The sequence below is a fragment of the Gardnerella bretellae genome (assembly GCF_048545135.1).
GTDB classification, from domain to species: Bacteria; Actinomycetota; Actinomycetes; order Actinomycetales; family Bifidobacteriaceae; genus Bifidobacterium; species Bifidobacterium greenwoodii.
Genome location: NZ_JBKQXU010000006.1, coordinates 1 through 57,671, shown reverse-complemented (window position 1 = coordinate 57,671; position 57,671 = coordinate 1). Strand labels below are relative to the sequence as shown.

Below are 57,671 nucleotides of genomic sequence, written 5' to 3'. Positions count from 1 at the left end.
CGCTACTATCGCTACCGTCAAGACGAATATTTGCAATTGCATAATCGTTTTAAGCGTGAAGGCATACCTTTTAGCACGGCTGTTATTGACATGGATTGGCATGTGACGGATGTTGATCCGAAGTATGGGTCCGGTTGGACTGGTTACACGTGGAACGAGGAGCTTTTCCCGGATCATCGCGCTTTTTTGCGTAAACTTAACGCGGCTGGACTGGCTCCAACTTTGAACTTGCATCCGCGCGACGGAGTGCGTGCGTTTGAAAAAGATTATGCGCAAGTTGCTCAAGATGCTGGAATTGATCCGGCGAGCGGTAAAGTTGTGGAATTTGATTTAACGAATCCACAATTTGTTGAAGCTTACTTCAATATGCATCATCGTATGGAAGATGAAGGCGTGCGATTTTGGTGGATTGATTGGCAGCAGGGTGGAGTTACGCGCGAGCCTGGTTTGGATCCGCTTTGGATGCTGAACCACATGCATTATGAGGATGCTGCGCGCGACGGCCGCTGGCCGCTTACATTCTCTCGCTATGCAGGGCCTGGTTCGCATCGCTACCCAGTTGGATTCTCGGGAGATACCGTTACTACTTGGGATTCCCTTGCTTTCCAAACTTACTTCACTTCTACAGCCTCGAATATTGGCTACGGATGGTGGAGTCACGATATTGGCGGGCACATGCTTGGCGTTAGAAATAACGAGTTAGAAGCGCGATGGTACGCTTTCGGCGCGTTTAGTCCTATTAATCGTTTGCACTCGACTTGTTCGCCGTTTGCTGGAAAAGAGCCGTGGAATTTCCCTAAGGAGACTCGCGAAGCAATGGTGAAAATGCTTCGATTGCGCGCGGAACTTTTGCCATACGTTTATACGATGAATTATCGTGCAGCTTTTGAAGGCAGGCCGATTATTGAGCCAATGTACTGGCAGTCGCCGGAAGTTGGCATGGCTTACGAAATTCCTAACGAATACCGTTTTGGAAGCGAGCTTATAGTAGCGCCGATTACTTCGCCTAACGATGCTGCTACTTTGCGCGGATGCGCTGGAGTTTGGTTGCCTGAAGGTGACTGGTACGATTTGTTTGACGGGCGCAGGTACGTGTCTCGCGGCTGGAATGGTCGCAGGTTTGAAGCGTGGCGCGCGATTGACCGCGTTCCTGCTTTTGCGCGTGCTGGAGCGATTGTGCCTACGCAAGTTTTGCCAGAAGTGGCAGATTGCGAGCGTAGTGCTGAGATTGCTGAATCTGTTAATAGTGTTGAAAATCCTCGTAATTTGCGCGTGCTCGTGTTCCCTGGAGCTGACGGCGAATTTGTGATGCGAGAGGACAACGGTGATTTTGCTGCAGCGTCCGCTGGTAATACCGCCGACACACGTATGAATTTTGTGTGGCGAGACGGCAATAGTTCTTCGCAATTTATTATTTCCGGCGTAGAAGGTGCGGAGGCTGCCGTAGAATCTGTGCCGCAAAAACGCAACTGGAATGTTGTATTTAGAGGAGTTGCTTGCGCAGATTTTGCGCACGTGCGCGTGTTTGTTGGGAGCCGAGAGCTTAACGCAAGCGAGTTTGCAGTTTCTTATGAAGGCGAAGAGTCAACTTTGAGCTTGTCGGTTTCTGTAAAAGACGTGCCGGCTCGTTCGGAAGTTCGCGTAATTGTTGACGGCGGATTGCAAATCGCTGCCGACCCTAAAGTCGGCGACGCTTACCGATTACTGCTTCAAGCGCAAGTGCCGTACCGCGGTAAGGAAATGGCTTTTGATGCAGTGCGAGATGCTGGCGGAAGGGCAAGCGCTATTGCTGCAATCTCAGCTCTTGAATACGAAAACGAATCGGAAGCAGAAAAGTATCGCAACAATGTTGATATGCTTAACGCTTACGCAACTGATCAGCCTTCCGTAGTTAAGTGGGCGCAATGGCGTTGCACGCTGCCTGTTTCGGTAAAGCACGCGCTTGAGGAGATTTTGCTGCGCTCGGTTGAGTGAGTAGGTCTGTTTATTGGCAAACATACTCTATGAAAATTGACTGCGAAATGGTACAATTTATCATTGACTGACTGCATAGATGCAATAAAATACGCTAAAAGATTGCTTTATGCAGGAATATACATTGACGCATATTTGGATGCATTTTTAAATGCGTACAATGCATAATTTACAGCCTAGAGAGCATAAGTGCATTTTGAAGAGGAGGAATTATGGGTTCAAAGTCTGTAAAGCGCGAGAGCAAGGTAATCTTGGATGCTTCTGTTAGCAGCGCTATTGCGAAGGCTGTGGATGCGCGCAAGGTTGCGGTGTTTACTATAGGCGCTGCCGGTGTGCTTGCAGGTGCTGCGTTGGCATTTAGCGTGACTCCTGCGAATACTGCAATGGCTGCGGAGATAAAAGCACAGGTTGTTCAGAGTGATGCTCAAAAAGGCGAGCAACAGAAGAATGAGAAACCAGTTAGCGATAAGCAGATTCAGAAGAAGAATGTGACTGAAACTCCTGAAAACCAAATGGGGGGGGGGTCTGCCTTCTAAGAAGGATGTTGAGCAAACTAAGGTAGAGAAGCCTGAAGTAGAAAAGACTCAATCAAAACAAACTGAAGATAATCAGCCTAATGCAAATAAAGCCGAGGCAGAGCAGCCTAAGCTAAAATCTGCAGCTTCGCCATTTATGGTATTGGCTTCTAATGCTGATGGTGAAGGCGATAACAATGATGAAATGCCGCCAATCTTCCCAAATACTGATCTTAATTTTGATAAGCCAGTAATCAAAGATCCTGAGCATTTGACTGATTCTGAAAAACTTGAGATTAGGAAGCGTGTAGCTAAAGCGAATAATGTCTCCGTTGATAAAGTGACTTTTGGTGACAACAAGCAAATTGTTATTAATTTTGGGCAAATAATTCCAGGGCAGGGTGACTATACAGACACAATTAACTTGGATGATGCAATCATAAAAGAGATTGCCGAATCTAAGATTACCATCCCTTCTGGCGATAATGCTGTGCCTGTGTATAATCCAATCGCTTTCTCGAATGATGAATTTAATCACATTAAGGAAGCTGTGTATAAAGCAAATAAAAATAATAGTGAACTTGGTCTTACAGACGAAAATTACAGTAGTGCAATTACGGTTAAATCAAAAATCAGTGGTGATTTAACTAGGACCGGTAAAGCAAACGAAGGTATTTCTAACGGTATGACAGAAAATACCATAACTGTTACAATCAAGACCGACAAAGCGTATGTGCAATTTACTTCGAATATTAAGAATCACAAGCTTACACGCGTAGTTGATATTCGTAAGGACTATAAACTTGAGTGGACTAAGCAGCAAATGGATGGGCGCAGCACCGATGAAGGTTTTAGCTGGAGTAGTGACAAGAATACGCTTATTTACCGCTACGATGCCACTAAAGCGCAAAAATTCAACACGGAAGATGTTATTAAATATTTGAAAGCAACGCCAAAAGACGCCACTTCTGGTTTGCGCACAATAATTGGCGGAGAGAAGCTTGCTAGCGAAGGCAGAAATGGTAAAGGGCAAAGATCTAATATGCACTATTTGCTTGATGATCAGGACAACCCAACAACTTCGCTTACGATGGGCAATATGAGCGGCCCGTATTGGAATGGTAATCCTGCAATTGATAATTCGGATCGCAATTTAGATGACCATAATTCAGATGTACAGGATTATCATTTTGGTCAAGATGCCCATATGCAGCTTGCTGCTAAGAGTGGCAAAGTTTACCCAGCTCATTTGTATTTATCTCCGTATGATTATTCATACTTTAAGCTTGCAGTTTCAGTTAACTCTATTAACTTACTGTTTGTGCCGCAGCCTTCGCATGACAAAGATAAGTTGAAGGAGTCGATTGATGAGTATACAACTGCACAGGTTGAGGACAAAAAAGTGCCAACTAAGCCAAAGTATTACAATGCGTCGGATACTTTGAGGAATAATTACGATACTGCGCTTAGTGAGGCCAATAATCTTTATAAAGACGTTAAAGATACTGCTAAAGAGAATCTTACAGAGCAGCAGAAAGCCGATATTGATAACGCAGCTATTAAGCTAAATAAAGCGTATGAAGCGCTTAATGGTGATCCTACAGATAAGAAAGATCTTAATAAAGATATTACGGATCAGGGGACTGCTGCAAATGCACAGGGCGCGGCTGCTACTGGAACGCATGCAACTGATAGGTATAAGAACGTAGCTAATCCGCAATTTAAGAAAGCGGATGGTTCGCCTGATACAGAGAAGAATAATAAAGCTACTCAGGCAAAAACTGCGTACGATGAAGCTCTTGCAGAAGCTCAAAAAGTAAACGCAAACCAGTATGCTACGCAAAAAGAAGTAAACGCTGCCAAAGAGAAGCTTGATAAAGCGCGCAGAGCATTGGATGAGTTTGAAACCAACAAAGATAAGTTGAGCGAGATTATTTCATCTGATGCCAAGGTGAAAACTGGTACGTCTGGTGATATTTCAACAGCTGATCCTGCGTATCAGAACGCCACAGAAGAAGAGCGCAATAAATACAATGAAGCTGTAAAGAAAGCGCAAGAGCTTTTTGCTGACCCGAATGCTTCGCAAGCCGATGTTGATTTGGCTATTGTGCAGCTTAATAATGCCAAGAAAGCAATTGATGCTAAGGCAACGAATAAGTCTGTTCTTGATGCGCAGGTTTTGCAAAGTCATGACCACGACGGCGATGGTGAAAATCAGAAGAGCGTTTTCTATAAGAACGGTACCTACGACAAATACTTTGATGACAATCTTCCTGAAGGTTTAAATAAGGAAGAAGCTAAGCAGTACGCATCTAAGTACGATGAGGCTCTACAAAAAGCAAAGGAAGTTATTAATAATCCTAAGGCAACGCAAGCGCAGGTAGATGAGGCGCTCAACAATCTTAAAAAAGCCGAAGAGAATTTGCATAAGCTTAAAACAAATAGCTATGACTTAATTCAGACCCTTGCAAATAATTTCAGTGGCAATAAGCTTCCTGCATACTTTAACGCGTATGAGGAAAGCCAAAACGGTGCTGATGCTAATAAAAAGACGCAGGCTGGTAAGGACTTTGTTGCATATAACGATGCGTACGCGGAAGCTAAAACTATTAAGCAAAGGATTGATGCTGCCACAACAACTACCATTTTTACGCAGGAAGAGATTAATGAAGCAAAAGCTAAGCTCGACAAAGCGCGCGATGCTATTGTAACCTATGCAACTAAGCCGTCTGCTTTGCAAACTTCTGCAGATCAAGATGGTGTGACTCAAAACACAACTGCTTACAAGAATGCAAAAGCGTTGGCTGATAAGGCAAACGATACATCGCTTACAGGGGAAGAAAAAGCTAAAGCAGATGCAGCTAAGAAGATTGTTGATGAGTATACCGCTGCACTTGCTGCTGCAAAGAAAGTCCTGGAAAACAAGGTTGATAAGGACACAGATGCACAAGGCAAAGAAATAACCAAATTAGACGGTGAAGGTGAGCCAAGCTCTGCAACATTTCTTAACGGCGTGCAAAAGCATCCTGAAAACAAGGCTTTGCAGGCAGATGTTGATGCAGCTCTTAAGCGCTTAGATGCCGCGCGCGCTGCACTTTCTGCTTACGCTACCAAGAAGGATGATTTGCGTAAGTCGGTGGATGCTGATGCAGACACCAAGCAACTGCCTCAATATAAGAACACGGATAGCCCTGTGTTTAAGAACAATAGCGGCGATGCAGATGGAACAAGGAACGGCAAGGCTTCTGCTGCTAAAACAGCGTACGATCAGGCTCTTGCCGATGCTCAGAATGTGCTTGCAAAGCAAGACGCAACGCAAGTGGAAGTAGATGCTGCGCTTAAGAATCTTGATGCAGCGCGTAAGGCTTTGGACGCATACAACACTGATTTTGCTAAGCTTAAGGAAAGTGTTGGCAAGAACGGTGAACTTAATGCAGATGGTAGTGCAAAATCCGAAGGAACGCTCACGTCTGACGCATATAGGAATGCTTCTAATCCGCAATTTATGAAGAATGATGGTTCTGGAAATCTTGTTCCTGATGCGGGTAGAAATAACGCAGCTGCCGCAGCAAAGACAGCGTACGATTCTGCACTTGCTAAAGCTAATGAATTGCTTGCAAAGAATAAGGATGCTAATACTCCTGCGGAAGAAAGGCCAACACAAGCGCAGGTAAATGATGCTCTTGCTGCACTTGAAGCGGCTCGAACAGGGCTTGATGTATATAAGACCAATTCTGCAGATCTTAAGGCTGAAACTGAAAAGTCTCAGGCAGAAGGTGCAACCGATGAACCTGCTGCTGATAAGTTTGAGCACAATCTTCAGATTAACAATGCAAAATATCTTCTTGAAAAGCTTAAAAACAACCAAGATTCTCTTGCATACAAGGACGCAAAAGATAAGCTTGATGCTTACGATGCTGCATTAAAGAAAGCGCGCGAACTTGTAAAGAATTCTGAAGATCAAACGCTTAGTAAGCATCCAACTCAGCAAGAAGTTGACGATGCTCTTGCGGCTTTGAAGAAAGCAAAGTCCGACATTGAAAACGATGCGCAGTTCAACACTGATAAATCTTCATTGCAAAATGAGGTTGACGGTAAAGATAAAGACGGCAAAGTAATTACTCCGAAGTTCGAAGATACTCCAGAGTTTAATAATGCTGCTGGTTCTAGTGCTGCTACTGCGTATGCAAAGGCTTTAGCAGACGCAAATAAGGTTCTAAGCGATACAAACGCCACGCAAAAGCAGGTTGATGAAGCTTTGAAGGCTTTGCAAGATGCTAAGAAAGCTATCAGCCAGTTTAGTACAGATAAATCTAAGCTTCGAGACGAAGTAGAAGGTAAGGATTCTGACGGCAACATAATAACTCCAAAGTTCAATGAATCTGCGGAGTATAAGAATGCTGAAGCTAAGGCTAACGCAACTCCTGCAGACGAGGATGCGAAGAAAGATCTTGAAAATTACACGAATGCTTTAAATGAAGCTAATTCCGTGCTAAATGACTCCTCTGCTAGCCAGTCAGCTGTTGACGCGGCTTTGAAGAGGCTTCAAGAGGCTAAGAAGAAGATTGCCGATTCTAACAAGACTGATAAGTCTAAGCTTCAGTCCGAGGCTGACGGCGACGCTGACTTCCGTAAGTCGCCGTACTTCATAATTGGTAGTAGGAGTGATATTTCCGAGTATGAGAAAGCTTTGGCTGAGGCTCGTCGCGTGCTTGATGATCCTAATGCAACTCAGGCTCAGGTTGATGAGGCTTTGAAGAGGCTTGCTGCAGCTAAGAATAAGATTAATAATCCATTCGGTCGTGGCGGAAATGGAAGTGGCTCTGAATCCGGCGCTGATTTTGGTTCTGATTCCGGAAATAGCTTTGGATATAGCTACGGCAATGGTTATGGTCACGTTTATGACTCTGACGGTTTAGGCGATTCTTCCAATGGGTCTGCAGATAAGTCTGCTTTGCGCGCAGAAGTTGCAGAAGCTGAAAATATTAATGCTGGTAACGCAAACTCTGCTGATTCGGAGGCTGTGGCTTACAAGCAGGCTTTGGCTGAGGCTAAGAGCGTGCTTAACGATCCTAATGCTACGCAGGCTCAGGTTGATGCGGCTTTGAGGAAGCTTCAGGCGGCTAAGGCTGCGTTGCTTAATAGTTTGAGTGGCGCATCTGGTCATAAGATTGCTAAGACTGGTGCTGCAACTGACTTGTTTGCAGGATTTGCTGTAATCTTCGCTGGTCTTGGTGCTGCAGGCGTGGCTTCTCGCCGTCGCAAGCACTCTAAAGAGTAACTTCTAGCGTCGCTCCAAACGTGAGGTATGTTTCCCGCGTTTGGAGCGAAATTTATCTTCAAACGCTCCAAATGTGAGGTAATTTCCCCGCGTTTGGAGCGAAACTTATCCTCAAACCCTCCAAACGTGAGATAAGTTACGCGCGTAGTGCTTAGTTTTACCGCTTGACATGCCGTCTCAATTAACAGATTTTTTGTAAAAGTGTTAGAATGCTACACGGTAGTGTGACGAAAATCACATAATTTCGTCACGTCTATCTGTAGCGTTTGTAATATCGCTAAAGTTGGCAATATTGCAGTGCTTTACAATCGCAGTTTTGAAGGTCAAAGCTACGAAACGCGGGAGCTTGTTCTATACAGGCTGAGAGGGCGAAAGCCGACCGTAAACCTGATGCGGGTAATGCCGCCGTAGGGAAGGAGTATATATGCGAAATATTCGTATTATTGGTGCAGGTATTATTGGTTTAGCAACAGCGTGGAGACTTACGGAAGCTGGCGTAAAAGTTAGCATAATTGATCCGGATCCAGTCTCTGGCGCTTCTCACCATGCTGCCGGCATGTTAGCTCCTACCGCAGAAATGCAATATCAGCAAGAAGCGTTGTATCCACTTATGTTTGAGTCCGCAACCATGTATAAGGAATTGGTTGATTCGGTTGCAAAGTATACTGATAAGCCAACCGGTTATTTAGAGTGCGGCTCTTACGTAATCGGCGGCGACGCTGCAGATAACGAGCACGTGAATGAGTTGCTAAACTTGCAGCACCGTTACGGACGTAGAGCTGAGCATATTTCTGTGAGTAAGCTTCGTGAAATTGAACCTGCTCTTTCGCCAACTATTGCTGGCGCTGTAAGCGTGCCGGACGATCATCAAATCAACCCTCGTCTTTTCACTGCAGCAATGATTGATGCACTCGAAAAGCGCGGTGTTGTTATTGAGCGTCGTGCAAGCACTCCAGACGATTTGGGTCCAGACACAGTTTTGGCATCCGGCTTGGGTGCTAAGGATATGCTTCCTCAGCTTAAGCTTCGCGCTGTGTGGGGCGATATGATTCGTATGACTATTCCAGAGCCTTTGCGTCCAATTTTGAGCTCCGTGGTTCGTGGATTTGTGCATGACCGTCCAGTTTATTTGGTTCCTCGCGCTAAGGAAACAGGCGAGCTTGTGCTCGGCGCTACTTCTCGCGAAGACGACCGCGATATTCCAAAGGTCGGCGGCGTGCTCGACTTGCTTCGCGATGCCGCAAGCGTGCTTCCTGGCATTCAGGAATGCTCGATTACTGAGGTTACCGCTGGCGGCCGCCCTGGAACTCCGGACGATTTGCCATTCATTGGTATTGATCCTAAGACGCATACTACGATTTCCACCGGTTACTTCCGTCACGGCATTTTGCTCACCGCTTTGGGCTCTTCTTTGACTACAAAGCTTGTGCTTGAGCAAGAGTTGACCGAGAAGGAAAAGGGATTCTTGGAAAGCTGCGATCCTGCTCGATTCTAGTAGCTCAAGTTTCTAGTAACGCAAGTTTTAGTTGCGCACTTTTAATAGACGTTAATAAAGGTTGAATTATGCAAATCGTCGTCAATGGTGAAACTATTGAAGTTCAAGATGGGTTAACTGTTGCTGAGCTTATTGCTCAACGTTACGGTTCGGATGCTGGTCCTGGCATAGCTGTTGCAATTGGCGACGATGTGCTTAAGCGCAATCAGTGGGCATCGACTGTGATTTGTGAAGGGAATCAAATTGAGATTCTCAGCGCAGTTCAAGGCGGCTGACGCTTACAAAATATTAAATTTTCAATAAAAGGCTTAAAATGACAGAAAATAATTCTGAAAATAATGCAGAAGAAAGTGCCGATACTTGGCAACTTTGTGGTAAGACCCTACACTCAAGGCTTTTGCTTGGAACTGGCGGCATGACGAGCATTGATATTATGGAAAAGTCGCTTGTTGCTTCGGGTGCGGAAGTAGCTACGGTTGCTTTGCGTCGTCACGCAAAAACTGGCGTAGATATTTATGGAATGCTTCAGCGTCATAATATTAACGTTTTGCCAAATACTGCAGGATGCAAAACTGCACATGACGCTGTGCTTACTGCAAAAATGGCTCGCGAATCTTTAGGAACCGATTGGATTAAGCTTGAAGTTATTGCAGATGACGATACTTTGCTTCCAGATACTCGCGAAGTTTTGCTTGCTGCAGAAAAGCTTGTTGAAGAAGGCTTTAGCGTTCTGTGCTATACGAATGATGATCCGATTGTGGCTCGTCGTTTAGTTTCGCTTGGCGTGAAGGCTGTTATGCCTGGTGGTGCTCCAATTGGTACTGGTCTTGGTATTTTGAATCCTCGAAATATTGAGCTGATTGTGCGCGAATGCAAGGAAGCTGGCGTTCCTGTGATTTTGGATGCCGGCGTTGGCACTGCTTCCGACGTTGTTAAAGCTTTTGAAATCGGCTGCTCTGGCGTGCTTCTTGCAAGTGCTGTAACTCGCTGCCCGGATCCTGTGAAAATGGGTCGCGCAATGGCTGCTGCTGTAACTGCTGGCAAGCTTGCTCACGATGCTGGACGTATTCCAATGCGAAATCATGCTCTTGCTTCCTCGCCTGTTGAAGGTCGCGCTTGGGCTGATTCCGTGCTGTAAATTTCGTACTATGAATTTCGGCATAATTATTTGAGCATGACGATTAATAAAATTTACGACAACCTGCAGGAGCTTGAGGCGGAGCGCACTTGCCGCCACTTGCTCCTGCCGGGCTTTACTCTTGAGCATCAACAATTACTTCGAAATGCAAAAATCTGCATGGTCGGTGCAGGTGGACTTGGTTCTCCATGCCTGCTTTCGCTTGCTGCAGCAGGAGTTGGAGAAATTACGATTTGTGACGACGACGTTGTTGAGCTTTCTAACTTGCAAAGGCAGACTTTATACACTGTTGATCAGTGTGGCCAATCTAAAGCGCAGCTTGCAGCTAAACGTCTGCAAGCACTATCTCCCGGACTAAAAATCAACCTTATACCTAGGTTTAATGAAGATAACGCGAAGCGTCTTGTAGAAAATCATGACTTAATAATTGATGGTTGTGATAATTTCGCTACGCGCTTTTTGATTGCGGATGCCGCCTGGAGCGCAGGAACGCCTGAAGTTTATGGCTCGGTGCTTTATTATGAAGGTCAAGTAAGCGTTTTTATGCCTGGTGAGGGGCCGTGCTTGCGAGACTTGTACCCTTGCCCTCCACCTAAAGAAACTGTGCCAAAATCGGCAGTATTGGGCGCGACTGCGGCTATTGTTGGCGCAATGATGGCAACTGAAGCAATCAAACTTATAACAGGTATTGGCACACCGCTTATTGGCGTTTTAGCGCGCTACAACGCATTAGATAACTCTTTGCGTCGTTTTAAGTTTGGCATGTGAATTTTTCCTTATATTTTGCACATCTTACAAAACTTGAGTCTAGTTGTATAAAGTTTTTTGTAATTTTTGGGAATAAAAGTTGACTTTTATAAGTTGAGTGTAGTAGGCTCAAGTTTTGGAAAGTAAAAAAGCTGATGATTTACCTAGTTTCCAAAAAGGAACCTAAATAGAGCTCAGCTTACGTAACTACAAAACTTAAAAGAAAACGTAATTGCACAAAATGTGCAATACCTAGTTAAGGAGAAATTATGGGACGTGCAGTAGGTATTGATTTGGGAACAACCAACTCTTGCATTGCTACTCTTGAAGGCGGTAGCCCAACCGTTATTGTGAACGCTGAAGGAGCTCGCACTACACCATCTGTTGTGGCATTTAGCAAGTCAGGCGAAATTCTGGTTGGTGAAGTTGCTAAGCGTCAGGCTGTAACAAACGTTGATCGCACTATTAGCTCTGTAAAGCGCCACATGGGCACTGATTGGACTGTTGAAATTGATGGCAAGAAGTGGACTCCACAAGAGATTTCTGCTCAGGTTTTAATGAAGCTTAAGCGCGATGCAGAAGCCTACCTTGGTGAGCCTGTAACCGATGCTGTTATTACCTGCCCAGCATACTTCAACGATGCTCAGCGTCAGGCAACTAAGGACGCAGGTAAGATTGCAGGCTTGAACGTGCTTCGTATTATTAACGAACCAACTGCTGCAGCTTTGGCATACGGTCTTGAAAAAGGCAAGGAAGACGAGCGCATTTTGGTATTCGACTTGGGTGGTGGTACTTTCGATGTGTCCTTGCTTGAAATTGGTAAGGATGACGACGGCTTCTCCACAATTCAGGTGCAGGCCACAAACGGCGACAACCACTTGGGTGGCGACGATTGGGATCAGAAGATTATCGACTGGCTCGTTGGCGAAGTTAAGAACAAGTACGGCGTTGATTTGAGCAAGGATAAGATTGCTTTGCAGCGCTTGAAGGAAGCTGCTGAGCAGGCAAAGAAGGAGCTTAGCTCTTCTACTTCCACCTCAATTTCTATGCAGTACTTGGCAATGACTCCTGACGGCACTCCAGTGCATTTGGATGAAACTTTGACTCGTGCTCACTTTGAGGAAATGACTTCCGACTTGCTCGGTCGCTGCCGTACCCCATTTAACAACGTGCTTTCTGACGCTGGAATTTCCGTAAGCCAGATTGATCACGTGGTTCTTGTTGGTGGTTCTACTCGTATGCCAGCTGTGAAGGATTTGGTAAAGGAACTTACCGGCGGTAAGGAAGCTAACCAGTCCGTGAACCCAGATGAGGTTGTTGCCGTTGGTGCAGCTGTGCAGTCGGGTGTTATTAAGGGAGACCGCAAAGACGTTCTGCTTATTGACGTAACTCCACTTTCCTTGGGTATTGAAACCAAGGGCGGAATTATGACTAAGCTTATTGACCGCAATACTGCAATTCCTACGAAGCGCTCGGAAGTATTCTCCACTGCTGAAGATAATCAGCCATCCGTGTTGATTCAGGTTTACCAGGGTGAACGTGAGTTTGCTCGCGATAACAAGCCTCTTGGCACTTTTGAGTTGACTGGTATTGCTCCAGCTCCTCGTGGCGTTCCTCAGATTGAAGTTACTTTCGATATTGATGCTAACGGCATTGTGCACGTTTCCGCTAAGGATAAGGGCACTGGTAAGGAGCAGTCCATGACTATTACCGGTGGTTCTGGCCTTCCAAAGGACGAAATCGATCGCATGGTGAAGGAAGCTGAAGCTCACGAAGCTGAAGATAAGAAGCGTAAGGAAGAAGCTGAAGTTCGCAACCAGGCAGAATCTTTTGCCTACCAAACTGAAAAGCTTGTGAACGATAATAAAGACAAGCTTTCCGACGAAATCTCCAAGGAAGTTACCGAAAAGGTGAACGCTTTGAAGGAAGCTTTGAAGGGTGATGACGTTGAGAAGATTAAGTCTGCTCAGAGTGAGTTGATGACTTCTGCTCAGAAGATTGGTCAGCAGCTTTACGCTCAGCAGGGCGCTGCTGGTGCTCAAGCTGGTCCTGCTGCTGGTGCTCAGGCTGGCGCAAATGCTGGTGCTGAATCTGCCTCTAAGGATGATGACGTGGTTGACGCCGAAGTGGTGGACGACGACAAGGACGATAAGGACAACAAGTAATGTCCGATTTTAACACCAACGAATATTTGCAAGGAATGGAAGATTCTGACTCGCTGGATGTAAAACCTGCAGAAGATTCTGCGAAGACTTCTGCACAGTCTTCAAAGCAAGCTGAAAACGTGAATCGTGCAGAAACGGATGACGCTCAGTATGATGCTAATGTTTCTGCGGATTCTGCAGATTCTGCGGATTCTGCAAATGTCGCAAATTCTTCTGAATCTTCTGAATCGAAAGATAGTAAAGATGCAGACGACAGCAGTTTAACGCCTTTAGGTAAAGCCAAAAAAGAGGCTGCTGAATACTTAGAAGCGTTGCAACGCGAGCGAGCAGAGTTTATTAACTTCCGCAATCGTTCTGCGAAAGAGCAGGATCGTTTCAGACAGCATGGAATTATCGACGTGCTAACAGCATTGCTTCCAGCTTTGGATGATATTGACCGTATTCGCGAGCACAGCGAAATGGATGATTCGTTTAAGGCTGTTGCAACCAAGATCGATAAGGCTTTTGAGAAGTTCGGCGTAGAAAAGTTCGGCGAAAAAGGCGAAGACTTTGACCCGACCAAGCACGATGCTGTTTTACATCGTCCTGATCCAGACGCTACAAAAGAAACTGTGGACGCTGTGGTTGAGGCGGGGTATCGCATAGGAGATCGTGTTATTCGCGCAGCTCGTGTGGTCGTTTCTTCACCAAGTAATTCCTAACGAAACTCTGAGTTGTAACTTTATTGCATAAAACTTGCTCGTGCTAGCTCATAAGAGTTGGCACGAGCAGGCTATATTTGGTCAAAAAAGCGAAATAGCCAATGTGCTTGTAAAGAAAGGAGGCACAAATGGCTGAAAATGAGTGGTTAGCTAAAGATTTTTATAAAGTTTTAGGTGTCTCCAAAGACGCTGACGAAGCAACGATTACTAAAGCGTATCGCAAGTTAGCGCGTAAATATCATCCGGATTTGAACAAAACAAAAGAAGCTGAAGAAAAGTTTAAGGACGTTTCTGAAGCTTATGATGTTCTAAAAGATAGCCAAACGCGCCAACGCTACGATGCTATTCGTCAATTTGGTGCAGGAGGTGCTCGTTTTGCCGGCGGCGCCGGGGGAGCAGGCGGATTTGATGCGTCAAGCTTCTCGGATATTTTCTCCATGTTTAATGGAGGAGCCGGTATGGGCAACATGGGCGGAATGGGCGGAAACGGCTCGCGCATTCGTTTCGCAAGTAGTGGCGCTGGTCCAAATATGGGTGATATTTTCTCCATGTTTGCCGGTGGACGTCAAAATTCTGGTGCGTCTGGATTCCAAAGCGCGAACAGTTTTGGAGACGAGCAATACGAAAGTGCGCAAAACCAAAATGTGCCTACAAAAGGTGACGATATAACAACAGATATTAAACTCACTTTTAAGCAGGCATTTAAGGGTGCTACTGTTTCGCTGCGTGCAGCCGGATCGACTTTTAAAACGCATATTCCAGCCGGAGTAAAAAACGGTCAAAAAATTCGTTTAAAGAGTAAAGGAAAGCCAGGAAGATTTGGCGGTTCTGCAGGAGATTTGTACCTACAAGTTCATGTAGAAGAATCTAATAAATTCACTTTGCGCGCAAACGATTTGGTCGCAACTCTTCCGGTAACTTTAAGTGAAGCTGTGCATGGTGCAAAAGTTACGCTTAATGACGTAGATGGTAATCCTGTTACGTTTAAAGTTCCAGCTTGCTCATCTAGCGGAGATGAGGTTCGTGTGAAAGGCGCTGGAGTTCCGGGAGCAAATGGCGATTTCGTTGGTCTTGTGCAAATTCGCCTGCCACAACGAGCAAATATGTTGCTTAAGCGTGTAGCAAAAGAATTTGATAAGACTGCCGGCGAATCTTACGCGGAAGAAATTAATAATTTGAGACAAAAATAGTGTAAAAATAAATTAAGAAAAGTAAAAGTAAAGTAAAGTAAAGGAAGGCGTGCTATGACACCTATAACGCGTGAAACTAAAGCACTGTATGAAATGTGCGCAGTTGCTTTAGTGCGTGGTAGTGCAACGCTTGACGGCGCGGACGAAGTAGGTTTTACAATCGATTTGCCAATATTTACCGTCAGCCATGTAGCGCGCCTTACCAATACTCATCCGCAAACCCTTCGCCAATACGATCGTTTGCGTTTAATCATGCCTCAGCGCACAGAAGGTGGCGCTCGCAGATACTCTTTGAGAGATATAAGCAGAATTGTACAAACGCAGCATTTAAGTCAAAATGAAGGTATCAATTTAGCTGGAATTATGCAAATTCTGGATCTGCAAGAAGAAAATCGACAGCTTAAAAGGCAAGTTCGTCATTTAACAGAAGCTGCAGAGTCTTCAGAGCGCAATATTTTTGCTGCAAACGCAGATGGCGACATTGTGGAAATGCAGCGTTCGCGTAATGCTCGGCGCTGGAGACGAGATATTCGCACTGAGCGCCGAGCTTTGCCGTCGTCTTATTCGTCATCAGAGTATGCAGATGCAAGTGATAATAACGCAATTAAAGACGAGAAATCTGTTGTTCTTTGGCGCGCTTGGCGCGTTTAATAACAATATTTTCAAGAGTTTTTGCGCTCACGCCTTCATATCCATTAAGCTCAGCGTGGTGCTTGCTTTCGGAAATATTTGCGCGCGAAAAACCAGTTTGCGCAACTACAGTAGCTCCCGAATTAACTGCAGCAGTAAGACCAGATAAAGAATCTTCTATGATTACGCAGTGAGCCATTTGTTCAGCGATTTCTTCCGCGCTTCCACAAATACCAACCATTTTTCCAGCAGCCAAATATGGTTCAGCGCTTGGCTTAGGCTTAAAACCATCGTCGCCACAAACGTATCCATCAAAAGCGCCTTCTGGAGCATGCTTAACAATATTTTCTACTAGGCAACGCGGCGAATTGCTGACTAAAATAGAAGGAATACCAGCATTTGTGAGGCTTTTAAGAAGGTCTAGAACTCCTGGAATCCACGGAACGCGCTCAGCTTCGCGAGCTGCAACGTAATCTACCATCCCTTTGCCGATTTCTTCTACTGTAAGTTTAGTTCCGGAAGGAATCATTTTATTTGCAACTGTTTCCAAAGATCCGCCAGAACATTTCCAAGCTAAATCTTCATCCCAATATCCGCCGTATTTTTCTACTAAATAAAATTCAGACTCGTGCCAATACGGTTCCGAATCAATAAGCGTGCCATCCATATCCCAAAATACTGCACGCAAAATATTCTTGCTCGATTGTGTGTTTGTAATTTTTTCTGATTTTTCAGTCTTTTGTTCCACTATTTATAATTCCTTATACTTTCTGTAATTACTGCCCGCTGTGTGGCGTAGAAGCGTCGGACTGGCTTTCGCCAGTGTTTCCAGATTCCGAATTTCCATAGCTGCCACCGTAACTATTTCCGTAGTTTCCGCTATTTGTATAGCTATCCCACGGATTATCTGAACGATTAATATGGTCAGGGTCTAAATCGTCTTTATCTTTATCCTTATCTTTATCTTTGTCCTTATTTTTATCTTCTTCATCTTCATCATGAGTGTAAGCATGTCGATCGCCTAAGCCCCACGTGCCGTCCGGCCCACCAATCTTACCAGTATCTTTTACTTCAGGGAATTTAGCAACAGGAGTTCCTGCTACAGCTTGGCGCATGTACCTAGTAAACAAGTGAACAGGGTAGTCGCTTCCGCCAAGATACCCGTGGAATGGCTTAATTACTTGCGGGCTGCCATTTGCGTCTGGATTCCAAATTGCAAAAGCAGTAACAATATTAGGCGTAAATCCTACGAAGCTTCCAGCGGTTTCATCGTTTGCTGTTCCAGATTTACCAGCTACAGGCCTTCCAATTGATCTAGCTTCGGTTGCAGTACCGTGTTGAACTACTCCAACCATTGCTTTTGTGGCTAATGCGGCATCTGTTGGCGAGAAAACTTGCTTTCCAACAGTTGGCGCACGATAAAACTCTTTGCCATCAGGATTCTTTACACTAGCAACAATATGCAAATCTGGGCGTCTGCCTTGATTGGCAAAAGTTGCGTAAGCGCGCGCTATTTCGCTTACATGAACCGAATCATTACCGAGTACGGTAAACGGATTTTTACCATTAACTCTCTTAGGGTTTAGTCCTGCAGTAACGGCGGTATGCGCAACTTTTTTAACGCCAAGTTTACTCTGCAAATCCATGTAAACCGTATTAACGGAATCTGCAGTTGCCCTGTACAAGTTAATCATGCCGTAGCTTGCGTTCGCAAAGTTTCCAACAGGTTTTTCAATACCGTCAAACTTGCGCGGCGAATTTCCGTTGAACATTGTGTCAAGACTTGTACCTGCTTGAATTGCGCCAATTAAAGCAAAAGGCTTCATTGTAGATCCAGGCTCATAAAGTGCTTGAGTTGCGTTATTTAACTGTTTTGTTAAATAGTCGTCGCCTGCATAAACCGAAATAATCGAGCCGTCTTTTGCGTTTACGGAAATTCCGCCAATTTGCAATCCTTGCGGCACAATCCCACGTCCGCCTTGAGAAGGGCTTGCAACGTTAAACATTAAATCTTGTTTAGACTTATCAATCGTAGTAATAATGCGGTATCCGCCGCTATCGAGATCTTCCTGGCTAAAAGCACCATTACTAGTCAACTCGTCGCGAACCATGTGCAGCAAGTAGCCTTGAGGGCCTGCATACATATTTCGCGTAGTTTGTGTAATTGTTTTTGGAATTTCAGCTTTTGCCGCCTGAGAAGCCGTAATGTAGCCGTCTTTTTTCATAATTTTCAGCACTCGCTTAAAGCGAATCTTGGCTTCTTTAGGGCCGATTGCAGGATCCCAACTACTTGGAGCAGGAATTATGCCCGCCAAAAGAGCTGCTTGAGATAATGTTAAATCTTTAGCTTCTATGCCGAAATAAGCTTTTGCTGCCGCTTGAATACCGTAAGCGCCTCGTCCAAGATAAATAGTGTTCATGTAATTGCATAAAACAGTATCTTTATCTTGTGTTTGAGCGATTTTCAAAGCCAAAATAGCTTCGTGAAGCTTACCGAGATACGTTTTAGTTTCGCCAAGATAGTAGCGTTCAGCGTACTGCTGCGTAATGGTAGAGCCGCCCCAGCGCCCGCGTTTAGTAACGTTATGAATAAGAGCACGGCCAATTCCCTTAAAATCAATTCCACTGTCTTGGTAGAAGGAGCGGTTTTCTGAAGCAACTATTGCCTGCCCAACGTACTTAGGAAGAACTGAACAATTAATAATCTCACGGTTTTGTTCAGCAAAAGACCCTAACTCTGTTTTTCCATCTGCGTAATAAACCTTGGTTTTATCTGCCATCGCAACTTTGTCAGGAGCAGGTATGTCAGTAGTTGCGTACATATAAGCAAAAATTGCTGCGCCAATCAAAATAGGTACAAAAATTAGTATTAGCGCCCAAAAAATAATAGGATGCCTTCCGCGCCAAGTTTTTCTGCGCTGCTGACGAGTGTATGCGCGTGAGCGTTCTCGTCTTGATCCGCGGTTGCTATTGCCGGAACCTGAAGAATAATATGAGTCGTATGAGCCTTGTCTACGAGGGGGAAGCGAGGCTGGCATATTCGTATTTTTTTGTGATTGTGACGATACGCTTCTTGTATCGTTTTTGCGCGAATTAGACGCTCGTCTTCCAGCTTTATTTACAACCATACATTCCACCGTAGCGCCCGGTATTGAATTTTTCACAGAAATTACATGTTTCGGCTTAGAAACGACTGAAAATCTCCCATATTGCACATAATGCTTATAGAAATAGTATTATGAAATGTGTATGAGTGCGGCATAACGTAATGCCGCTGATTTTTTGCAGGCAAGGAGTCTATATGAGCATCCGCGTTGCCATTGCCGGAGTAGGTAATTGCGCTTCGTCGCTGGTTCAGGGCGTTGAATATTACAAAAACGCTGATGACGGTGAGAAAATTCCAGGGTTGATGCACGCTGTTTTTGGACAGTATCGTGTGCGCGATATTGAGTTTGTTGCAGCATTCGATGTTGATTCTCTAAAAGTTGGGCATGATTTAAGCGAAGCAATTGGCGCTTCGCAGAACAATACTATTCGTTTTGCTGACGTACCAAATTTGGGTGTGGAAGTTATGCGCGGCCCTACTTACGACGGCTTAGGTGATTATTATCGCGAGATGATTGACGAGTCCGAGGCTGAGCCTGTTGACGTAGCTCAAGTTTTGCGAGATAAGCATGTTGATGTGCTTGTTTCTTATTTGCCAGTCGGCTCCGAAGAGGCAGATAAAGCCTACGCAACATTTGCAATGGAAGCTGGTTGCGCTTTCGTAAATTGCTTGCCGGTATTTATTGCATCCGATCCTGAGTGGGCGCAAAAGTTCCGCGATGCCGGAGTTCCTATTATTGGTGACGATATTAAAAGCCAGGTGGGTGCAACTATTACTCACCGTGTTATGGCTAGACTTTTTGAAGATCGTGGTGTGCGTTTAGACCGCACATACCAGCTAAATGTTGGCGGAAACATGGACTTTATGAACATGCTTCAGCGCTCAAGGCTGGAGTCTAAAAAGATTTCTAAGACTCGCGCAGTAACTTCAATCGTTCCTCACGAAATGGATGAGCATAATGTTCATATTGGCCCATCCGACTACGTTGCTTGGTTGGATGACCGCAAGTTTGCTTTCGTGCGTTTGGAAGGAACTACTTTTGGTGATGTTCCTTTGAACTTGGAGTACAAGCTTGAAGTTTGGGATTCTCCAAACTCTGCCGGAATTGTTATCGATGCTGTTCGAGCTGCAAAAATCGCTTTGGATCGTAAGCTTTCTGGCCCGATTTTGGCTCCAAGCTCCTACTTTATGAAGTCTCCTGCAGTTCAGCATGAAGATAACGAGGCTCGTCAATTAGTTGAGCGTTATATTGCTGGCGAAGTTGAAGCGGATGAGCTGCAGCTTAATGCCGATGTTGAAGAAGCGAAAGAGCGCGGTAAAAGCGTTTGGAGAGCCTAATTTATTGCTAATAGTAGCTATTAGTTGACTTTTATTTTCTATTACTCGTTATTACTACTCGACATGTAGCGAAAATCGTGTAATATAGTTAGAGCCTCCGCGTGGCACTACGTCACCCAATCCCCCCAGGGCAGAAATGCAGCAAGGGTAAGTGGCCTCTGGTGGGTGCGTGGAGGTTTTATTTTATTCAAATTTTATTATGCGCAAAACTCGCGCTGTCATAGAGACTGTCGTAAAGTCTAAAGTATGAGCGAAGAATTTACAGGAACAAATGACGGCTTAAACGCCAATAGTTTGAAAGATATTGAAGAGCTTCCAGACTTGCCAGAAGTTAAGGCTTTTTCTGCAGTGCCTAGCAGCGATGAATCTACAGTCGAGCTATTAGATTCAAAGAAGATTGCAGAAACTGGCGCAGAAACCGGCGTAGAAACGAACTCAAAATCAAAATCAAGTAAAAATTCTTCCTTACAAGAAGACGATGTTGACGAGTCCGATCCTCTACTTAAGCGCCCGCGTGTTTCCACAATATTATGGTGTGTTGCGCTCGCAGTCGTATTTTTAGTTTCTGCAGTTGGCGTTTGGTTTGTGAGCGTGCAAACAATACTTGGCCAAAGCTACGAGGAAATGGTAATTGATGGTTTTGGTTCTAGAGGAATGCCAGCATGGTTATCTGCTTGCTTAAAACCGCTTTGCAATTCACTTGTTGTTATTATTCTTGGTGTTGTTATTGCGGCAGTTGCTTTAGTTTTAGCTTGTGTTCGAAAACGCTGGTGGCTGCTTGGGCAGTGCGCAGGAATTATTATTTTGGCCGCTGCTGCTGAACCCTTAAAAAAGATTCTTCCTCGACCAATGCTTATTAATATTGAATATTTGTCGGCAAACTCAGCACCTTCTGGCCATACTTTACTTATTTGTGCGGCTTGTGCTTTGCTTATTTGCACTGTTTCTAGAGTTTGGCGCGCATGGGTTGCTGTTGCGAGCGCTGTAATAACTATTTTGGTGCAACTTTCACTGGTTGCAGGGCATTGGCATAGGTCTTCAGACGTGCTTATTTCATTGCTAATAGTTGCTGCAGTAACTCTTATTGTTCTTGCTTTAACGCGTTGCAGCGGAATGGACATGCCTGCGTATAGAAGATCCTCAATTAGCGTGCAAATTGTAGGAAGTTCTATGATTACTTTGGGTGTTCTTGCTTGCCTTTACTCACTATATTTAATATGGCAAATTTTGCCAGGTGTAGATATTTTTGCACAGTGGGCGGCTGTTGTATCTTATACTGCAACATATTGGCTGATTATTGGTGCATCTTTGCTTGTTTATGGCGTGATTATGGTAATGCGCCATTCTACAGCTTCCCCGCTTGGCAGGCTTGGATTAGTTGGTGCGCCTCCAACACCACCGTCTGCTGCATGAAAATGTCTACTCTATCTGCTTTTATCCACCGAGGTGGAATTTAATAGACGTACAGCGTAACTTGAGATACAGTTAGTGCGAAGCATACAGTTAATGCGTGTATGTTTGATTGTGTTAGGAAAGGAGCGAATATGGCAGCTGAACATAAGCTAGTCATTGTGGAGTCTCCCACGAAAGCGCGCAAAATTGGCGGGTATTTGGGTAACGGATACACTGTTATGGCGTCAGTGGGGCATATTCGCGACCTCGCTCAACCAAGCCAAGTTCCAGCCTCACGCAAAGCTGCGTTTGGTAAGTTTGGCGTAGATGTTGATCATGGTTTTGCCCCATACTATGTTGTTGGAGCAGATAAAAAGAAAACAGTTGCCGATTTAAAGTCTGCGCTCGCCAAAGCCGACGAGCTGTATTTGGCAACTGATGAGGATCGCGAAGGTGAGGCTATTGCTTGGCATTTGGTTGAAGCTTTGAAACCAAAAGTGCCAGTAAAGCGTATGGTTTTTCACGAGATTACTAAGGATGCTATTCAAGCTTCGCTAAGTAATACTCGAAATGTTGACGACAATATGGTTGATGCGCAAGAAACGCGTCGTGTGCTGGATCGTTTGTATGGTTACGAGCTTTCTCCTGTGCTTTGGAGGAAAGTTGGTCCAGGTCTTTCTGCTGGCCGTGTGCAGTCTGTTGCAACAAGGCTTATTGTTGAGCGCGAGCGCGAGCGCATGGCTTTTAGGAAAGCTTCATACTGGGATATTAGTGCTGTTTTGAGCTCTAAAGACTCTGATGGTAAAAGCGTTGATTTCGAAGCGCGCATGAGCGAGCTTTCTGGTCGTCGTCTGGCTGGTTCTAAAGATTTCAATTCAAAAGGCGAGCTTGTTGCTGCAAAAGGTGAGTCTCAGAAAGCTTTGCACGTTGACGCTGATTTTGCGTCCAAGCTTTCCAAAGCTCTTGAAAATTCAGATTTTGTAGTTGACTCTATGGAAACGAAGCCGTACCGCCGTCGTCCTTTGCCGCCTTTTACTACATCAACTTTGCAGCAAACTGCTGGAAACCGCCTGTCGATGAGCTCTCGTCAAACTATGCGAGCTGCGCAATCCTTATACGAAAACGGCTATATTACTTACATGCGTACGGATTCCGTAACGCTTTCTAAAGAGGCTATTGAGGCCGCTCGAAATGCTGCTAGGGTAGCGTTCGGTGCTGAGTATGTTTCTAAATCTCCTAAACAGTATGCAACTACGTCTGCAGGAGCGCAGGAAGCTCACGAATGTATTCGCCCTGCTGGAGCGCGTTTCTTAAGCCCAGACGAGCTGGCGGATAAATTGCCTGCAGATCAGCTTAAATTGTATACGCTTATTTGGCAGCGAACTCTTGCGTCTCAAATGGAAGATGCTACTGGTTTTACAGCAACAGTTAAGTTAAACGCTTCTGCTGGCGAATATGGTGAAGCTTTGTTCCAAGCTTCTGGAACAGTAATTACTTTTGCTGGTTTTATGAAAGTTTTTGCTAACGCATCTGCAGCTGAAAGTGATGGCGCAGGCGAAAAAGCGCTTCCTCAAATGCAATCTGGGGATGTTCTTGAAGCTAAAAGTGTTAGTGCGGATTCTCACGAAACTCAGCCGCCTGCAAGATACACCGAAGCTTCTTTGGTAAAAACGCTGGAAGCTAAGGAAATTGGTCGCCCTTCTACTTATGCAACTATTATTTCCACGATTATTGATCGCGGATACGTGTATGAGCGTGGACGTGCTTTAATTCCTTCATGGCTTGCGTTTGCTGTAATCAAGCTTTTAGAAGCTAACTTCCCAAAGTATGTTGATTACGCGTTTACTGCGGATATGGAAAATGGTTTGGACCGAATTGCGCACGGCGAAGAAACCGGTCGCGACTGGCTAACTAGATTCTATTTTGGTTCTGGAGATGATTCTGCGAAGTCTGCTGACGAAGCGCATATTGGTTTGCAACAGCAGGTTGCGGAACTTGGCGAAATTGACGCGCGTGAAATCAACACTATAAATATTGGTGATGGATTGCACGTTCGTGTTGGCCGTTACGGACCTTATTTGGAAGATACTACGAATTTGGACGCTGAGGGTAATCCTCGACACGCATCTCTTCCAGAAACTTTAGCTCCGGATGAGCTTAGCGTGGATGTTGCGCGAGAATTGTTAGATAACAATGCTGAAGGTCCGCGAGTGTTGGGCAAAGATCCTGAAACTGGTGGCACTGTTGAAGTGCGAAATGGTCGTTTTGGCCCATACGTTGCTTTAGTTGACTCTCAGGATGATGAAGACGCTAAGTCTTCTAAGTCGCGTCCAAAAATGGCATCCTTGTTTAAGACTATGGATCCTTTAACCTTAACTTTGCAAGATGCTTTGCAGCTTTTGCACTTGCCGCGTTTGGTTGGCGAGTATGAAGAAGTTGATGCTGAAGGTGTGGTTAAACTTGCTCGCATTGAGGCAAGCAACGGACGTTACGGCCCATACTTAACTAAGACTTATTCTGAAGTTGATTCTAAGCCAGAAACGCGCTCTTTAGCTAGTGAAGACGCTATTTTTACTACGACTCTAGAAGAAGCGAAGGCTTTGTTTGCGCAACCAAAGTACGGTAAGCGTACTCGCGGTGCTGCTAAGCCTCCTCTTCGCGAGCTCGGTGCGGATCCTGAAACTGGAAAGCCTGTTGTAATTAAAGATGGCTTCTATGGGGCTTATATTACTGATGGCGAAACGAATCGCACTTTGCCGAAGCAGTACACGCCTGAATCAATTGATCCTCAGGATGCGTTTGCGCTATTGGCTCAAAAGCGCGCTGCAGGACCTGTAAAACGCAAGAAGAGCGCTGCAAAATCTTCCGCAAAGAAGTCTACTGCGAAAAAATCTACAGCAAAGAAAACTTCCACAAAGAAGACTACTGCAAAGAAATCTACCGCTAAAAAAGCATAGGAATGAAATCTAAAGATTAAATAGACCTTGCGTATGGAGTCACAAAATATGGAGTCACAAAATATGGCATCTAAGAATGGTGATTTTTCAGGCGGTTGCGCTTGCGGAGGAAACTGTGGTTGCAACAGTGAGAAATATGCTGAAAATAAAGGCTTATTTATTTCTTTTGAAGGAATTGACGGCGTTGGTAAAACAACGCAAGTTGAGGCGCTGAAAAAGCATTTGCAATCTTTGGGGCGAGAAGTTGTAGTGACGCGCGAGCCGGGCGGAACTGATCTTGGAAAGTCTTTGCGCGAAATATTGTTGCACGGATCTTTTGTGTCCTCTAGGGCTGAAGCTTTATTGTTTGCAGCAGATCGCGCTCAGCATGTTGCTCAAGTGATTCGCCCAGCGCTTAGCCGTGGAGCGGTAGTAATTACAGATCGTTACATTGATTCTTCGCTTGCTTACCAAGCAGGCGGCCGCGAATTGACTATGGATGATGTGCGAACTTTAAGCGAGTGGGCAACTGACTCTCTGTGGCCTAATCGCACTTACTTGCTAGACATGCAGCCGGAAGCAGCTTTTGAGCGTTTGCATCGTGAGCAGGATCGAATGGAATCAGCCGGAATTGATTTCCAGCGTCGCACTCGAGAAGCTTTTTTGGATTTAGCGCAGGAATCTGCAAATAGGTATCGTGTATTAGACGCAACATGTTCTGCACAATCCTTAGCGGAGCTAATTTCTAGCGATGTGAATAATTTAATTGCGCAAATTGAATCTAAATAAAATGCTGTAAAACGAAATTTAGTGGGTGAAGCAATGAGCGTTTGGGATAACGTAGTTGGCCAAGAGCAGGTGATTAAGCGTTTGCAAAAAGTTGCTTGCGCGGACGCCAGTAAAATAGCCCAATCTTGGCTAATTTGCGGAGCTGCCGGCTTTGGCAGTGTGCAAGTTGCGCGCGCTTTTGCTGCTGCTCTCGAAAGCCCGGATTGTTTAGATGCAAATCGAAATATTAGTGGGGAAGAAGAGCTTAGTAAAACTGCTAAAGAAGTTTTAGCTGGCTCGCATCCGGATGTTCATACGCTTGCAACCGAAGGTGTGACTCTCAGCATTGACGATGTTCGCGAAGTTATTGGAATTTCCGAGCAAATGCCTAGCACTGCTCCGTGGCGAATCATAATTATTGAAGACGTTGACAGAATGTTGGAGCGCAGCACAAACGTTCTTCTTAAAGAGATTGAAGAGCCTAGCAATCACACTATTTGGCTTCTTTGCGCTTCAAGCGCTAAAGATGTGCTTCCAACAATTCGTTCGCGCACGCAGCTTGTGCAATTAGCTATGCCGGATGAGAAGTCTGTAGCAGAATATCTTATTAAAAAAACGGATGCGGATAATAAGTTAGCAGGTCGCGCAGCTAGACTTTCTCAAGGAAATATAGAAACCGCGTTGATTTACGCAAGCGACGAGCGTGCTTTAAGCAGGCGAGATGAGTTAGTTGCAGGATTGCTTCGCATGCACGAGGCTGCTGACGCAATTATGCTTGCTGCAATGCTTATTGAGGACGCAAAAGCTCAAGCAGAAGATGAAGTTCAGCGAAATGTTGAAGCTCAGCAGAAAGAATTTTTAAGAATTAACGGCTTAAAAGATGGCGATCGTATTGCGCCAAAATTGCGCACAGCTTACAACGCAATCGGTAAAAAAGATGAGGTAAAGCGCAAAGTTACTCGCGTAAGTCGCGACGTATTAGGTCGTTCTTTAGACGCAATCAGCAGCGTGTATCGAGACGTTTTAGTCATACTTAACAATGCGCAGGATTCTTCGCCAATAATAAATCAAGAATACAAGTCTGGGATTGTAGAACTTTCTAAAAAACTAACGGTGAAGCAGGCGCTTGGTTTTGTTGACAACATTGCCACAGCTCGTAAGCGCTTGGCTAGAAACGGCAACGCAACGCTTGTTTTTGAAGCGTTATTCTGCTCTCTTTTATAAAAATAACGTAGGGCTTTACTATATTCGCCACGGAAGTGACATATCGCTTGTGCCTATTCTCGGCGCGTTAGTTGACTCGCGTCGCATAATTTCTGGCCTAAATTCCATGTGTGCTGGAAGCCAATGTTGTTCGGACTTATCAACAGTGGCTAAGCGAATAGCTTCGCGCGCAATCTGCTGGTATGGAGGCCTGATTGAAGAAAGCTTAGGCTCAGATATTTTTGCCTGCCTGCTATCTCCGTAACCTATTACGCGAACATCTTGCGGAACTTTTAAAGAAAGCTCATCTAAAGCCAAAAGAGCTCCCATTGCCACGGCGTCGTTTGCGCAAATAATAGCGTCTGGTCTGCGTGATTGCTTAGCTGCAGAAGTGGAAAAGAGCCTCATAGTATCCTTAAATCCACGCTGATAAGTAAGCTCGCCAAAAGTCGTCCAATCTGGCTCAGGAAGTAGACTTAATCGGCTTGCAGCAGTCTGGAAATTAGCGAATAAGTTTGCGTTTTGTGTGGAGTCAACATTTCCGCTTAAATAAGCAATATTGTGCGCGTCGTGGTGTGAAAGATGTATTAAAGCAGCTTCCATCATGGATTCTTGATCCATGCCAACCCAGTTAATGTGGAACGAAGTTGCAGTGCCGCCGATTTGCACAATTGGAAGATTATTTACGTAGTTTTCAAGTATTTTTGTTAAATCAATATTGTTAGACTGTATAACAATAAGACTGTCAACATTGTGCTCAATAAGCTCCTCAATGCGCTCTTCTTGCGTTTCAGCGTCTTTGCCAGTGCCAACAAGAAGTATTTTGTCTATTGTCTTAGCTGCCTCATCCAGGGCGGAAAGCATGTTTACGTTGAACGAATCGTCTACGTTGCTTGTGCTCATTACCACGCCGATTGTGTTAGTTGTGTCGCTTCTTAATGCGCTTGCTGCATAATTTACTGAATAATTAAGCTGTTCTGCAGCTTTTCTAACGCGTTTTGCAATATCGTCATCTTTGGCTCGACGGCCAGAAAGTACGCGAGATACTGTTGCGATTGAAACTTTTGCGAGCGCCGCTACATGAGTAATGGAGGCATTCTGATTTGTTTGATTTGCCATATATGCCCCCGAATGAGTGCGGTGCTGTAGCTAATAATAAGCAGCACCGCAAATCGAATACTATAAAGTGAATATTATTTATTTGCTCGTTTATTTACTTTCTTAACTCTATATTATTCGCCTTTCGTGACTACTTCTACAAGCTTAGCTGCCACATTTTCAGCATCTTCGCCGTCTACAGTAATTGTGATTGAATCTCCCTTAGTAATGCCCAAGCCCATAATCGAAAGAATGCTGTTTGCGCTTACTGGAGCTCCTTCACCTTTTGCGATTGTTACGGTGCAATTTGATGCCATTGCAGCTTGTGAAAATTCAGATGCTGGGCGAGCGTGAATTCCAACAGGGTCTTCAATAGTAACGGTGCGAGTTGCGACTGACATTTTTTCTCCTTTGAATAAAAAATTAATAATTTCTACTTTTATTTTACTTTCGTATAAAAGCAAAGTTTTTTTTCTTAAGTTTTTTATTGCTATTTTTAATGTTAAGTGTAACACAATTAACTGAAAAATACAGAAAACGTTTTCACTTGTTGTAACAACGTTTTTAATGGTGTATAGTTTCATTAGTAAGAAACGTTTACCTGCAAGAAATGCTTCTGCGGCGTTGCAGCTGTGGTAAAGCGTCTAAACCTAAAGGAGGGTTTAAGTATGGTAATCACTGGTGTTGGTATTGGTCGTTCAATGGCGTCTGGTGAAGTATTGTGTATGGCACCTGCTTTGCGCGAGCCAGAAGATGTGGCTCGTCCTTCGGCAATATCAATCGAAGATGCCAAAATTTCAGTACAAAACGCTCTAAATGCAGTAAATAAAGATTTGCAACAGCGCGCGGAAGCTGCTCTTAAAGCAGCGGATGAAGGAACTAAAAAAGCAGCACCAATTATGCAGGCTCTTGCGCAAATGGCGTCGGATCCAGCATTAATAAGTGCGATTGAAGCTGGAATTTCTGCTGGGAAAACAGCTGAACGTGCTACTTGGGAAGGATTTGCGCAGTTTGAAGATATGTTGCGCAATCTCGGCGGCTATATGGCTGAGCGTGCGGGAGATTTGCACGATGTTGGCCAGCGCGTTATTGCGTCCTTGCTTGGTGTCGAAGCGCCTGGAGTGCCAGAAAGCGATTCTCCTTTTGTGTTGGTTGCTAGGGATCTTTCTCCTGCCGATACTGCTTCGCTCAATTTAAGCAAGGTTCAGGCAATTGTTACAATCGACGGCGGTCCTACAAGCCACACTGCTATTCTTGCGCGCGCTCGCGGAATTGTTGCTGTTGTTGGAGCGCACGATGCTTGCCAGCTAAACAATCATCAAATGATTGTAGTTGATGCTGCCCGCGGACGCGTTATAAGCGATCCTAGCGAAGAAGAAATTGCGCATGTTAAAGAGTCTCGTGAGCGCTTAAGTCGTGCTCGCGAATTGCGCGGATTGCCTGGAAGTACTAAAGATGGTCATTTGATTCCACTTTTGGCAAATGTTGGCAAGCCTTCGGATGCTCAAATTGCGCACGAATATGGTGCTGAAGGCGTTGGCTTGTTCCGTACGGAATTTCTGTTTATTGGTAACGAGCAGCCGCCTAGTGTAGAAGAGCAGACAGAAGCCTACACAAAGCTGTTATCTCAATTTGATGGCAAAAAAGTTGTTATTCGTCTGCTTGATGCTGGAGCAGATAAGCCGTTGCCATTCTTAACTCCGGAAGATGAGCCAAATCCTGCTTTAGGTCTTCGCGGTTTGCGCACTTTAAGGCAGCATATGGATGTTTTAGATGGCCAGCTTGAGGCCTTGGCTCGCGCTGATGCCGCCACTAATGCAGATTTGTGGGTAATGGCTCCAATGGTTTCAGACGAGCATGAAGCTGCGTATTTTGTAAAGCTTGGTAAATCTAAAGGTCTTAAGAAGGTTGGCGTTATGGCCGAAGTTCCTTCTATTGCTTTGGTTGCCGAAGAAGTTGCTCAAGTTGCTGATTTTGTTTCTATTGGAACGAATGATTTAACTCAGTACACTCTTGCGGCTGATCGAACTCTTGGATCTGTTTCTAATTACCAAACTGCTTGGCATCCTGCCGTGTTGCGTGCAATCAAAATGATTGCAGACGCTGGTAACGCTCATGGTATGCCAGTTGGAGTTTGTGGTGAAGCTGCGGCTGATCCAGACTTAGCGGTTGTTCTTACTGGTCTTGGTATTAACTCGCTTTCTATGACGCCGGTTGCTTTGGACGATGTTCGTGCTGAACTTGCTCAGACTACATTTGATGAAGCAAAAGCTAAAGCTCAAGAGGCTTTAGCTGGAAAGTTCTACCACTCGATTATGCAGGAATAATCAAAATTTAAATATAACCAAAATTTAATAATCACAAAATTTAAAAAATAGTAAAAAATTAAAAATAATCAGAAAAGAGAAAATATGAGCGCTGATATTGACGAGCTTCTTCCGGACGCTGCAGTTAATCTTGATGTTGCGGCTAAGGATTGGCGCGATGCGATTCGTCTTGCTGGCGATGCTTTGCGAGAAGCTGGCTTTACCACTGACGAATACACGGATCAAATGATTGAAACCGTTGAGAAAATGGGGCCATATATTGTTATTGCTCCAGGCTTGGCTTTGGCTCATTCAAGGCCATCGGCAGCGGTTCTTAAAAGCGGTTTAAGCTGGGTTCGTTTAAGTACGCCTGTTGAATTTGGCAATGCTGCTAACGATCCAGTTTCTTTAGTTATTGGTCTTGCAGGTCACGACGAAAGCGAGCATATTGGGGTTATGTCCGCAGTTGCTGCAGCTTTGTCTAATCCTGTAAAAACTAAGGAACTTGCGCAAGCAAAAAATGCTGAAGAAATTCGCGCGATTCTTAAAAGTTAGATGTTAAATCATAAATTAATTTTGTAAAATTAAAAATGATAACTCAACGAAAGAGGCTATTATGAATATTCTGTGCGTATGCGGAAACGGCATTGGCACGTCTGTACTGCTCAAAATCAATGTTGAGGCTGCAGCAGCAGACCTTGGTCTTGATGTTACGGTTACTACTTCCGACGCTGGAAGTGCAAAAGGTACCGCTAATATGAACGACCTTGTACTCACATCTCCTCAGCTCGCTCCAGAGCTTGAGGGTACTACCACTCCTGTGGAAACAATTGAAAATTTCATGGATGTTGAAGAGGTGAAAAGCGTACTTGAGCGTTACGTATAGTAATTACTCATAGTATTTGCCTTCCCCTAGGGAATAAAAAAGAAGGAAATAAAAATGAACATTGTAGTTCAGGTTTTAAATTTCATAAGTCAGCAGATTTTGAATGTGCCGGCTTATTTGATTGGTATTATTGCAGCAATCGGTCTTATTGCACTCAAGCGTAGTGCAGGACAAGTTATTGCAGGCGGCTTAAAGGCTGCTATGGGTTACCTTATTTTGGGCGCAGGTGCTGGCGTTGTTGTTGGTGCTCTTGCTCCATTTGGTGACTTAGTTTTGAAGTCTACTGGTGCACACGGTGTTGTGCCTACAAACGAGGTTATTACAGCTCAGGCTGCAGGACAGTATGGTGCTACTTCTGCATACATTATTGTGCTTAGCTTCGTTCTTATGCTTCTTGCTGCTCGCTTTACTCCACTGAAGTACATCTTCTTGACTGGTCACCACATGGTGTTCATGTCCATGTTGCTCGCTTTGGTGCTTTCTGTAGGCTTTGGTGCTGGCAACCAGCTTCTTATTGTTATTGTTGGCTCCATTATTATGGCAACGGTTATGGTTGTTTTGCCAGCTTTTGCGCAGCCATTCATGAACCGCATTACCGGAAGCGATAAGCTTTCAATCGGTCACTTCAACTCCTTAAGCTACATTGTTTCTGGTGCTGTTGGCGCTGCTGTTGGTAAGAAGTCAAAGTCCACTGAAGACATCAACTTCCCTAAGGGCTTGAGCTTCTTGCGCGATTCCATGGTTTCCACCACTTTGTTGATGGTTGTGCTTTATCTTGTGTTCGCAGTATGGGCTTCTGTTGTGTTGCCGGCAAAGGAACTCTTCAAGATTTTCGCATCTCATCCTACTGATTACAGCGCATTCTACATGGCTGCTTTTGCTCAGGCTTTGCAGTTCGGCATTGGTGTTAGCGTAATCCTCTACGGCGTTCGTATTATTTTGGGCGAATTGGTTCCTGCATTCCAGGGCATTGCTAACAAGGTTGTTCCAGGCGCACGTCCAGCATTGGATATTCCAATCGTGTTCCCATACGGTGCTAACGCTTCCCTCATTGGCTTCTTGGCTTCCTTCGTTGGTGGTCTTGTAGCTCTTGGCATTATTGCAGTGTGGATGGGACCGGCTTGGGGCTTGGCCTTGATTCTTCCTGGCATGGTTCCTCACTTCTTCGATGGTGGCGGTGCTGGCGTATTCGGCAACGCAACCGGCGGTCGTCGTGGCGCTATTCTTGGTGGCTTCATCAACGGCTTGATTATTACATTCCTCCCAGCAGTATTGCTTACGGTTATGGGTTCCTTCGGTTTGGCAAACTCCACCTTCGGCGATGCTGACTTTGGTTGGGTTGGTACCGTTGTTGGTAACTTCGCTCACCTTGGTGCAGGCGTTGGTGCTGTAAGCTTGATTGTTTTTGCAGTTATAATCTTTGCTTTGGCTTGGGTATGGCAGGTTAAGGTTGTTAACACCGGCTGGCTTCCTGCAGTAAAGCATGCTGAGTTCATTGAAAGCATTAAGGAACAAGAGCGTGCTGCCAAGAAGGCTGCTATGGCTGCTAATAAGGAGGCTGCAGCAAAGTAAAAATCGAGTATAAAATCTCCATTTTCTAAATCAGTGCGCCCGGTTATTTATATAGCTGGGCGCACGTTTTTATTAATCTCGTTAATCTAATTAATCTTCAAAGTCATAGGACAAGCTGCAACACTGTTAATATCTCAGTTGGCTGACTGAGTTAGTAACAGTGTTTTGCCAATTGCCGTTGTTTTCTCAGTTTGTTAGCTGAGTTTTTAACAGTGTTGAGCTTATTACCGTTATTTTCTCAGTTTTCTGACTGAGTTAGTAACAGTGCTCAACGCACGTAAAGAGAATAGTTTGCAAATAGGTAATTTATTAGCGCAGTTGATTAGTGTTGTGTAATAGTAGATACTTGAATTATGAATATTTCTACAGATTTCACTATTATTCCAGATAATTATTCCAAGGCTGCACCGGAGCAGAACAAAATTAATGGAGTTCCAGTAGTTTCATTCCCGTTTTACGTTGACAATATGCCATCTTTTGTGCACTACTTGCATTGGCGACTTGTTGACGATGATGCAATACCGGTATGCGGTTTTGAATGGATTCATTGGACGGCTGCAAATGTGCCAGTAGATGCGTTAATGTTTGATTTTAACGATTCTCACGCTTTGCAAATTCCGGAAGATTTTTCGCGCAAAATGCCAGCGATGATTCCTGAAGCTATTCAGGGGCGTAATTCGCAAGCAAGCAGGTTTGTTGGCTGCGAAGATCCTGCAATCACCATGCGTTACAACGGCCCGCAGCCTCCAGATAAAGATCACGAATATATGTTTGAAGTTTTTGGTACGGAACAACCTTTGCCAAATCTTAAACAAGGCTTCTATATGAATGAATTGTTGCGCGAAATTCGTAACTGCACTCGCGGCGTAGATGCGGGCGGAATGTTCTTTACTGGGCGCGCCTAATTTAAGTAACTAGCGATAGAATCAATCAGGAATAAAAATTAGTAAAATATTAAAACTCACAAATGGGGGCTGCAAATGGCATGCACAACAATTCTCGTCGGACGCGGCGCAAGCTACGACGGATCTACGCTTATTGCGCGTAACGAAGACTCCGCAAATGGCGAATTTAATCCAAAGCGCTTAGTAGTAGTAAAGCCAGAAGATCAGCCTCGAGTTTATAAGTCCGTTCTTAGCCACGTAACAGTTGAGTTGCCGGATAATCCAATGCAATACACAAGCGTGCCAAACGCTGATTTGCGTGAAGGAATCTGGGGAGAAGCTGGCGTTAACGAAGCAAACGTGGCAATGAGCGCAACTGAAACGCTTACATCCAACGAGCGCGTGCTTGGAGCAGACCCAATGGTTGAGCTTCAAAAAGAACAAGGCAAAGTTGGCGATGCTGACTACAAGCCAGAAGTTCCAGGCGGAATTGGCGAAGAAGACTTCTTAACAATTGTTTTGCCTTATATTCGTAGCGCTCGCGAAGGCGTTGAGCGTTTGGGTGCGTTGCTTGAAAAGTACGGCACTTACGAAATGAACGGCGTTGCTTTTTCGGACGTAAACGAGATTTGGTGGCTTGAAACTGTTGGTGGCCATCATTGGATTGCTAAGCGCGTGCCGGATGAAGCTTATGTTGTTATGCCAAACCAGCTTGGTATTGACGAGTTTGACTTGGATGACGCTTTTGGTGAGCAAGAAGAGCACATGTGCTCGGCTGATTTGCTTGAATTTATTAAAGAAAATCACTTGGATTTGTCGGTTGAAAACGCTTCTCCTTTCAATCCTCGCGATGCTTTCGGCTCTCATTCGGATTCCGATCATGTTTATAACACGCCTCGCGCGTGGTTCATGGAGCGCTTCTTGAATCCGTATGACGAAGTGTGGGATGGTAAAGACGCTGATCATCGTCCGGACAGCAACGACATTCCTTGGGCTCGCCAGCCAGAACGCAAGGTAACCATTGAAGATGTTAAGTACGTTTTAAGCTCGCACTATCAGGGCACTGAATATGATCCTTACGGAAAGCTTGGAGACGAGCATACTCGCCACATGTTGCGCCCAATCGGTATTAACCGTCAAAGCGAGCTTGCTGTAATGCAAATACGTCCTTACATGCCGGAAGAAATACGTGCAATTCAGTGGATTACTTACGGTTCTAATCCTTTCAACGCTTTGGTGCCGTTCTATCCGAACGTAAATCGCACTCCAAAATATTTGGAAGATACAACTACTCGCGTAACAAGCGAAAACTTCTATTGGGAAAATCGCATTATTGCAGCTCTTGCCGATGCTGCGTTTAACGATACAGCTAATACGATTGAGCGTTACCAGGAAACTGTTGGCTCTCTTGGGCATGCAATGGTTAAGCGCACAGATAAAGAAATTGCTGATTTGCTCGGCGTTTCTTTAAGAGATTACGAGCCAGAGCGTGAATGCGATGAAGACGGTTATTGCGGCGATGTTGTGCGCAATCCGGAAGAAATTATTGCCGCTCTTCGCGACGCAAAAGTTCGTGAGGCTTTGGCTAACGCGAATGACAGCATGGCAGAAAGGTTGAAGAAGGAAACAGACGCGTTGCTTGATAATGTTCTTTACATTACAAGTATGCGTATGAAGAATGGCTTTAACCGTTCTGATCATTAAATTATATAAAATATGCATTTATGCATTATGCCTATGAAAGTGGGGAACATGAGCATTATTGATAAATACACAACAACATTCGGCTTGGTTAAAAAGATTGATGCCTTCGGGTATTTGGACTATTTAAAGCAGAATCCTGATCAGCCTCGCAAGCATGGAAAAGTGCTTCTTGTTACTGCAGACACTCCGCTAAAAGCATCTCGTGGTGAAGGTAAAACAACTACTACGATTGCTTTGGTTGATGCCTTGCGTGAGCGCGGTGTTGATGCTGCTGCAGTTCTTCGTCAGCCAAGCATGGGCATTACGGCCGCTGGTTCTAAAGGCGGCGCAAGCGGCGGCGGTAAGTCTTCGCTTTCTCATCCTGAGCTTATTGATTGGGGCTTGTGTGGTGAGATGGCTGCTATTGCTTGCGCGCAGAATTTGCTTGTGTCGTTTGCAGAAAAAGCAGTTGATGAAGGCGTGCTTGATACGATTTTGGTTCCTCGCGTAAGTGAAGTTCCATCTCGTTCGCTTCGCAGCATTGCTGTTGATTATGGCAAGGGAACTGTTCCTGAGCGAGTCGTTTTGACTCCAACATGCGAGCTTATGCAAATTGTTGTTCTTTCGCGCAGCATGGATGAGATTTCCGAGCGCGTTGCTTCAATGATTGCTGGCACAAAGGATGGTGTTCCTCGTAAGTTTGGTGATTTCGTTGATTTGTGGCGAATTACAAATATTCTTTCCGACGCTGTAAAGCCTGCAAAAACAGAAACTATTAACGGTTCGCCGATTTATGTGCATTGCGGTCCATTTGCAAACGTTTCGCTCGGTATTCCAAGCCTTGTAAGCGTTGAAATGGCTTGCGCTGAGCATGATGTTGTTGTTGTGGAAGCAGGTTATGGTACGGATGCTGGTGCTCAAAAGTGGCTTGATATTGCTTCTCGCGAGTTTGGTGCAAAGTGGCCTGCCGCTGCAGTTGTAGTTACTCGCGCAACTACTTGGCGAGATGACGAAACTTTGGCTTGGCGCTACCCATTCCATGTTTCTCGTTTGGAATCTCTTAATATTCCTACATTCCCGTTGATTAATTTGTGGGAAGGTGAGGATGATCAGGTTCCTGAATTATTAGCGCAGGCGAAATCTTTGGGATTTAGGAAGCCGATTGTTGGCAATCTTTTCCGCGACGGTGGCGATGGTTTGGCAGATCAGCTTGACGATTTTGTGTCTGTAATTAGTGAAGATACTAAAGCGTATGCTCCTGAATCCAGGCGCGGAAATACTCTTATGAATCGAATTAAGCTTCTGTGTGAAGAAGCTTACGGCGTTCCAGCTGATCGTGTCATTGAAAAAGATGGCTTTGCTGATTCTCTGTCTGCAGCGCAAGATTTGTGCGCAAATGCAGGTGTTGATTTCAACAGCCTTGCGTTAGTGGCAGTCAAGTCTCCTGCAACCATGACGGACGACGATCACAAGCCTGCTGGGGAGCGCACAGTTACCTTAAAGAAGGTGGAAGTTCACGCTGGTGCTGGAGTTGTGCAAGTAAACCTTACTGCATCTCTTACAACGCCAATGCCAAAAATTGTGTGAATTGGCAAGGAGTAAAAATGAGCGAGACCGAATCTGAAGAAATTAAAAATAATACTTCAGGAAATCGTAATTTACGTAGCAAAGTCGTTCTCGCAGAATCGCCTATTGGTAGTAAATGCGGCAAGGTTTTTCTTGCCGCAACGCCAATTGGTAATATTGGTGACGCTTCTTCTAGGCTAATAAATCTCCTAGAAACTGCAGATATTGTGGCAGCTGAAGATACTCGTAGGCTTTACGATTTGGCGAATCGACTTGGGGTTCATGTTTCTGGGCGCGTTGTTGCGTATCACGATCACAATGAGCGAAATAAGGCCGACGGTTTGCTCGACGAAGTAGAGCAGGGTGCTAAGGTTCTTGTGGTTTCAGACGCTGGAATGCCAACTATTAACGATCCGGGTTTAGCAATTGTTCGCCGGGCTATTGAACGTGGACTTCCTGTTACATGCGCTCCAGGCCCTAGTGCGGTTCTTGATGCGCTTGCGCTTTCTGGATTGCCAACTGATCGCTTCTGCTACGAAGGTTTTTTGCCAAGAAAGTCTGGTGAACGACAGCAACATTTGCGTTCGCTTAAAGCAGAGCGCAGAACAATCGTGTTTTATGAGGCTCCGCACCGAATTGCAGAAGCTATGGAAGATCTATTAGCTGTGCTTGGCCCTAATAGGCCAATGGCATTATGCCGAGAGCTTACTAAAGATTTTGAGGAAATTCGCCGCGGAAATGTGCAAAGTATTTACGACGGCGTGCTGGCTGATCCTCCTCGTGGCGAAATTGTGCTGGTTATTGGGGGAGCTAACGATGATGAAGTTAGAGCAGAAAGTCAAGATTTAAGCGTAGATGCTCTTGCTGAGCTTGCGGCTGATTGCGCAGAAAAGGAAGGTTTGCGCATTAAAGAAGCAATTACGAAAGTAGTAAAAGAGCATCCGCTTTTAGATGGTTCTTTTGCAAATCGTAAGCAAGTTTACGCAGCATGCCTTAAACAAAAAGGTGAGGCTGAGTAGGGAATTTTCTTATAAATTTCCAATAATCCTAAAACTATTGCCTTAAGCCTGCCTTAAAGCCTGCTGTAAGTCTTGCTGTAAGTCTGTCTTAAGTCTGCCGTAATAGATGTCATATATCGCTATCATAAGATGCAAATAACACTTCAAAACTGTGACGAACATCCGGTCCGCCTTGTTGAGAAATGTATTCTAAAAGATGAGCGTCTGCAGAAGGATTTGCAATAACCCATTTACGCAATTCGGGTATATGTTTTGCAATATGCCACAAGATTTCCGGATTTGTTGAGGGGTCGCTTGCAACAACAGGCGTAAGGAGTATTGGCGGCTTAGGAGGAGAGCTTGCATGCTCCTTCGTGAATGAGTTGAATTTCATTTCCATGGTTTCCTTATTTCATTCGCAATATCATTCAGCCAAGTTCTTGCGCGCACAGAGCCTGGAAAATAAGGATTGCTGTCAATAATACGTCTGCACTCGTGCAAATCTACGCGATAGTGAGATATTAGTAAGTTTGCAATGCTTTTTCTGTATAACTCGTAATTTTCACTATCTCCTTGCGTATATGCTAAATCGCATATTGTTCTTTCCGGAGTTGTTATGCGAGTTTTTCCAAGAGTAACATAGTCTTTTTCGTTTAATTTCCTACGAAATGATCGAATTGTGTGACCGTGTGGTTTCCTTCTATAATGACCGTAATCAATAACATCTATATTTTCAGGAAAATTTCCACCAAGCCACACCCACGCAGCTGTAAATAAGCAAGCAACGCTTTCTGAAGGTATTAAATCGTTTACTATATTGCTTCTTCCGCGCATAGAAATAGCCATTTTATGGGAGTACCCGGTATTAGATGTTAAGCGGTTAAATATTCCAAATTTAGAAAGCTTTTTCATGCACATTGGCCCAGGTAAATGGTTGTTATCAAGAAGAGGCGGGAATTCCTCGTTGTCTATTTTGCCGATTTTCCAAATCGTATATGCCATTTGTTGATCAATCATATTCTTCCTCTCTTTCTATTGATTTAAGAATTGAGATTATGAAAATTTTTAGAGGTAAATAAGATTAAATAAATAAATTGTGGATATGTGAATTGCTATTTGAATAGATACTTAATCAATATTGAATCGCTATTGTTTTTAAGTGCATATAATTCGTATTAGCTAAAAGTTTTGCACATATTCACAATTAGAATATTCGTAAGAATCTGCTATTTTTGCGCCATTTTTGCGCTATTTTCTGCGCTTTTCTCTAAATTTTTCTTTGATATTCGTCTAGAACTGTCCGCGCTGAACAAGATAATATTTGCCTATGAGTCATATTTTGGTGAATGTTGCATGGCCTTACGCTAATGGCCCTCGTCATATTGGTCACGTTGCTGGATTTGGTGTTCCTTCAGACGTGTACGCGCGTTACGAGCGCATGAAGGGCAATGACGTGTTGATGGTTTCTGGAACTGATGAACACGGCACGCCTATTTTGGTTGAGGCAGATAAAGAAGGCGTTTCTGCGCAAGAGCTTGCAAACCGTTACAATCGCGTAATTACTAAGGATTTATGCGATTTAGGTTTAAGCTACGATTTGTTTACGCGCACAACAACCGCAAACCATGAGCATGTGGTTCAGGAAATGTTCCGTCAGTGCTTAAAGAACGGTTATATTTATAAAGGTACGCAGAAGGTTGCAATTTCGCCTTCTACCGGCCGTACTTTGCCTGATCGTTATATTGAGGGAACTTGTCCATTGTGTGGTGCGGATGGCGCTCGCGGCGACCAGTGTGATGCTTGCGGAAATGAGCTTGATCCGGATGAGCTTATCAATCCTGTTTCTAAGATCAACGGAGAAACTCCTCGCTTTGAAGAAACTGAACACTACTTCTTGGATTTGCCGTCTTTGGCTGAGGCGAATGTTAATTGGCTTCATTCGCGTGAAGGTTGGCGTACTAACGTTATTAACTTCTCGCTTGGCTTATTTAAGGAAGTAAAGCCTAGAGCTATTACGCGCGATATTGATTGGGGTATTCCGGTTCCTGTTGAAGGTTGGATTGATAACCCGAATAAGCGCTTGTATGTGTGGTTTGACGCCGTTATTGGTTACTTGTCTGCCTCTATTGAGTGGGCGCGCAGGCAGGGTAAGCCGGATGCTTGGCGCGACTGGTGGTGTGATCCTAAGTCTCCTGGCTACTACTTCATGGGCAAGGATAATATTACTTTCCATTCTCAAATCTGGCCTTCGGAAATGCTCGCATATAACGGAGCTGGATCAAAGGGCGGCGAAGCTGGTGTTTACGGACCGCTTAATATGCCTGAGCAGGTTGTTGCTTCTGAGTTTATGACTATGGAAGGTAAGAAGTTCAGCTCTTCGCGCGGAATTGTTATTTACGTGAAGGATATTTTGGCTCGTTATCCTGTGGATGCTGTGCGATACTACATTTCTATTGCAGGCCCTGAAAATTCTGATGCTGATTTTACTTGGGCTGAGTTTGCTCGTCATAATAACGAAGAGCTTGCTGCAAGTTGGGGAAATCTTGTTAACCGTGTGGCAAATCTTATCAATAAGAATTTTGGCGAGATTCCTCCTTTGGATGAAGATTCTATGACTTCAATGGATCGCGCTTTGCTTGATCAAACTTCTGATGCGTTTGCTTTGGTTGGCAGCTTGATTGAGCGCCATCGTCAGAAGAATGCTCTTACGGAAGCAATGCGAATAGTTGCGGATATTAATAAATATATTTCCGCAACTGAGCCGTGGAAGATTAAGGATGACGAAGCTCGTCTCGGAACCGTATTGCACGTGGCTGCGCAGGCTGTTTCGGATGCTAATCATCTTCTTGCTCCGTTCTTGCCTCATGCAGCGCAAAAGGTTTGGGAAGCTCTTGGTGGCACTGGCGTGTTCTCACCGTTGCCTCATATTGAGGAAGTTGAAGATTTGGATAATCCAAACTTTAAGTATCCGATTATTACGGGTGATTATCGTTTGGGTGAAACTGTACATCCTTGGGAGAGTGAAGAATTGGTTGCGGGAACGCCTGTTCCTAAGCCAACTCCTATCTTTGCTAAGATTCCGAAGGAAGCGGTTGATGAGGAGCTTGAACGTTTTGCTTCTGCATTGGCAGAGCGTCAGCGTGTTGAAGCAGAAAGACTTGCTGCTGCAAAAAAATCTTTGGAAAATAGCGGCAAATAGGTTGAAAATTTTGGGCAAATCGTTATAAAATAACAAAAAATATAGCAAGTTTTCTTAATAAGAAATATTTTAAGGAAATTTTAAGGAAAAACTCTTTTCTTTGGACGAAAGTTTAGCTATACTAACATATGTTAATGGTTCGCCATTAGCGAGGTTCGTTCGCGAACCCCATAATTGAAACCTTCTTCTCTCTTTCTCTCTGCCCCGGCGGGTTTCCTCCCGCCGGGCTTCTTTTTAATTAAAAAGCGCAGACTGCAAAAAGCAATCTGCGCCTATAAATTTAAGCACTTAAACTAGCGGCAGCGCTTTGAAAGCGGCTCCCACGGCTCAAGCATTACTGGCTCTTGCTTTAAGATGGCAAGAGTTGCTTCGTCAAGATACTTCTTATTGATGATTACTTCAGTAACGTAGCGGTCGAACCAGTCGGCAGAGCCAACGTAGTAGCCATCTTCGCCTGCATCTTTACCCCAGCTGTTCTCAATCTTCCAGCGATCCGGGTTGCCGTTTTCGTCTAAGTTTACGCCTGTAAATGTCATAGCGTGATTGCCTGGAATATCCATGTATTCCAAACCCTTCGCCTTATCAAATGTAAATTCAATATCGAAGAGTTGGTCAACGCGAACCACTGCAGGATCAAAGAATCCGCTATCTCTCAAGGAGAACTGTGTGCAATCGCAAGCAAACCAAATTGGGTGGCCGTCGCTGAGTTGATCTACAGCTGCCTTTCGGAACACTTCAATAGGAACGTTCACAAATTCCAGCTCATCTGTTTCAGCAACATTGGTGCTGTACTTGAGTTGATAGCGCTTGTTGAAAGGAGTTCGTTTCATAGGTGAGTTGCACAATGTTACGAAGTCGTTTACGTCAACAGGAACATATTTCTTAGCGAACTCAAGTGGAGTAATGCCGTATTCGCGAATCATCGGACGTTCGTCTTTGCCAGTCTTTGGCTTGTCGTCCTTGCTATCCTTCTTTTCTTCGTCGGCTTTTTCGCCATCCTTGTTTTCGTTCTTTTTCTCGTCCTTCTTATCGTCGTCATCTTTAGTACGTGCGAAGAAGTCGAACTTTGCTGGCGGTTCGCCGAGCGCAATAGTGGTCATGCGGTAAACGGTTTCCAAATCGCGGATTTTCATTTCGCGCAATTCTTCCAAAGAAGAACCGTTCTTATAAGCTTCGCGCAATTCGCAAGCAAACTCGCGCAACTTTGTATTGATGTACTGCACAAAGGAGTCGGAATCAGTTGCATTCTGTGAATCAGGGTAGGCGCTCTTTGGCACAAGTCCGTACTTGTTTACAAGGTTGACGAACATTTGCCACCAACCGCCGTCGTCAATTGGACCGTAGTTAATGCTTTCAAAAACTCGACTATCAAGTTCTTCACCCAAAGTTGCCAACACGTTTTCCAAATACGCGTTGGCTTTTTCAATCTTGTCCCAGAAGAACAGGTAGCTTTCTGAAAACTCAAAGTCGTCTAAATTCCACTTATGCATTAACTCGTATCGCAAAGTGTTAAGGGATGCAAACATCCAGCAGCGTCCGGAACGTTTTTGATTTGTAATGCTTCCTTGCTTTAATTCCACAGAGAATTCGCGTGGCAGCGCGCGCTTTCCTTGATAGCTTGTTGCAGCTTTAAGCACGCCATTTGTTACTGCTGCATTTGCTGCTAAAAGATTTGCACGCTGCTCGTTGAAGTGCTTGGAATAATTTTTTACATGTTCCAGAGTTACAGCTTTAACGTTTTCAGCCATGAGTTCACTCAGTCTCCTTTTAGAGTTGATAATACGAATAACAGATATTGTATACTGCACAATGTCTTGCGTGTGTTTCTTGTTTATAGCGATTTCCGGCCTTTGCGCGAATAACCTTAATTATTTTTGTAAAACTAAACTTTTTCCGTTAAATATTCAGTTTTTGTAATTAATTTTTGAATTTATTATATTTGCTGATAACGCGTATTTTGCATGTATAAAAATAATTTTTTGATTCTGTAATACATATTATTTCGTAATTATATATCAAAGAAACGTTGAAATTCCGCGCTTTTGCGCAAGCTGTAATTTGTATAACACAACTTATATATTCTAAATTTTGCTTTTATATACTTAAAAAAGTATTTCGCAAAAATATTTTCTGTTAAGCTTTTTGTACATAGCTTGGCTAAAAATATACTAATTATGTGTCCCGGATTGACGAGGGTCAGTTCAAGCGCGCCCTTTTGAGGGCGAAACGCTAAAGCGGTTACGCTGTAGATTTGACGATTTGCAGCATGCCAAATGGAGGTAAACAATGGTTAGGCGTAGAAAAGAGTCACAATGATACGATACATCGTTAAACGATGCCTGAATTATGTGGTGATGCTGTTTGTTGCCGTATCCATGACGTATTTCTTGGCAAGTGCTTTTATGAGACCGCGTTCGAACTACATGTCTAGGCATCCACATCCGCCAATTGCATCTATTAACCGTTCTTTGGATCTGGCAAATATTAACGACCAGACTCCAGTGTTTACTCGTTATTGCCGTTGGATTTACAACATTTTTACTAAGTGGGATTGGGGATTGAGCCCAGATCAGGCTCCAGTTGGTCCGGCAATTATGTCTCGTATTGGCGCATCTGTTCAGCTGGTTACTGGCGCTACAATTCTTGGTATTGTTCTCGGTGTTAGTGTTGGTGTTTACACTGCTATCCGTCAGTACAAGTGGCAAGATCGAGTTCTTAATTCCACCGCAACCTTCCTGCTGGTTGTTCCTGCAGCAGTTTTGGGTTTGATGGTTGTGCTTGCTGCTATTAGCATTAACCACGCAGCAGGCGTGCGACTTTTCTACGTTACTGGTCTGCACTCTTACCAGGGTTCTGACCCGTTTATGTTCATTCTTGACTTCCTTCAGCATTTGATTTTGCCAACAATTGTTATGACAGTTCCTGGCATGGTTGGGTATCATTTAACTCAGCGAACTTATCTTCTCGATACTATGAATGCTGATTACGTTCGTACAGCTAGGGCGAAGGGCTTACCTTTGAATATGGCTATTCGTCGTCACGCTTTGCGTACTTCTTTGATTCCAACAGCTGTTGACGTCGCATTCTCTATTGCAGGCGTTTTCACCGGTGCAGTTATTACTGAAACCGTGTTTGCTATTAACGGCCTTGGTAGCTACTTCGTTCAGACCATTATGCAGAACGACATCAACGGTTCGGTTGCTATTGCTGCATTTGGTGCCGTATGTACCTTAGTTGGTGCCTTGCTTGCAGATATCTTCTCTGCTTGGCTTGATCCACGTATTCGTTTGAACTAATTGTGCAACAGTGTAGGTGACATTGACATGAATAAAAAAGATGTATCTTCAGAACCTCTTGAGTCTGCTGCAAATAAAACGGCTACTTCTAACGCATGGGGCAATTTTAAGCGCACTGGAAAGATGACGCTTTACACGCGTCGATTCTTCCGTCGCCCGTCTGCAGTTGTGGGCTTGGTTATGCTCTTAATTTTGGTTCTTTTTGCCTTGTTCGGCTCAAAGATTTCAAAGTGGAGTTATGACGAACCAGACTTTTCTTCTCTCGCAACGCCTCCTTCTGCAGAGCATTGGCTCGGCACTACGCCAGGCGGCTCAGATATGTATGCAATGGTTGTGCGCGGACTTGGCCGTTCACTTTCCATTGGTATTGTTAGCTCTATTACCATTACAGTTATTGCTGCTTTGGTTGGTACTGCTATTTCTTACTTCGAAGGATGGTTCGAGCAGGTTGGTATGTGGCTTTTGGACATGCTGCTGATTGTTCCTTCCTTCCTGCTGATTGCTTTAATCATTAGTGCTTCTAGTGGTGGTAGCGATTGGTTGTGGTTGGCATTTGGCTTAACTGCTTTTGGTTGGATTGGTTACGCTCGTACGCTTCGTACGTTGACTTTGAGCCTGCGTGAGCGCGAGTATGTTCGCGCAGCGAAGTTCGAAGGTGTTTCTTCCTTCCGAATTATTGTTCGCCACTTGGTTCCAAACTTGGGTTCTGTTTTGATTATTAACACGGTTCTTGGTGTTATTGGTGCAATTAACGGCGAAACCGCTTTAAGCTTCTTGGGTCTTGGTATTAAGGCTCCAGATACTTCTCTTGGTACTTTGCTAAATGCTGGTCAAAGCGTAGTTCAGACTTCTCCTTGGGTACTTTTGGTGCCGTCTGCAGTTTTGGTTTTGTTAACCTTCTCTGTGCAGCTTATTGGAGATGGCTTGCGCGATGCTATCGATCCATATTCTAAGTCTGTTGGTAAGGCCGAGTAGGGCTTGATTGGGGGTATGAACATGACTGATATGGATAATAACGCAATTAAGGAAGAAACTACGATGCAAGATCAAAACAACGAACCATTGCTTTCTGTACGTGATTTGCAGGTTAGCTTCGCTTCTGAAGCTGGTACTGTGCATGCTGTGCGCGGAATGAATTTTGATTTGTACCGCGGAAAGACTATTGGTATCGTTGGCGAATCTGGTTCTGGTAAGTCGGTTACGTCCTTGGCTGTTATGGGCTTGCTGGATAAAAACGCAAGCGTTAAGGGCTCTGTGAAGTATAAGGGCGAAGAGCTTTTAACTAAGTCCGATTTAGAGATGAGTAAGATTCGTGGCAAGAATATTGCCATGGTTTTCCAGGATCCTCTTTCTGCTTTAACTCCAGTTTTCTCTATTGGTGATCAGCTTAAGGAAGCTTTGGTTATTCATAACCCGGGCATGAGCGAAGAGCAGATTCGCGAGCGTTCTATTGAATTGCTTGATTTGGTTGGTATTACTAAGCCTGCTGAGCGTTTGAAGGCTTTCCCTCACGAGTTTTCTGGTGGTATGCGCCAGCGCGTGATGATTGCTATGGCAATTGCTAACGATCCGGATATTATTATTGCCGATGAGCCTACTACCGCTTTGGATGTGACTATTCAGGCTCAGGTTTTGGAAGTTTTGAAGAAGGCCCAGAAAGAAACTGGCGCTGCAATGATCTTCATTACCCACGATTTGGGCGTTATTGCTGGCGTTGCAGACGAAGTTATTGTTATGTATGCGGGCCATTTGGTTGAGCATAATAGCGTTGAGGAGATTTTTGCTCACCCAACTCAGCCTTACACAATCGGCTTGCTCGGCGCTGTTCCTCGCGTTGACCAAAAGCGCACTCGCCGCTTAACCCCAATTTCTAAGCCAACTATGGATATGCTTATGGCTGAAGAAAAAGGTGGGGACGACGGCACAATGATGGGCCTTGAAGCCGAAAGTGAAACAGTTCGCGCCTTGCTCCACGCTGAAACTGAAAGGCCAATCAAGCCTATGTTTGAAGGCATTCCTCGTGAGCAACGAAAAGTTGTTTTGGATGTTAAGAACTTGGTTAAGACCTTCCCAATTACTAGCGGCGGCTTCTTGCGCCGTAAGGTTGGTGAGGTTCGCGCGGTTGATGGTGTGAGTATTGAGGTTCGTGAAGGTGAAACTGTTGCTTTGGTTGGCGAGTCTGGTTCTGGTAAGTCCACGACTTTGATGGAAATTATGAGCTTGAAGAAGCCTGAATCTGGTTCTATTACAGTTTTTGGTACTGAGTTGAACGATAAGTTGACTCGTGAGCAGCGTCGCGAACTTCGTTCTAAGATTCAGTACGTGTTCCAGGATCCAATGAGCTCGCTTGATCCACGTATGTTGGTTTACGATATTCTTGCAGAGCCTTTGCTTGTGCAGCGAAAGTCTAAGGAAGAAATTCGCCAACGTATTGCTGAACTTATGCAGCTTGTTGAGTTGAATCCTGATCAAGTTGATCGCTTCCCAACTCAGTTCTCTGGCGGCCAGCGTCAGCGTATTGCTATTGCTCGTGCTTTGGCTGTGAATCCTAAGCTTTTGCTTCTTGACGAGCCTGTTTCTGCTTTGGATGTTTCTATTCAGGCTGGAATTATTAACTTGCTTGAAGATTTGCAGGATAAGCTTGGCGTTGCTTACTTGTTCGTGGCTCATAACATGGCTGTTGTTCGACATATTTCTAGCCGAATTGCTGTTATGTATCACGGTCGAATTGTTGAATCTGGTGAAACGGATGAGGTGTTTGATAATCCAAAGCACCCTTACACTCAGGCTTTGATTAGCGCTGTGCCAATTCCGGATCCTACAATTGAGAAGAACCGTAAGCGTATTATTCTTTCTGAAGAAGATAATTTTGACGATGTTAGGTAATTCATGACTTGTCGATTTTAGTTAATCTTCATAAATCTGAATAAATTACTTAGTCGCGCATGTTTATTGCAACATGCGCGATTTTTTATTGTGTAACGTAAATTTAAAAAACGTAATATATTTTGTTTTTTAGCAAAAATAAACTAAAAAATTTTCTGTTTTGCTCATTATAGATAATAAATTATTCTTTTTTGCCTAATTTTCATAAAGTTGAAAAGAAAAAAATCAATATTTTGTGAAAACGATTTGTCGAATGTCATAGAGTTGTATATACTCATACAACATACCGGAAGACGGACATCATCCGGGGAATGAGAGGAATCATGAAAAATACAAAAGCAGGTAAACTGACTGTATTTGCCGCAGCTGCACTTTCTGTTGCAATGCTGCTCGGCGCTTGCGGCGGTGCTACTAACAATGCTGGTAAAGCAGGTATGACTGAAGAGCCAGCTGCTGGTGTTGACACTTCTTACACTGGCGAACTTCCAATGCCAGATGTCAACAAGCGTTACGATAATCCACAGGCACGTGACAACGTTAAGGACGGCGGCACTTACACCGTTGCTCTTCCTGTTCTCGGTCCAAACTGGAATTACGCTTCTAACGACGGTAACTCTGGCTACATGGCTACTTTGTGGGGCTTCTACCAGCCAAATCTTATGGCTTATGACACCGTTAAGGGTGAGAAGCTTAAGTACAACCCTGACTACATCACTTCCGTCAAGAAGGTTAGCGATAAGCCACTCGTTGTTCAGTACAACTTGAACCCAAAGGCCAAGTGGAACGACGGTACAGAAATCGACTACACCGCATTTAAGGCTACTTGGCAGGCTTTGAACGGAAAGAACAAGGATTACTCCGTCCCAAGTACTGAAGGCTATGACTGCATCAAGAGTGTTGAACAAGGTTCCACTCCAAAGCAGGTTATAGTGACTTATGAGAAGCCATGCGCAACATGGGAAATGCTTTTCGCTCCACTGGTTAATCCAAAGGCCGGTGACGTTAAGACCTTCAACCAGGGTTGGGTAAACAATCCTCACAACGAGTGGGGTGCAGGTCCATTCCAGATTGAATCCGCAACCGAAAATCAGGTTGTCTTCACCCGCAATCCAAAGTGGTGGGGTAAGAAGGCAAAGCTCGATAAGGTTGTTGTAAAGCGTATGGAAGATACCGCAGCTTTGAACGCCTTCCAGAACGGTGAAATCGATGCTGTAACCGATACCATTTCTTCTAAGGACGCAATCAAGTCTGCTCGTAGCGTTAAGGGCGCTCAGCTCCGTTACGGCTACAGCACCAAGGTTCGCGTGCTTAACTTCAACGCTAAGTCCAAGCCACTTAACGAACTCGCAGTTCGTAAGGCTGTTGTTCAGGCATTCGACGTTGCTACATACAACAAGATTCAGTTCCAGGGCATGAACTGGAAGAGCGAGCAGCCAGGTTCTGAGCTTCTCTCCATGTTCCAGGCTGGCTACAAGAACAATCTTCCTGCTGACGGCAAGTACAACACCGAAAACGCTAAGAAGACCCTTGAAGCCGCTGGCTACAAGATGGGCAAGGACGGCTACTACGCCAAGAATGGCAAGACTCTTGAGATTTCCTTCACCTTCTTCGGTGACGATTCTACTCAGGCAGCTCTTGCTAACGCATTCCAGGCCATGATGAAGAAGGCTGGAATTAAGTGCAAGACTGTGAACCATGCTGTTGCTAAGTTCTCCGAGGTTGTTGCTTCGCACAAGTACCAGGTGCTTCCATTGGCATGGCAGTCCACATCTCCATTGAGCTTCTTGTCTGCAGCAAGCCAGGTTTACAAGTCTGATAGCGATTCCAACCTCGGTCTCGTTGGCAACAAGAAGATTGATGCTATGCTCAACAAGATTGGCAAGACCTACGATTACAAGGAACAGACTGATTATGCAAACAAGGCAGAGTCTGCAGCTCTCGCACTCTACGGAACTCTTCCAGTTTCTGCTCCTCCTATTTACCAGGTGTTCAAGAAGGGCTTTGCTAACAACGGCCCTGCTGGTTACGCAACCACCTACCCAGAGGATATGGGCTGGCAGAAGTAAGTAAATTTGTAGCGATAATTCGCGCAAGTTTACTAAGCTGATTGCTTAACTTATAGCATGTGGCGTGTAGTCTTATGGCTGCGCGCCACATCTTTTTGCGCTTGCTAAGGCAGAAAATAGTATAAACTTAAAAAATAAGTCTTAAAAAATAGGTCTTAAAAAATAAAAATCTAAAACAAAGGAGCACTCGGCGCATGTACGTCAACCCAAATCAACGCAAAGACGCGAACAACGTGCGCTGGGTATTGCAATATTGCAAGCCAGACATGTGGAGAGTAGGCGTATCGCTTATACTTTTTACAATTAACGACACAATGGCAATGACAATGCCGTTGCTTTCTGGCTTTATTGTGGACAAAATCATTATTGGCAAACAGCATAATCTGCTTATAAGCGTATGCGTTTTAATGGTTGCGATGATGATTATTCGCGTAGGCTCAAGGTACATTTACCAGCTTCAAATGGAAAGATTCGGCCAAAACGCCGTGTACCGCCTTGTAAGCGACGAGTACGAAAAGCTGCACTCTTTAGATTTTACGTACTTTAATCACACGCGCACTGGCGATATTATGAGCCGAATGACGTCGGATACGGATGCGATTCGCCATATTTTAAGCTGGGTTTCTTATATGGCGTTAGATTGCGTAGTAATGTTCGTGCTTGCGCTAGTAATAATGTTTTCAATCCAATGGCAGCTTGCTTTAGCGCTTATAGCAATTACGCCATTTTTGTTCATGCTTGCAAGAGTTATGGGCAAAAAAGCTAGGCCAAAATTCCTTGCAATTCGCGAATCTTTTGCGCGCATGAATTCAATGGTGGAAGAAAATATTGAAGGTAATCGTGTTGTAAAAGCTTTTGTGCGCGAGGCTTACGAAACCAAAAAATTCGACGAATGTAACGAAGACTACTTTAATCGAAATATTACGCTTGCAAAAAACACACAAAAATACATGCCTTGGCTTGACGGAATGGGATTTGTGCTTGAGCTTATAACAGTTGGCTTCGGCGGATGGCTTGTTCTAAATGGCAGCATGACTTTAGGAACATTCGTTACTTTTAACAGCTTCCTTTGGATGCTTCATATGCCGGTTAGAATGACAGGATGGCTTATTAACGACTGGCAGCGTTTTAACGCAGGATGCGTTAATATTCGAAAGCTTCTTACGCAAGAATCGCATATTAATCTTCCAAAAGAAACGGACACAAGCGTAAAAATCAAAGGCGAAATCACTTTTGAGCATGTTGATTTTGCGTTCCCAGATGATCAAGACTCGCCAATCTTAAAAAATATTGATTTAAGCGTTCCTGCCGGAAGCAAACTTGGTATTCTTGGTGAAACCGGATCTGGCAAATCAACTCTTGTAAGCCTTATTGCAAGATTCTACGACCCGACGCGCGGACGCGTTTTAATCGACGGAAAAGACGTGCGCGAATGGCCGCTAGAAAGTTTACGAAACGAAGTCAGCATAGTAGCTCAGGAAACTTTCCTGTTTTCGGACACGATTGCAGGAAATATTGGCTTCGGTTTGCCTCAAGATAAAGAAAATTGCAAGGAATTAGACGATACGATTCGCAGAATGGCTAGAATCGCAGCGGCTGACGATTTTATTATGAGCATGCCAGAAGGTTACGAAACTGTAGTAGGAGAGCGCGGAGTTGGTCTTTCTGGTGGTCAAAAGCAACGCTTAAGCTTAGCTCGCGCTTTAGCAAACAATCCTGCAATCCTAATTATGGATGACACAACTTCAGCTGTAGATATGGAAACAGAAGAACATATTCAGCAGGAGCTAAAGAAACTCGACGGCACGCGAACAGTAATCACTATTGCTCACAGAATTTCATCTGTTAAAGATGCAGACATGATTGTTGTGTTAGATCACGGAAAAATAGTAGAGCGCGGCACTCATGCAGGTCTTGTTGCTCAGCATGGACGGTATTGGGAAATTTATAGGAAGCAGCTTGGGTTGCAAAGCGGCAAGTCTGCAGGATTTGAAACGAAGGGGGAGTAGAAATGGCTCAACGAAACACTTATCGCGAAGATGAAGAACAAGAAGAACATGTAAACGTGCACGAGCTTATGCGCGTTAAAAAATACATGAAGCCGTACGCTACTAAACTCCTACTCGTAATTATGGTGGTTATAAGCGGAAGCATAATTATGACAGCAATGCCAATGATTACAAAAATGCTAATCGACGTGGTATTGCCGCAGAAAAGCTACACGTACTTATACGCAATCATTGCGGTTTTTATGCTGCTTATTGTGCTGTACGAGCTGGGCTTAGCGTACAGAACGCTTGCAATTACGCGAATTGGACAGATGATAATTAGAGACATGCGCCGCGATATTTTTACGCATGTGCAGTCGTTATCTTTTGATTATTTTGATTCGCGCCCGCACGGAAAGATTCTGATTCGCATAGTAAACTACATAAACACGCTTTCGGATACGCTTTCTTCGGGATTTATTAACGTATTTTCAGATGTTTTTGTGCTGATTATTACATTAATAACAATGTTCGTTATAGATTGGCGAATGGCGTTGTGGAGCTTAGCGCTATTTCCAATATTTATAATCTGGACGCGCGTTTTGCAAATTCTGCAACGAAAAGCGTCTAAAAAACTATCAAACAAGCAAAGTAATTTAAACGCGTATTTGCACGAATCAATTGCAGGCGTAAAAACAACACAAACTTTTGCAAGAGAGTCTGCAGCATACGAAACTTTTCAGAATCAGCAAGCAGAAGTAAGAAGCGCATGGATGCGAAACGTTAGGGTTCAAATGCTGCTTTGGCCTGGAGCTTCAGTTATTGAAACCGCTGCAATAGCGCTTTTGTACTACGTTGGAGTGTCGAATTTAGGCGGAATGAACGTGAGTACGGGAACGCTTATAGCATTCGTATGGTACTCGACTACCTTTTGGGATCCAGTAGTAAATATTGGAAACTTTTACACGCAGCTCGTAACATGCTCAGTTTATTTGGAGCGAATTTTTGAAACTCTAAGAATTAAGCCGAATATTGTAGATAAGCCGGATGCTAAAGAATTGCCGCAAATTAGTGGAAAAGTCGACGTAAACGACGTTGTGTTCCGCTACGAAGAAGGCGGAAGACCGATTTTGAACCTGGTTGACTTGCACGTTTCGCCTGGTCAGACCGTTGCTTTAGTGGGCCCAACAGGAGCTGGAAAAACTACTCTCGTAAGTCTCCTTTCTAGATTCTACGATGTTTCAGAAGGATCGATTACTATAGACGGCCACGATGTGCGCTCAGTAACCTTAGCGTCGCTTAGAAAACAAATGGGCGTAATGCTGCAAGATAGCTTTATTTTTAGCGGAACTGTGCGCGAAAACATTCGATACGGAAAACTAGACGCAACTGACGAAGAAATTGAGGCCGCGGCTCGAGCTGTTCACGCGCACGAATTTATTAGCGAAATGGACAAAGGCTACGACACTGAAATTGAGGAGCGAGGAGCTACGCTTTCGGCAGGCCAAAGGCAGCTTATTTCTTTTGCGCGCGTACTTTTGGCAGATCCTCGCATTTTAATTCTCGACGAAGCAACCAGCAATATTGACACTCGTACGGAAGAAGCGCTACAAGCAGGATTGGCTCAGTTGCTTAAAAATCGCACGTCTTTCGTAATCGCGCACAGGCTTTCTACTATTGAAAATGCTGATTTAATTTGCGTAATAGATCATGGCGAAATTGTTGAGCGTGGAACGCATGAAAAACTTATGGAAGAAAAGGGATCTTACTATCGCCTTGTTAAATCTCAATACGACGCAATTCGCAAAACAATTTTGTAAGCATCTAAATTATTTGTGGAAAATCGCTGGTAGAAGATTGCTGGTAGAAGATTGCCGGTAAAAAATCGCTGGCAAAATACTGTTTTATTTGCGAGTAGACTTAAAAACATGAGTAAACATCACCGCGAGCATAATTGGGCGCCTGAATTAACCGAAGAATCTAAAGTATGGGAAAATCTAATAAAAAACGGCGTAACAATTGCGGACGACCACACGCATATGCTTAGCGTCGTCGATTTTGCGCATAATCTTAACCAAGAATTAGAAGAAAAAGGCCGCGAACCTATTAACGAGCCGACTGCAGACGACTTAGTTACTCAAGCAAAATCCGCTGGAGTTTCCAACATGCTAGAAGTAGGTTGTGAATACCCAGACTGGGAGCCAACGATTTCATTTGCTGAATCACACGCGGATTGCGTTCGCGCAGCAATTGCAATACACCCAAACGAAGCCGTTTTGCACGGACACAGGGGAGCGCAAGGCCCAGACGGATTACCAGTAGTTTATAAGCCGTATCACGATATTCCATTCGACGAAGCTATGCAACATTTGCGTTCGCTTGTAATTGCGCATCCAAAAGAAGTTGTTGCAATAGGCGAAACCGGTTTGGATTATTTTCGTACGGGAGAGGCTGCGAGACTTGCCCAAAGAGAAGCTTTTCGCGACCATATTGCGCTCGCAAAAGAGCTGAATCTTCCATTGCAAATTCACGATCGTGACGCGCACGAAGACGTAGTAAAAGTTTTATTACAAGACGGAGCGCCTGAACGAACAGTGTTTCATAGCTACGCAGGCGGCGAAGATTTAGCCCAAATACTAAAAGAACACGGCTGGTACGCAAGTTTTTCCGGAACTTTGAGTTACAAAGGAAACGAAGATTTGCGTAAGTCTGCCAAGATTATTGGCGAAAGTCACATAACTGTAGAAACAGATGCGCCGTATTTAACGCCAATGCCTTACAGAGGGCGGCCAAACGCGCCTTATATGGTTCCGTATACTTTGCAAGCGCTCGCTAATGTACTCGATATTTCGCTTGAGAAGGCGGCTAAAGTAACTAGAGAAAACACGAAGAAAATTTACGGATTTTAAGCAAAAAGCTAATCTTAATAATCCTTATTTTTCAACGATTTCTAAAGATTTTTTGCACTATATAGCTATTGTTGTATACAATATCCAAGTACGGAAATAAAACTGTGAAGGGCAAGGTGACTGCATCTTCTTGTGGCATCAAGAAGAGCCTTACCCAGGAGGAACAATTAAGCATGACGAAGTCACGCACTACTGTGCCGTCAGCAGATGGCGCAAAGGATCCTCGCAACGGCGCGAAAGATTCCGAGAAGAGTCCGAAGACTACTAAGAGTTCGAAGGACGCTATATTACGAGCTGCGTCTTTTACAAAGGCACCGAAGGTGTCTCAAAAAACAACAACTCGTGAAGAGCGAAAAGTAATGGCTCAACAGCAGGCTCAGGAAGTTAAGGAAGCAGAAAAGCTTGTTGCCAGCGCTGTTAGAGGTCCTTTAGGCAGATGGTGGGCAAAGCTGCAAACAAGCTCTGACCGCTTTACCTTGGGCATGGCTATTGTGGCTCTTGGTGTTGTTTATGGCGATATTGGTACATCGCCTTTGTATACTGCTCAAACTTTTTTGGCCGGTCAAGGCGGATTGCAAAATATTAATCGCGAAACCGTATTCGGCATGCTTTCGCTCTTATTCTGGTCAATTACGTTGATTACAACCGTCAAATATGTATTCGTTGCAATGCGAACCGACAACAAAGGCGAAGGTGGCATTTTTGCACTGTACTCACTTTTGCGCAAAAAAGGTGCGTGGCTTGCAATACCGGCAATGATTGGCGGAGCTGCATTTTTGGCAGATTCTGTGCTAACTCCTGCAGTTTCTATTTCTTCCGCAGTAGAAGGTTTGCGCACTATTGCAGCGTTTAAACCAATATTCTTAGAAAACGAGAATTTGTCGATGATGATTACGGTTGTTATCATCGTCATACTGTTTTCTGTTCAGCAGCGCGGAACTGAGCGTATTGGTAAAGTATTCGGCATAGTAGTTATGCTTTGGTTTGCTTTCCTTGCGCTAGTTGGAGTTATGAATATTGGCCAAGATTGGACTATTTTTGAAGCGCTTAACCCAATTTATGGTGTGGAATTCCTGTTCAGCTCGCACAACGTGCAGGGCCTGGCAGTTATGGGCGTAATCTTCCTTTCTACTACTGGTGCGGAAGCGTTGTATTCAGATATGGGACATGTTGGTCGAGGAAACGTATACGCAACGTGGCCGTTTATTAAAGTTGCTCTGCTGCTTAATTACTTTGGGCAGGGCGCGTGGATGCTGCAACATCAGAATGATAAATCATTGTGGTCTGTTGAAGGATTAAATCCATTCTTCCAAATGCTCGAACCTAATGTTCGATATATTGCAGTTATTCTTTCTGTAACGGCTGGCATTATTGCTTCTCAGGCTTTGATTACTGGTGCATACACTATGGTTTCTGAAGCTACTAGCCTTAATTGGATGCCGCATTTGCAGGTTCGTTACCCTGCACGCACTCGTGGACAGCTTTATATTCCTGTAGTGAACGTTGTGCTTTGCGTTGCGACTATTACAGTACTTGTCGTTTTCCGCGATTCTGAACATATTTCTGGCGCGTACGGCTTGGCATTAACGCTTACAATGCTCGCAACAACCATTTTGCTTACGGTGCATATGTGGTACCAAAAGAAGCGTTTTGCAGCTCTTGGTTTTGCTGTAATCTTCCTAACGATCGAGCTCATGTTCTTCATTGCTTCCATGGCAAAGTTTATGCACGGCGGCTGGTTCACTATGCTTCTTGGAGCCTCGATTTTAACAATCATGGTTACTTGGAAAGACGGTACCAAGATTGAGCGTTCGCAGCGATTGCACATGAAGCCTAAAGACTTCCTGCCTGTGCTCGATAAATTGCATGGTGATTTTAGGATTCCGTATTTTGCCGACAATATTGTTTACTTGACTTCTGATCGCGAAATGAAGCGACTTGATACTGGAATTTTCTTCTCCATTTTTGCTGACCACCCTAAGCGAGCTAGAGCTTGGTGGGCTGTATCTGTGGAAACTGACGACGCTCCGTTTACGCGCGAGTATTGCGTTGAAAATTTTGGTACGGATTATTTGTTCCGCGTAAAAATAAAGTTAGGTTTTAAAGTTTCGCCATCTATACCTGCATATTTGCACCAAATTATGCACGATTTGTCGCATACTGGCGAACTTCCTCGTCAAAAATCTGTGTATCCAAAGGTTGATGCGGATCCAGATATTGGCCCAATCCGTTACGTCCTGCTGCATAAGGCTTTAATGCCGGAGTCTAATATTTCTGTGCGTGGCGCATTGTCGCTAAAAATGAAGTATGCGATTCGCCATATTGCTGGAACTCCAGTTAAGTGGTTCGGCTTGGCGCCTTATAATCCTGTGGTCGAAGTGCAGCCGCTGTTTGTTTCTACGCGCAGACCTCCGCGCTTGAGTCGTGAAGATTGTTCGCAGCGCGCAGTGCAATCGTTGCAAGGTGCTTCGGCTGTGGAAACTGCCACGCAGGCTGATTCTGATATTCGTCCTACGGATGCGGAGCAGACTGCAGTTATGAACGCTCGTGATATTGCTGCAGCTAATGTTCTGTTTGCAGATGAAAAACTTGCGAACACTGGGAACATTAGTCCTGTGCCGCTTAAGGCGCAAGCAAAGGCATCTAATGCGAATTTTAGTGGCGATAAAACTAATCTTGACGCTGCTAACGTAACTCATGCCGTTGTGCAGGCTGTAAAAGATGCAGAGCGTGCGGAAAATAAAGAATCTTGAATAAAGAATCTTGAATAAAGAATTGTAAATACATGATTGTGAATACAGAATCGTGAATACAGAATCGTGAATAAAATGCGTAACAATTCAGAAGAAACGCTACAGTGCGATGCAGTAAAAATTGCCGATTTGCCTGATTTTAGCCAGGTAGAGCAATTGCATCGCACTACTGCGCCTTCTGAATCTGCGTACAACCTTATTCACGGTCATTGTGTGGTAATTGCCACAATCTCTTGGCAAATTGCGCATCATTGCAATATGTTGCTTGAGTCTAAAGCAAAGTGTTCGCCTTCTATTTTGGAGCGTTCTAAACTCGCGCAATCTTGTATTAAAAAACTTATTGGGAATAATTATTCTGATTTTCCGCCTATTAAAGGTGGGCGCGCGCCAAAGCAACCTATTGATGAGTACGCTGCTTTTATTGGTGGAATGTTGCACGATATTGGCACGTATTTTGTGCTGAAGAAAGATGGATCCGCAAATTTTGATGGCGAATTGAGTTTTGACGGTCCGAATTATATTTTGCACGGATTGCGTGGCTACAACTATTTGCTTAAATGTGGTTTTAGCGAGGAAGCTGCCCAGTTTGCGCGCAATCATACTGGAGTTGGGTTGACTCGTGAGCAGGTTGCTATGCAAAACCTGCCGCTTCCTGTGGACGACTATAAGCCGCAAACTGTTGAACAAGAAATTGTTATGGTTGCGGATAAATACAATAGCAAGTCTATTCCGCCTCGTTTTTTGACTGTTGAAGAGTATCGTCGCAAAGCTGCGCGATTTGGGGAAGAAAATGCTTGCCGTTGGTTGCAGTTGGTTGATCAGTATGGTGAGCCGAATATTGCTGCTTTGGCGGATTTCTTTAACGCACGTATTTTTAGTTACTTTTTCTAGTTTTTCGACACTCCGGGGGATGCTAGTATTTCCAACGTTTTTGTGGCTGATTTGTGGGGTGGATTTGCTTTTGAGTGTGGTTTGGTGTAAGTTTATCTCTTGCTGCTCAGC

General features: G+C 44.4%; 41 protein-coding genes and 1 other RNA gene (1 of these 42 running past the window's edge). 35 read left to right on the top strand and 7 right to left on the bottom strand.

Translation table 11 applies throughout. The features are described from left to right. From ACJV7B_RS05450 to ACJV7B_RS05400, 11 genes are all read left to right on the top strand, one after another. Positions 1 to 1,974, top strand: partial view of a glycoside hydrolase family 31 protein gene (locus tag ACJV7B_RS05450; RefSeq protein WP_419389150.1) — the 3' portion only. 714 nt of this gene lie to the left of the window's left edge; the window shows 1,974 of its 2,688 coding nt (coding positions 715-2,688); its start codon lies off the left edge, out of view; it ends in the stop codon at positions 1,972 to 1,974. Between the two features lie 212 nt (positions 1,975 to 2,186). Continuing rightward, positions 2,187 to 2,510: a hypothetical protein gene (locus tag ACJV7B_RS05445; RefSeq protein ID WP_419389149.1), complete on the top strand. Its 324-nt coding sequence runs from the start codon at positions 2,187 to 2,189 to the stop codon at positions 2,508 to 2,510. Positions 2,511 to 2,646: 136 nt separating this feature from the next. Beyond that, complete coding sequence (locus ACJV7B_RS05440; RefSeq protein WP_419389148.1) at positions 2,647 to 7,770, top strand: hypothetical protein; 5,124 nt, start codon at positions 2,647 to 2,649, stop codon at positions 7,768 to 7,770. Positions 7,771 to 8,194: 424 nt separating this feature from the next. After that, on the top strand, positions 8,195 to 9,265 hold the full coding sequence (thiO, locus tag ACJV7B_RS05435; RefSeq protein ID WP_004129299.1) for a glycine oxidase ThiO: 1,071 nt from the start codon (positions 8,195 to 8,197) through the stop codon (positions 9,263 to 9,265). A 68-nt stretch (positions 9,266 to 9,333) separates the two neighbouring features. Continuing rightward, the gene (gene thiS, locus ACJV7B_RS05430; RefSeq protein ID WP_116794455.1) at positions 9,334 to 9,540 is read left to right on the top strand and encodes a sulfur carrier protein ThiS; all 207 of its coding nucleotides are present in this window, start codon (positions 9,334 to 9,336) and stop codon (positions 9,538 to 9,540) included. Positions 9,541 to 9,578: 38 nt separating this feature from the next. Further along, entirely contained in the window at positions 9,579 to 10,403 is an 825-nt protein-coding gene (locus ACJV7B_RS05425; protein WP_165844151.1) for a thiazole synthase, read from the top strand. Between the two features lie 36 nt (positions 10,404 to 10,439). Further along, complete coding sequence (locus ACJV7B_RS05420) at positions 10,440 to 11,171, top strand: HesA/MoeB/ThiF family protein (protein ID WP_410313859.1); 732 nt, start codon at positions 10,440 to 10,442, stop codon at positions 11,169 to 11,171. Between the two features lie 248 nt (positions 11,172 to 11,419). After that, positions 11,420 to 13,315: a molecular chaperone DnaK gene (dnaK, locus tag ACJV7B_RS05415; protein ID WP_419389147.1), complete on the top strand. Its 1,896-nt coding sequence runs from the start codon at positions 11,420 to 11,422 to the stop codon at positions 13,313 to 13,315. Beyond that, positions 13,315 to 14,016, top strand: a complete 702-nt coding sequence (gene grpE, locus ACJV7B_RS05410) for a nucleotide exchange factor GrpE (RefSeq protein ID WP_419389146.1) — start codon at positions 13,315 to 13,317, stop codon at positions 14,014 to 14,016. The genes dnaK and grpE overlap by 1 nt, the downstream gene beginning before the upstream one ends. 128 nt (positions 14,017 to 14,144) lie before the next feature. Beyond that, positions 14,145 to 15,206 (top strand): DnaJ C-terminal domain-containing protein, encoded by a 1,062-nt coding sequence (locus tag ACJV7B_RS05405; protein WP_419389145.1) that lies wholly within the window; start codon positions 14,145 to 14,147, stop codon positions 15,204 to 15,206. 54 nt (positions 15,207 to 15,260) lie between these two features. Continuing rightward, on the top strand, positions 15,261 to 15,857 hold the full coding sequence (locus ACJV7B_RS05400) for a heat shock protein transcriptional repressor HspR (RefSeq protein ID WP_119521522.1): 597 nt from the start codon (positions 15,261 to 15,263) through the stop codon (positions 15,855 to 15,857). On the opposite strand, the gene ACJV7B_RS05395 is transcribed toward ACJV7B_RS05400, so the two are convergent. Both ACJV7B_RS05395 and ACJV7B_RS05390 read right to left on the bottom strand, forming a co-directional pair. Further along, a complete protein-coding gene (locus ACJV7B_RS05395; RefSeq protein WP_419389144.1) occupies positions 15,811 to 16,584 on the bottom strand; it encodes an HAD family hydrolase in 774 nt (257 codons plus the stop codon). The two genes, ACJV7B_RS05400 and ACJV7B_RS05395, sit on opposite strands and share 47 nt — an antisense overlap. Positions 16,585 to 16,612: 28 nt before the next feature. Beyond that, positions 16,613 to 18,964 (bottom strand): transglycosylase domain-containing protein, encoded by a 2,352-nt coding sequence (locus ACJV7B_RS05390; protein WP_419389143.1) that lies wholly within the window; start codon positions 18,962 to 18,964, stop codon positions 16,613 to 16,615. Positions 18,965 to 19,137: 173 nt separating this feature from the next. Between ACJV7B_RS05390 and ACJV7B_RS05385 the strand changes: the two genes are divergently transcribed. The 6 genes from ACJV7B_RS05385 (at position 19,138) to ACJV7B_RS05360 (ending at position 26,600) form a co-directional block, all read left to right on the top strand. Then, complete coding sequence (locus tag ACJV7B_RS05385) at positions 19,138 to 20,280, top strand: inositol-3-phosphate synthase (protein ID WP_004129278.1); 1,143 nt, start codon at positions 19,138 to 19,140, stop codon at positions 20,278 to 20,280. Between the two features lie 88 nt (positions 20,281 to 20,368). After that, positions 20,369 to 20,465, top strand: an RNA gene (ffs, locus tag ACJV7B_RS05380) — signal recognition particle sRNA small type. Positions 20,466 to 20,526: 61 nt separating this feature from the next. After that, on the top strand, positions 20,527 to 21,693 hold the full coding sequence (locus ACJV7B_RS05375) for a phosphatase PAP2 family protein (protein ID WP_375169248.1): 1,167 nt from the start codon (positions 20,527 to 20,529) through the stop codon (positions 21,691 to 21,693). 131 nt (positions 21,694 to 21,824) lie between these two features. Continuing rightward, complete coding sequence (gene topA, locus ACJV7B_RS05370; RefSeq protein ID WP_419389142.1) at positions 21,825 to 24,629, top strand: type I DNA topoisomerase; 2,805 nt, start codon at positions 21,825 to 21,827, stop codon at positions 24,627 to 24,629. 63 nt (positions 24,630 to 24,692) lie between these two features. After that, a complete protein-coding gene (gene tmk / locus ACJV7B_RS05365; RefSeq protein WP_410296601.1) occupies positions 24,693 to 25,397 on the top strand; it encodes a dTMP kinase in 705 nt (234 codons plus the stop codon). A 33-nt stretch (positions 25,398 to 25,430) separates the two neighbouring features. Further along, positions 25,431 to 26,600, top strand: a complete 1,170-nt coding sequence (locus ACJV7B_RS05360) for a DNA polymerase III subunit delta' (protein WP_419389141.1) — start codon at positions 25,431 to 25,433, stop codon at positions 26,598 to 26,600. Positions 26,601 to 26,618: 18 nt separating this feature from the next. On the opposite strand, the gene ACJV7B_RS05355 is transcribed toward ACJV7B_RS05360, so the two are convergent. Then, positions 26,619 to 27,698 (bottom strand): LacI family DNA-binding transcriptional regulator, encoded by a 1,080-nt coding sequence (locus ACJV7B_RS05355; protein WP_419389140.1) that lies wholly within the window; start codon positions 27,696 to 27,698, stop codon positions 26,619 to 26,621. A gap of 113 nt (positions 27,699 to 27,811) precedes the next feature. Next, entirely contained in the window at positions 27,812 to 28,078 is a 267-nt protein-coding gene (locus ACJV7B_RS05350; RefSeq protein ID WP_019260531.1) for an HPr family phosphocarrier protein, read from the bottom strand. A gap of 267 nt (positions 28,079 to 28,345) precedes the next feature. Between ACJV7B_RS05350 and ptsP the strand changes: the two genes are divergently transcribed. The 8 genes from ptsP (at position 28,346) to rsmI (ending at position 37,593) form a co-directional block, all read left to right on the top strand. Continuing rightward, positions 28,346 to 30,004, top strand: coding sequence for a phosphoenolpyruvate--protein phosphotransferase (ptsP, locus tag ACJV7B_RS05345; RefSeq protein WP_419389139.1), 1,659 nt, complete (start codon positions 28,346 to 28,348; stop codon positions 30,002 to 30,004). Positions 30,005 to 30,088: 84 nt separating this feature from the next. After that, positions 30,089 to 30,538: a PTS sugar transporter subunit IIA gene (locus ACJV7B_RS05340; protein WP_116794440.1), complete on the top strand. Its 450-nt coding sequence runs from the start codon at positions 30,089 to 30,091 to the stop codon at positions 30,536 to 30,538. Between the two features lie 61 nt (positions 30,539 to 30,599). Continuing rightward, positions 30,600 to 30,869, top strand: coding sequence for a PTS sugar transporter subunit IIB (locus tag ACJV7B_RS05335; protein WP_019260534.1), 270 nt, complete (start codon positions 30,600 to 30,602; stop codon positions 30,867 to 30,869). 54 nt (positions 30,870 to 30,923) lie between these two features. Further along, positions 30,924 to 32,441: a PTS ascorbate transporter subunit IIC gene (locus tag ACJV7B_RS05330; protein WP_419389138.1), complete on the top strand. Its 1,518-nt coding sequence runs from the start codon at positions 30,924 to 30,926 to the stop codon at positions 32,439 to 32,441. Positions 32,442 to 32,794: 353 nt separating this feature from the next. Next, complete coding sequence (locus ACJV7B_RS05325) at positions 32,795 to 33,346, top strand: YbhB/YbcL family Raf kinase inhibitor-like protein (protein WP_410296577.1); 552 nt, start codon at positions 32,795 to 32,797, stop codon at positions 33,344 to 33,346. A 75-nt stretch (positions 33,347 to 33,421) separates the two neighbouring features. Next, positions 33,422 to 35,029, top strand: a complete 1,608-nt coding sequence (locus ACJV7B_RS05320) for a C69 family dipeptidase (protein ID WP_419389137.1) — start codon at positions 33,422 to 33,424, stop codon at positions 35,027 to 35,029. Positions 35,030 to 35,077: 48 nt separating this feature from the next. Then, positions 35,078 to 36,595 (top strand): formate--tetrahydrofolate ligase, encoded by a 1,518-nt coding sequence (locus ACJV7B_RS05315; RefSeq protein ID WP_180964367.1) that lies wholly within the window; start codon positions 35,078 to 35,080, stop codon positions 36,593 to 36,595. 17 nt (positions 36,596 to 36,612) lie between these two features. After that, entirely contained in the window at positions 36,613 to 37,593 is a 981-nt protein-coding gene (gene rsmI / locus ACJV7B_RS05310; RefSeq protein ID WP_004129247.1) for a 16S rRNA (cytidine(1402)-2'-O)-methyltransferase, read from the top strand. Positions 37,594 to 37,702: 109 nt separating this feature from the next. Here the strand turns inward: rsmI and ACJV7B_RS05305 are convergent, their stop codons facing one another. Together ACJV7B_RS05305 and ACJV7B_RS05300 are read right to left on the bottom strand one after the other, a co-directional pair. Next, complete coding sequence (locus tag ACJV7B_RS05305; RefSeq protein ID WP_004129243.1) at positions 37,703 to 37,972, bottom strand: variant leucine-rich repeat-containing protein; 270 nt, start codon at positions 37,970 to 37,972, stop codon at positions 37,703 to 37,705. Beyond that, positions 37,963 to 38,589, bottom strand: a complete 627-nt coding sequence (locus ACJV7B_RS05300) for a hypothetical protein (RefSeq protein WP_419389136.1) — start codon at positions 38,587 to 38,589, stop codon at positions 37,963 to 37,965. Before ACJV7B_RS05300 ends, ACJV7B_RS05305 begins: the two co-directional genes overlap by 10 nt. A gap of 310 nt (positions 38,590 to 38,899) precedes the next feature. On the opposite strand from ACJV7B_RS05300, the gene metG reads away from it, so the two are divergent. Then, a complete protein-coding gene (gene metG, locus ACJV7B_RS05295; RefSeq protein WP_419389135.1) occupies positions 38,900 to 40,771 on the top strand; it encodes a methionine--tRNA ligase in 1,872 nt (623 codons plus the stop codon). A 293-nt stretch (positions 40,772 to 41,064) separates the two neighbouring features. On the opposite strand, the gene ACJV7B_RS05290 is transcribed toward metG, so the two are convergent. After that, complete coding sequence (locus tag ACJV7B_RS05290) at positions 41,065 to 42,519, bottom strand: C1 family peptidase (protein WP_419389134.1); 1,455 nt, start codon at positions 42,517 to 42,519, stop codon at positions 41,065 to 41,067. A 564-nt stretch (positions 42,520 to 43,083) separates the two neighbouring features. On the opposite strand from ACJV7B_RS05290, the gene ACJV7B_RS05285 reads away from it, so the two are divergent. From ACJV7B_RS05285 to ACJV7B_RS05245, 9 genes are all read left to right on the top strand, one after another. Next, positions 43,084 to 44,067 (top strand): ABC transporter permease, encoded by a 984-nt coding sequence (locus ACJV7B_RS05285; RefSeq protein ID WP_165844148.1) that lies wholly within the window; start codon positions 43,084 to 43,086, stop codon positions 44,065 to 44,067. Positions 44,068 to 44,094: 27 nt separating this feature from the next. Next, positions 44,095 to 45,042, top strand: a complete 948-nt coding sequence (locus tag ACJV7B_RS05280) for an ABC transporter permease (RefSeq protein WP_004574740.1) — start codon at positions 44,095 to 44,097, stop codon at positions 45,040 to 45,042. 21 nt (positions 45,043 to 45,063) lie between these two features. After that, positions 45,064 to 46,953, top strand: coding sequence for an ABC transporter ATP-binding protein (locus ACJV7B_RS05275; RefSeq protein WP_004574739.1), 1,890 nt, complete (start codon positions 45,064 to 45,066; stop codon positions 46,951 to 46,953). A gap of 323 nt (positions 46,954 to 47,276) precedes the next feature. Beyond that, entirely contained in the window at positions 47,277 to 49,019 is a 1,743-nt protein-coding gene (locus tag ACJV7B_RS05270) for an ABC transporter family substrate-binding protein (RefSeq protein WP_004574738.1), read from the top strand. Between the two features lie 194 nt (positions 49,020 to 49,213). Beyond that, complete coding sequence (locus ACJV7B_RS05265) at positions 49,214 to 51,028, top strand: ABC transporter ATP-binding protein (RefSeq protein ID WP_419389133.1); 1,815 nt, start codon at positions 49,214 to 49,216, stop codon at positions 51,026 to 51,028. Positions 51,029 to 51,030: 2 nt separating this feature from the next. Further along, on the top strand, positions 51,031 to 52,827 hold the full coding sequence (locus tag ACJV7B_RS05260) for an ABC transporter ATP-binding protein (protein WP_419389132.1): 1,797 nt from the start codon (positions 51,031 to 51,033) through the stop codon (positions 52,825 to 52,827). A 108-nt stretch (positions 52,828 to 52,935) separates the two neighbouring features. Further along, complete coding sequence (locus ACJV7B_RS05255) at positions 52,936 to 53,916, top strand: TatD family hydrolase (protein ID WP_419389131.1); 981 nt, start codon at positions 52,936 to 52,938, stop codon at positions 53,914 to 53,916. Between the two features lie 173 nt (positions 53,917 to 54,089). After that, positions 54,090 to 56,669 carry a KUP/HAK/KT family potassium transporter gene (locus tag ACJV7B_RS05250; RefSeq protein WP_419389130.1) on the top strand — a complete coding sequence of 860 codons (2,580 nt, stop codon included), beginning with the start codon at positions 54,090 to 54,092 and terminating at the stop codon, positions 56,667 to 56,669. 75 nt (positions 56,670 to 56,744) lie between these two features. Next, positions 56,745 to 57,560 carry an HD domain-containing protein gene (locus tag ACJV7B_RS05245; protein ID WP_419389129.1) on the top strand — a complete coding sequence of 272 codons (816 nt, stop codon included), beginning with the start codon at positions 56,745 to 56,747 and terminating at the stop codon, positions 57,558 to 57,560. The last annotated feature ends 111 nt before the right edge of the window (positions 57,561 to 57,671 follow it).

Coding starts and splice junctions, on each gene's coding strand:
- ACJV7B_RS05390 (WP_419389143.1), bottom strand. CDS start 18,964: ATGGTTGTAAATAAAGCTGGAAGACGAGCGTCTAATTCGCGCAAAAAC.
- ACJV7B_RS05250 (WP_419389130.1), top strand. CDS start 54,090: ATGACGAAGTCACGCACTACTGTGCCGTCAGCAGATGGCGCAAAGGAT.
- ACJV7B_RS05290 (WP_419389134.1), bottom strand. CDS start 42,519: ATGGCTGAAAACGTTAAAGCTGTAACTCTGGAACATGTAAAAAATTAT.
- ACJV7B_RS05265 (WP_419389133.1), top strand. CDS start 49,214: ATGTACGTCAACCCAAATCAACGCAAAGACGCGAACAACGTGCGCTGG.
- ptsP (WP_419389139.1), top strand. CDS start 28,346: ATGGTAATCACTGGTGTTGGTATTGGTCGTTCAATGGCGTCTGGTGAA.
- grpE (WP_419389146.1), top strand. CDS start 13,315: ATGTCCGATTTTAACACCAACGAATATTTGCAAGGAATGGAAGATTCT.
- ACJV7B_RS05405 (WP_419389145.1), top strand. CDS start 14,145: ATGGCTGAAAATGAGTGGTTAGCTAAAGATTTTTATAAAGTTTTAGGT.
- ACJV7B_RS05335 (WP_019260534.1), top strand. CDS start 30,600: ATGAATATTCTGTGCGTATGCGGAAACGGCATTGGCACGTCTGTACTG.
- ACJV7B_RS05325 (WP_410296577.1), top strand. CDS start 32,795: ATGAATATTTCTACAGATTTCACTATTATTCCAGATAATTATTCCAAG.
- ACJV7B_RS05300 (WP_419389136.1), bottom strand. CDS start 38,589: ATGATTGATCAACAAATGGCATATACGATTTGGAAAATCGGCAAAATA.
- ACJV7B_RS05350 (WP_019260531.1), bottom strand. CDS start 28,078: ATGTCAGTCGCAACTCGCACCGTTACTATTGAAGACCCTGTTGGAATT.
- ACJV7B_RS05320 (WP_419389137.1), top strand. CDS start 33,422: ATGGCATGCACAACAATTCTCGTCGGACGCGGCGCAAGCTACGACGGA.
- ACJV7B_RS05340 (WP_116794440.1), top strand. CDS start 30,089: ATGAGCGCTGATATTGACGAGCTTCTTCCGGACGCTGCAGTTAATCTT.
- tmk (WP_410296601.1), top strand. CDS start 24,693: ATGGCATCTAAGAATGGTGATTTTTCAGGCGGTTGCGCTTGCGGAGGA.
- ACJV7B_RS05420 (WP_410313859.1), top strand. CDS start 10,440: ATGACGATTAATAAAATTTACGACAACCTGCAGGAGCTTGAGGCGGAG.
- ACJV7B_RS05330 (WP_419389138.1), top strand. CDS start 30,924: ATGAACATTGTAGTTCAGGTTTTAAATTTCATAAGTCAGCAGATTTTG.
- ACJV7B_RS05315 (WP_180964367.1), top strand. CDS start 35,078: ATGAGCATTATTGATAAATACACAACAACATTCGGCTTGGTTAAAAAG.
- ACJV7B_RS05355 (WP_419389140.1), bottom strand. CDS start 27,698: ATGGCAAATCAAACAAATCAGAATGCCTCCATTACTCATGTAGCGGCG.
- ACJV7B_RS05280 (WP_004574740.1), top strand. CDS start 44,095: ATGAATAAAAAAGATGTATCTTCAGAACCTCTTGAGTCTGCTGCAAAT.
- rsmI (WP_004129247.1), top strand. CDS start 36,613: ATGAGCGAGACCGAATCTGAAGAAATTAAAAATAATACTTCAGGAAAT.
- ACJV7B_RS05375 (WP_375169248.1), top strand. CDS start 20,527: ATGAGCGAAGAATTTACAGGAACAAATGACGGCTTAAACGCCAATAGT.
- ACJV7B_RS05255 (WP_419389131.1), top strand. CDS start 52,936: ATGAGTAAACATCACCGCGAGCATAATTGGGCGCCTGAATTAACCGAA.
- ACJV7B_RS05385 (WP_004129278.1), top strand. CDS start 19,138: ATGAGCATCCGCGTTGCCATTGCCGGAGTAGGTAATTGCGCTTCGTCG.
- thiO (WP_004129299.1), top strand. CDS start 8,195: ATGCGAAATATTCGTATTATTGGTGCAGGTATTATTGGTTTAGCAACA.
- topA (WP_419389142.1), top strand. CDS start 21,825: ATGGCAGCTGAACATAAGCTAGTCATTGTGGAGTCTCCCACGAAAGCG.
- ACJV7B_RS05260 (WP_419389132.1), top strand. CDS start 51,031: ATGGCTCAACGAAACACTTATCGCGAAGATGAAGAACAAGAAGAACAT.
- ACJV7B_RS05270 (WP_004574738.1), top strand. CDS start 47,277: ATGAAAAATACAAAAGCAGGTAAACTGACTGTATTTGCCGCAGCTGCA.
- ACJV7B_RS05440 (WP_419389148.1), top strand. CDS start 2,647: ATGGTATTGGCTTCTAATGCTGATGGTGAAGGCGATAACAATGATGAA.
- ACJV7B_RS05275 (WP_004574739.1), top strand. CDS start 45,064: ATGACTGATATGGATAATAACGCAATTAAGGAAGAAACTACGATGCAA.
- ACJV7B_RS05285 (WP_165844148.1), top strand. CDS start 43,084: ATGATACGATACATCGTTAAACGATGCCTGAATTATGTGGTGATGCTG.
- ACJV7B_RS05245 (WP_419389129.1), top strand. CDS start 56,745: ATGCGTAACAATTCAGAAGAAACGCTACAGTGCGATGCAGTAAAAATT.
- dnaK (WP_419389147.1), top strand. CDS start 11,420: ATGGGACGTGCAGTAGGTATTGATTTGGGAACAACCAACTCTTGCATT.
- ACJV7B_RS05360 (WP_419389141.1), top strand. CDS start 25,431: ATGAGCGTTTGGGATAACGTAGTTGGCCAAGAGCAGGTGATTAAGCGT.
- ACJV7B_RS05425 (WP_165844151.1), top strand. CDS start 9,579: ATGACAGAAAATAATTCTGAAAATAATGCAGAAGAAAGTGCCGATACT.
- thiS (WP_116794455.1), top strand. CDS start 9,334: ATGCAAATCGTCGTCAATGGTGAAACTATTGAAGTTCAAGATGGGTTA.
- metG (WP_419389135.1), top strand. CDS start 38,900: ATGAGTCATATTTTGGTGAATGTTGCATGGCCTTACGCTAATGGCCCT.
- ACJV7B_RS05445 (WP_419389149.1), top strand. CDS start 2,187: ATGGGTTCAAAGTCTGTAAAGCGCGAGAGCAAGGTAATCTTGGATGCT.
- ACJV7B_RS05400 (WP_119521522.1), top strand. CDS start 15,261: ATGACACCTATAACGCGTGAAACTAAAGCACTGTATGAAATGTGCGCA.
- ACJV7B_RS05305 (WP_004129243.1), bottom strand. CDS start 37,972: ATGGAAATGAAATTCAACTCATTCACGAAGGAGCATGCAAGCTCTCCT.